General features: G+C 60.3%; 37 protein-coding genes. 20 read left to right on the forward strand and 17 right to left on the reverse strand.

The features are described from left to right. Positions 1 to 891 precede the first annotated feature (891 nt). From KCG87_RS26940 to KCG87_RS26960, 5 genes are all read right to left on the reverse strand, one after another. On the reverse strand, positions 892 to 1,659 hold the full coding sequence (locus KCG87_RS26940; protein WP_007965755.1) for an SDR family oxidoreductase: 768 nt from the start codon (positions 1,657 to 1,659) through the stop codon (positions 892 to 894). Positions 1,660 to 1,681: 22 nt separating this feature from the next. Next, positions 1,682 to 2,749 carry a phosphotransferase family protein gene (locus KCG87_RS26945; protein ID WP_210559209.1) on the reverse strand — a complete coding sequence of 356 codons (1,068 nt, stop codon included), beginning with the start codon at positions 2,747 to 2,749 and terminating at the stop codon, positions 1,682 to 1,684. 156 nt (positions 2,750 to 2,905) lie between these two features. Beyond that, positions 2,906 to 3,874 carry a 2-hydroxyacid dehydrogenase gene (locus KCG87_RS26950; protein WP_096795932.1) on the reverse strand — a complete coding sequence of 323 codons (969 nt, stop codon included), beginning with the start codon at positions 3,872 to 3,874 and terminating at the stop codon, positions 2,906 to 2,908. A 139-nt stretch (positions 3,875 to 4,013) separates the two neighbouring features. Further along, positions 4,014 to 4,538, reverse strand: a complete 525-nt coding sequence (locus KCG87_RS26955; RefSeq protein WP_210559208.1) for a cysteine hydrolase family protein — start codon at positions 4,536 to 4,538, stop codon at positions 4,014 to 4,016. 207 nt (positions 4,539 to 4,745) lie between these two features. Then, positions 4,746 to 5,129, reverse strand: a complete 384-nt coding sequence (locus KCG87_RS26960) for a tautomerase family protein (RefSeq protein WP_098968251.1) — start codon at positions 5,127 to 5,129, stop codon at positions 4,746 to 4,748. 44 nt (positions 5,130 to 5,173) lie between these two features. Here KCG87_RS26960 and KCG87_RS27655 point away from each other — a divergent pair, with 44 nt between their 5' ends. From KCG87_RS27655 to KCG87_RS26980, 4 genes are all read left to right on the forward strand, one after another. After that, positions 5,174 to 5,554 (forward strand): hypothetical protein, encoded by a 381-nt coding sequence (locus KCG87_RS27655; RefSeq protein WP_348983763.1) that lies wholly within the window; start codon positions 5,174 to 5,176, stop codon positions 5,552 to 5,554. Between the two features lie 49 nt (positions 5,555 to 5,603). After that, complete coding sequence (locus tag KCG87_RS26970; protein ID WP_167797071.1) at positions 5,604 to 5,774, forward strand: hypothetical protein; 171 nt, start codon at positions 5,604 to 5,606, stop codon at positions 5,772 to 5,774. 252 nt (positions 5,775 to 6,026) lie between these two features. After that, positions 6,027 to 7,307, forward strand: coding sequence for an HAAAP family serine/threonine permease (locus tag KCG87_RS26975; protein WP_027613177.1), 1,281 nt, complete (start codon positions 6,027 to 6,029; stop codon positions 7,305 to 7,307). An 80-nt stretch (positions 7,308 to 7,387) separates the two neighbouring features. Beyond that, complete coding sequence (locus KCG87_RS26980; protein WP_210559207.1) at positions 7,388 to 9,034, forward strand: SulP family inorganic anion transporter; 1,647 nt, start codon at positions 7,388 to 7,390, stop codon at positions 9,032 to 9,034. A gap of 169 nt (positions 9,035 to 9,203) precedes the next feature. On the opposite strand, the gene acnB is transcribed toward KCG87_RS26980, so the two are convergent. Beyond that, the gene (gene acnB, locus KCG87_RS26985) at positions 9,204 to 11,813 is read right to left on the reverse strand and encodes a bifunctional aconitate hydratase 2/2-methylisocitrate dehydratase (protein ID WP_027613175.1); all 2,610 of its coding nucleotides are present in this window, start codon (positions 11,811 to 11,813) and stop codon (positions 9,204 to 9,206) included. Positions 11,814 to 12,280: 467 nt separating this feature from the next. Here acnB and KCG87_RS26990 point away from each other — a divergent pair, with 467 nt between their 5' ends. Continuing rightward, positions 12,281 to 12,751, forward strand: a complete 471-nt coding sequence (locus tag KCG87_RS26990) for a DUF1289 domain-containing protein (RefSeq protein WP_210559206.1) — start codon at positions 12,281 to 12,283, stop codon at positions 12,749 to 12,751. A 101-nt stretch (positions 12,752 to 12,852) separates the two neighbouring features. Here the strand turns inward: KCG87_RS26990 and KCG87_RS26995 are convergent, their stop codons facing one another. Then, positions 12,853 to 13,716, reverse strand: coding sequence for a universal stress protein (locus tag KCG87_RS26995; protein ID WP_210559205.1), 864 nt, complete (start codon positions 13,714 to 13,716; stop codon positions 12,853 to 12,855). A gap of 159 nt (positions 13,717 to 13,875) precedes the next feature. Between KCG87_RS26995 and miaE the strand changes: the two genes are divergently transcribed. The 3 genes from miaE (at position 13,876) to KCG87_RS27010 (ending at position 16,626) form a co-directional block, all read left to right on the forward strand. Then, on the forward strand, positions 13,876 to 14,484 hold the full coding sequence (gene miaE, locus KCG87_RS27000; RefSeq protein ID WP_103367853.1) for a tRNA isopentenyl-2-thiomethyl-A-37 hydroxylase MiaE: 609 nt from the start codon (positions 13,876 to 13,878) through the stop codon (positions 14,482 to 14,484). A 147-nt stretch (positions 14,485 to 14,631) separates the two neighbouring features. Then, a complete protein-coding gene (locus KCG87_RS27005; protein ID WP_027613172.1) occupies positions 14,632 to 15,339 on the forward strand; it encodes a response regulator in 708 nt (235 codons plus the stop codon). Then, a complete protein-coding gene (locus tag KCG87_RS27010) occupies positions 15,340 to 16,626 on the forward strand; it encodes an ATP-binding protein (RefSeq protein ID WP_210559204.1) in 1,287 nt (428 codons plus the stop codon). A gap of 118 nt (positions 16,627 to 16,744) precedes the next feature. Here KCG87_RS27010 and KCG87_RS27015 read toward each other — a convergent pair whose 3' ends face one another. Beyond that, positions 16,745 to 17,233: a GFA family protein gene (locus tag KCG87_RS27015; protein ID WP_210559203.1), complete on the reverse strand. Its 489-nt coding sequence runs from the start codon at positions 17,231 to 17,233 to the stop codon at positions 16,745 to 16,747. A gap of 209 nt (positions 17,234 to 17,442) precedes the next feature. Between KCG87_RS27015 and KCG87_RS27020 the strand changes: the two genes are divergently transcribed. The 3 genes from KCG87_RS27020 (at position 17,443) to KCG87_RS27030 (ending at position 20,648) form a co-directional block, all read left to right on the forward strand. Then, the gene (locus tag KCG87_RS27020) at positions 17,443 to 18,327 is read left to right on the forward strand and encodes a LysR substrate-binding domain-containing protein (protein WP_098968259.1); all 885 of its coding nucleotides are present in this window, start codon (positions 17,443 to 17,445) and stop codon (positions 18,325 to 18,327) included. Between the two features lie 99 nt (positions 18,328 to 18,426). Next, entirely contained in the window at positions 18,427 to 19,548 is a 1,122-nt protein-coding gene (gene aguA / locus KCG87_RS27025; protein WP_210559202.1) for an agmatine deiminase, read from the forward strand. Between the two features lie 2 nt (positions 19,549 to 19,550). Beyond that, positions 19,551 to 20,648, forward strand: coding sequence for an extracellular solute-binding protein (locus tag KCG87_RS27030; RefSeq protein WP_134786089.1), 1,098 nt, complete (start codon positions 19,551 to 19,553; stop codon positions 20,646 to 20,648). A 268-nt stretch (positions 20,649 to 20,916) separates the two neighbouring features. Here the strand turns inward: KCG87_RS27030 and KCG87_RS27035 are convergent, their stop codons facing one another. From KCG87_RS27035 to KCG87_RS27045, 3 genes are read right to left on the reverse strand one after another with little or no spacing between them, the layout of a single operon-like run. Further along, positions 20,917 to 21,546 carry a DNA-3-methyladenine glycosylase gene (locus KCG87_RS27035; protein ID WP_210559201.1) on the reverse strand — a complete coding sequence of 210 codons (630 nt, stop codon included), beginning with the start codon at positions 21,544 to 21,546 and terminating at the stop codon, positions 20,917 to 20,919. Between the two features lies 1 nt (position 21,547). Next, positions 21,548 to 22,345, reverse strand: a complete 798-nt coding sequence (locus tag KCG87_RS27040; protein WP_134786091.1) for an isocitrate lyase/phosphoenolpyruvate mutase family protein — start codon at positions 22,343 to 22,345, stop codon at positions 21,548 to 21,550. A gap of 31 nt (positions 22,346 to 22,376) precedes the next feature. Beyond that, positions 22,377 to 23,459: a bifunctional transcriptional activator/DNA repair protein Ada gene (locus tag KCG87_RS27045; RefSeq protein ID WP_210559200.1), complete on the reverse strand. Its 1,083-nt coding sequence runs from the start codon at positions 23,457 to 23,459 to the stop codon at positions 22,377 to 22,379. 107 nt (positions 23,460 to 23,566) lie between these two features. Between KCG87_RS27045 and KCG87_RS27050 the strand changes: the two genes are divergently transcribed. Continuing rightward, a complete protein-coding gene (locus KCG87_RS27050) occupies positions 23,567 to 23,980 on the forward strand; it encodes a VOC family protein (RefSeq protein WP_134786093.1) in 414 nt (137 codons plus the stop codon). Here the strand turns inward: KCG87_RS27050 and KCG87_RS27055 are convergent. Beyond that, positions 23,977 to 24,597, reverse strand: coding sequence for a LysE family translocator (locus tag KCG87_RS27055; RefSeq protein WP_134786094.1), 621 nt, complete (start codon positions 24,595 to 24,597; stop codon positions 23,977 to 23,979). The two genes, KCG87_RS27050 and KCG87_RS27055, sit on opposite strands and share 4 nt — an antisense overlap. A 273-nt stretch (positions 24,598 to 24,870) precedes the next feature. Between KCG87_RS27055 and KCG87_RS27060 the strand changes: the two genes are divergently transcribed. Beyond that, the gene (locus KCG87_RS27060) at positions 24,871 to 25,485 is read left to right on the forward strand and encodes a biliverdin-producing heme oxygenase (protein WP_210559199.1); all 615 of its coding nucleotides are present in this window, start codon (positions 24,871 to 24,873) and stop codon (positions 25,483 to 25,485) included. Continuing rightward, positions 25,482 to 27,728, forward strand: coding sequence for an ATP-binding protein (locus KCG87_RS27065; RefSeq protein ID WP_134786096.1), 2,247 nt, complete (start codon positions 25,482 to 25,484; stop codon positions 27,726 to 27,728). Before KCG87_RS27060 ends, KCG87_RS27065 begins: the two co-directional genes overlap by 4 nt. 42 nt (positions 27,729 to 27,770) lie before the next feature. On the opposite strand, the gene KCG87_RS27070 is transcribed toward KCG87_RS27065, so the two are convergent. Further along, a complete protein-coding gene (locus tag KCG87_RS27070; protein WP_210559198.1) occupies positions 27,771 to 31,454 on the reverse strand; it encodes a hypothetical protein in 3,684 nt (1,227 codons plus the stop codon). A gap of 223 nt (positions 31,455 to 31,677) precedes the next feature. Here KCG87_RS27070 and KCG87_RS27075 point away from each other — a divergent pair, with 223 nt between their 5' ends. Further along, complete coding sequence (locus KCG87_RS27075) at positions 31,678 to 32,265, forward strand: LysE family translocator (protein WP_095139638.1); 588 nt, start codon at positions 31,678 to 31,680, stop codon at positions 32,263 to 32,265. A gap of 14 nt (positions 32,266 to 32,279) precedes the next feature. Here KCG87_RS27075 and KCG87_RS27080 read toward each other — a convergent pair whose 3' ends face one another. The 3 genes from KCG87_RS27080 to KCG87_RS27090 all read right to left on the reverse strand — a co-directional run bounded on the left by KCG87_RS27080 (position 32,280) and on the right by KCG87_RS27090 (position 34,518). After that, positions 32,280 to 33,113, reverse strand: coding sequence for an AraC family transcriptional regulator (locus KCG87_RS27080; protein ID WP_210559197.1), 834 nt, complete (start codon positions 33,111 to 33,113; stop codon positions 32,280 to 32,282). Positions 33,114 to 33,148: 35 nt separating this feature from the next. Beyond that, positions 33,149 to 33,652, reverse strand: coding sequence for a VOC family protein (locus KCG87_RS27085; protein WP_096795948.1), 504 nt, complete (start codon positions 33,650 to 33,652; stop codon positions 33,149 to 33,151). Positions 33,653 to 33,843: 191 nt separating this feature from the next. Continuing rightward, positions 33,844 to 34,518, reverse strand: a complete 675-nt coding sequence (locus KCG87_RS27090) for a class I SAM-dependent methyltransferase (protein ID WP_210559196.1) — start codon at positions 34,516 to 34,518, stop codon at positions 33,844 to 33,846. A 91-nt stretch (positions 34,519 to 34,609) separates the two neighbouring features. Here KCG87_RS27090 and KCG87_RS27095 point away from each other — a divergent pair, with 91 nt between their 5' ends. Then, a complete protein-coding gene (locus KCG87_RS27095; protein ID WP_098968272.1) occupies positions 34,610 to 35,002 on the forward strand; it encodes a GFA family protein in 393 nt (130 codons plus the stop codon). Between the two features lie 275 nt (positions 35,003 to 35,277). Here the strand turns inward: KCG87_RS27095 and KCG87_RS27100 are convergent, their stop codons facing one another. Further along, on the reverse strand, positions 35,278 to 36,108 hold the full coding sequence (locus tag KCG87_RS27100; RefSeq protein ID WP_210559195.1) for an alpha/beta hydrolase: 831 nt from the start codon (positions 36,106 to 36,108) through the stop codon (positions 35,278 to 35,280). A gap of 251 nt (positions 36,109 to 36,359) precedes the next feature. On the opposite strand from KCG87_RS27100, the gene KCG87_RS27105 reads away from it, so the two are divergent. The 4 genes from KCG87_RS27105 to KCG87_RS27120 all read left to right on the forward strand — a co-directional run bounded on the left by KCG87_RS27105 (position 36,360) and on the right by KCG87_RS27120 (position 40,599). Further along, the gene (locus KCG87_RS27105) at positions 36,360 to 36,815 is read left to right on the forward strand and encodes a (2Fe-2S)-binding protein (RefSeq protein ID WP_025111491.1); all 456 of its coding nucleotides are present in this window, start codon (positions 36,360 to 36,362) and stop codon (positions 36,813 to 36,815) included. Positions 36,816 to 36,829: 14 nt separating this feature from the next. Continuing rightward, positions 36,830 to 38,992 (forward strand): xanthine dehydrogenase family protein molybdopterin-binding subunit, encoded by a 2,163-nt coding sequence (locus tag KCG87_RS27110; RefSeq protein ID WP_210559194.1) that lies wholly within the window; start codon positions 36,830 to 36,832, stop codon positions 38,990 to 38,992. 1 nt (position 38,993) lies between these two features. Further along, the gene (locus KCG87_RS27115) at positions 38,994 to 39,572 is read left to right on the forward strand and encodes a hypothetical protein (protein WP_134786104.1); all 579 of its coding nucleotides are present in this window, start codon (positions 38,994 to 38,996) and stop codon (positions 39,570 to 39,572) included. A 61-nt stretch (positions 39,573 to 39,633) separates the two neighbouring features. Then, positions 39,634 to 40,599 carry a sensor domain-containing diguanylate cyclase gene (locus KCG87_RS27120; RefSeq protein WP_210559193.1) on the forward strand — a complete coding sequence of 322 codons (966 nt, stop codon included), beginning with the start codon at positions 39,634 to 39,636 and terminating at the stop codon, positions 40,597 to 40,599. The last annotated feature ends 555 nt before the right edge of the window (positions 40,600 to 41,154 follow it).

Raw genomic sequence — 41,154 nt, forward strand, 5'->3', positions numbered from 1 at the left:
CGGACAAATCCCTCCACTCAGCCTGCCGACGGGCCCTCAGATCAAAAGCGGTACTCGAGCTAACGCTCATTGTGTTGAGTGGGGCGGCTTCGCCGCATGGGGGGGCTCGCTCTCTGAATTGCAGGAGTCAGCCTGCTGGCGATGGCGGCCTGACAGCCGACCAATTTTTTGCTGATGCACCCGGCCCAACTGTGGGAGCGGGCTTGCTCGCGAAGGCGGCCTGACAGCTGACCCATTTCAGTCAGGAATACTCAACCCCTGTGGGAGCTGGCTTGCCAGCGATGGCGGCCTTCCAGTCAAAAAATTCTTGTTGATGTACCCCTCCCACACAGATTTACTCCCCGCAAAATCGACAGCCAATTCTCTTATCCCCCTCCATTTCACTGGCGCTTACAGGGTGGTCGGCTATAAAGAATGAGTGGTCAGGTCTTCCGTCATCCGCGGTATTCGTGCGCGATTGCGGAAGTGGCTCTTCCATTCATCGCGGGTCGTCCTATGAATAATCCTGGGAAACGCGTGTATCTGCCGTTGTCGCTGGCTTTCTCTGTCGCGCTATTGAGCGGCTGCGCCAGTCCTCCGCCACCGCCTCCTGCTGCACCGCCACCACCGCCGGTGCGTACCTGTCAGACCCTGGAAAACACTCAGGTGTCGGGCGATATGTATGTTGACGAGCAGGTCACTCGGCATATCACCACCACCCGGTGTGTCACGCAGTAGTGCTGTAGGGGTACTTGCCGGTGCACTTTGTCAGGCCATTACCCAAAGTCACTGTCTTACGGATAACCCCTGTGGGAGCGGGCTTGCTCGCGAATGCGGTGTGTCATTCAAGGCAATGCTGCCTGACACTCCGACTTCGCGAGCAAGCCCGCTCCCACAGGGTTGTCAGAGAGATCAGGACAGGAACCCACCGTCCACATTCAGCGAAACCCCGGTGGTGTAGCTCGATGCATCACTTGCCAGATACAGCACCGCCCCGGCCATTTCACTCGGATCGGCCACGCGCTTGAGGGGGATCTGCGTCAGTGCCTGCTTGAGGATCGCGTCATTCTTCACCAAGGCCGAAGCGAATTTGGTGTCGGTCAGGCCCGGCAGCAAGGCGTTGCAGCGGATGCCGAATTGCGCGCATTCCTTGGCGAAGACTTTGGTCATGTTGATCACGGCGGCCTTGGTCACCGAGTAGATGCCCTGGAACACGCCCGGTGAAATACCGTTGATCGAGGCGACGTTGATGATGCTGCCGCCACCGTTTTCGCGCATCAGCTTGCCGGCTTCCACCGACATGAAGAAGTAGCCACGGATGTTCACGTCGACAGTCTTCTGGAACGCACCCAGATCGGTGTCCAGCACGTTGCAGAACTGCGGGTTGGTCGCCGCGTTGTTCACCAGAATATCGAGGCGACCGAACTGTTCCTTGATCCCGGCGAAGACCTGGCTGATCTGTTCCATTTCACCAATGTGGCAGGCCACGGCGGTGGCCTTGCCGCCGGCGGCGATGATCGCGTCGGCGACGTGCTGGCAGCCTTCGAGCTTGCGGCTCGAGACGATCACGTGGGCGCCTTGCTGGGCCAGCAGTTTGGCGATGGCTTCGCCGATGCCACGGCTGGCGCCGGAGACGAATGCGATTTTGCCGTCGAGGTCGAACAACTGAGTCTTGGACATAAAGGTTCCTTGGTGTGGGCCGTCAGAGGCTCGATTTCGCAATGACCTGCAGGCTCATGTGCTCCAGCAGTTTGTTCATGTGAATGAACTGCGCGAAGCGTTTGTCCTGAGTCTGGCCGTGGTAGAAGCGGTAGTAGATCTGCTGCACGATGCCGGCCAGACGGAACAGGCCGTAGGTGTAGTAGAAGTCGAAATTGTCGATCTGGATGCCCGAGCGTTCGGCGTAGTAATCGACGAATTCGCGTCGAGTCAGCATGCCCGGGGCGTGGCTCGGCTGGCGGCGCATCAGTTGCACCGGTGCCGGATCATCGGCCTGAATCCAGTAGGCGAGGGTGTTGCCCAGGTCCATCAGCGGATCGCCGAGGGTGGTCAGTTCCCAGTCAAGCACGCCGATGATCTGCATCGGGTTGTTCGGGTCGAGGATCACGTTGTCGAAGCGATAGTCGTTGTGGACGATGCTCGAGGTCGGATGGTCGGCCGGCATCTTGTCGTTGAGCCACGCTTTGACTTTCTCCCAGTGCGGCGCGTCCGGGGTCAGGGCTTTTTCGTAGCGCTCGCTCCAGCCCTTGATCTGGCGGGCGACGTAGCCTTCCGGCTTGCCCAGATCGCCGAGGCCGCAGGCGTTGTAGTCAACCCGATGCAGCTCAACAAAGCGGTCGATGAAGCTCTTGCACAGCGCTTCGGTTTTCGCTGCATCGAGGCCCAGTTCTGGCGGCAGGTCGGAGCGCAGGATGATGCCCTTGACCCGTTCCATCACATAGAACTCGACACCGATCACCGACTCGTCGGTGCAGTGCACGTAGGCTTTCGGGCAGTAGGGGAAACCGTCGCGCAGTTGATTGAGGATGCGGAATTCGCGGCCCATGTCGTGGGCGGATTTGGCCTTGTGGCCAAACGGCGGCCGGCGCAGCACGAACTCCTGCTGCGGGTATTCCAGAAGGTAAGTCAGGTTCGACGCACCGCCTGGAAACTGGCTGATCTGCGGGGTGCCGGTCAGGTCCGGAATGTGCGCCTTCAAGTATGGATCGATCAGGCTGGCATCGAGTTCTTCGCCAGAGCGGATCCGGGTGGACTGGTCAGTAAGCGCCATGCTTATCCCTTCTGCTTATTTTGGAGGCCAGACATCATTGGCTAATCTAATGGCGCACTCGGGCGGCCACAAGCGCGCAGCGGTCTTATAGGTTAGCGTGTTGCAGGATAATCAGCGTTTCGAATAGGTACGGCAGCAGGGCGCTGCCGGCTCTTTTCAATGCACGCGCTGGTTGTTGAGCCTGGGGGGCAGGGCGATGGGCGTCAGCACCGGTTGCCCTGAGAAGAACGCCACGAGGTTTTTTCCCACCAGTTCCACCGTGCCTTGGGTGGCCTCGGGTGACAGGCCGGCGACGTGTGGCGTGAGAATCACATTACTCAGGGTTTTCAGCGCATCCGGCACCTGCGGTTCGTGATCGAACACGTCCAGTGCGGCGCCCGCAATTCGCCGTTGCTCAAGGGCGCTGATCAGCTCAGCGGTGGCGATCACACTGGCCCGCGCGATGTTGACGATGAAACCGTTCGGGCCAAGGGCGTCGAGCACCGGGCGAGTCACCAGATGCTGGGTGCCAATCCCGCCCGGCGTGGCGACGATCAGAAAGTCCGAGGCCCGCGCCAGTTCGGTCGGCGTCGAGCAGAACGTATAGGGCACATCACTGCGCAACTGACGGTTGTGGTAACTGATCTGCATGTCGAAACCGAGGTGAGCACGTTTGGCAATCGCCATGCCCACCGCGCCCAGGCCGAGAATGCCCAGGCGTTTATTGGCCAGCGACGGGCGCATGATCTTCGGCCATTCACCCCGGCGCACCGCCGCGTCGCAGCGCGGAATGTCGCGCACCAGCGCCAACAGCATCGCCATCGCATGATCGGCCACCGACGAGGCGTTGACCCCGGCACCATTGGTCACGGTGATCCCGCGATCGCTGGCAGCCTGCAGGTCAACGTGTTCATAACCGGCGCCGATCACGGTGATGATTTTCAGCGCCGGCAGGGCGGCAATTTCCTCAGCGGTCAGTCCCAGCGGGCCACGGGTCAGCACCGCGTCGATCCGTGCGCCGTGGCTGGCGATGGCTTGCGCACGTTCGGCAGGGGTTGGTGCGAGGATCAGATGAAAACCCTGATGCTCGAGAATCGGCAAATAGTCATTGATGGTTTCAACCAGTACCAGAACGGTGGCGGGCATTGCGCGGCTCCTGTGATCTATGACGGTGTGGTCGCGAAAGTCGTGTCAGAGTGCTGATTCCAGAGCGGTTTGGCAATGGTGGCCGCAGCCCCGCTTCAGCCAGTGTAGGAGCTGAAACGGGGAGCGCGCGGGCGCTTCGTCAGAAGCTCACGTCGGCGCTGTTGATCAGCCGTGCAAATGCTCCGCCGAGGGTGGCGTTATGGTGCTCGATGATGATGCGGGCGGGTAATGCGGGGGTGTCCATGCAAGTGTGGGCGTCGGCCACCAGCAACGGTTTGAAGCCCAGATCGGCAGCGGCGCGGCAGGTGGCGTCGACGCAGAACTGGGTTTTCATGCCGACCAGGTACAGGTCGTCAATCTGATTAGTGTTGAGCTGCTGCGCCAGATCGGTGCCATGGAAGGCGTTGGGTCGGGACTTGTCGAACACGTGGTCGGACTCGGCATTCAGGTCAAGTTCCGGCAGCAATTGCCAGAAGGGGCTGCCGGCGGCAATCGGCGAACCTGTCGGGCCGGTGTGGCGTACGGCGTAGATCGGCACGTGTTGCTGGCGTGCCTGGCGGATCAGCTGCTGGATGTTGGCGAGCACGCGCTCCCCGTCATGGGGTTTTTCCGGGCCATGGAACAGACCGACCTGCATATCGATGATCAACAATGCTGCGGACATGATGTTTCTCCTTGAGGGCTGCAAAAGCCGCAGGGACGGGAGAAACAACAAGGCCCCGTCCATTGCTGGCGGGGCCTTGGGTTCACTGCGCTGGATTCATCTCAGGCAGCAACACCACGACCCGCCGGTGGCGGTCGTGGTGGTACGGGTGAGGTGCAGCGGGCGAAGGTTCATGCCGCCGATCATGCTGGCGGCGGCGAAGGGCTGTCAACTGGCGTATTGAGCGATGCCGTTGCCGAACGACCAATTCTCCTTTTTGACTTCCACCAGATTGATGAACACGTCTTCCATGCGAATGCCCAGTTGGGTGTTCAGGCTGTGCGCGATGGTCTGGTACAGGGCTTTTTTCTGCTCCAGCGTCCGACCTTCATTGAGGGTGATCTGGATGATCACCAACTGATCGCTGCGCTGGATGCCCAGGTATTGCGGGTCGAAGATGAAATGCTCGCCGTCGTGCTCGTTGAGGATCTGGAAATTATCGTGTTCCGGCACATTGATGGTGCTGCGCATGGCGGCGTAGATCTGCTCGCCGATGCGTTTGGCGAAGGTGGGGTCGGTGTGCTTTTTGATTTCGACGCGGACGAGGGGCATGGGCAGAGATTCCGTTGGGTAGGGGACTTGTCTCACGCTAGAACATGTCGGCCAGATTGAAAGTGTGGGGTGATGAGCTCGCAGCTGTTTTTGTACGAGGCTACCTACGTTTTTCGCGGATTTTGCCTACGAATTTGGCGGATGCGTCTGCTACCGGAATGGTGATGAACGCGAAATCATGGAGGCACAAAGTAGCTTGGGCAGTGACTACCAACAGCCAAGGAAGGCAAATGCTTCAAAACAATCGAGAACACCTGGAACTCGAAAGGATAATGAGTGAAATACGGAAACTGGCGGCCGAGAGAAAAAAGCTTATAGCGGAAGAAAAGAAGTTGAGGTGGGATACGTATTTTTATCCGTTTGCGGTAGTCACTGGGGTGTTGACCGCAACAGCAGCCGTAGTAGGACTTTCACTCAAGTTTTAAGTGTTCGCGTTTGTACCATTCAGACCCCTCTCTAAAAAAGGAAATCACCATGAGTACATTTGACCGTCAGGCCATGATTGAACGGGCAGATCGAGAATACGATGAGGACGTTGAAAGAATGCGCGTCAAAAACAAGGGCGATATGTACCCAATCTGGGGAATGCTGGTGTTCGGCCTGTTTTGCATGTCACTCGGATTCATGCTGGCTCGATCAATCTGATCAAGTCTTCCCGCTCGTATTACATTGGGACTTGCCGGAAAACGACATCTCACGTATCCGGAGCCGACAGCCATTTTCCCGAAAACGACAACCCGCTGATCTGCTCCGTACAACCATTCCTCAGCTAAGTCTTTGCTTCTGCTCATTTATCGCGGAGAATCGCGCCCCTGTTTCGGCCGGAGCATGTCTGTCGGTTTTTTCCGACGCGTCCTGACCGAGTGGCAAGTGACCGGAATGCGGAGATCCGACCGGATGAATGATCAGGCCAATAGCGTCGACGCACGCTATGAAGCGGCAGCACCAGCTGAACTGTCGAGCTGGAATCGCCATGACACCACGTGGATGTTGGGACTGTTCGGGACGGCCATTGGCGCCGGTACCCTGTTTTTGCCGATCAACGCGGGTCTGGGTGGCTTCTGGCCGCTGGTGATCCTCGCGCTGCTGGCCTTCCCGATGACATTCTTCGCTCACCGCGGCCTGACCCGCTTCGTGCTCTCCGGTCGCGAAGGCGCCGACATCACCGAGGTGGTCGAGCAGCATTTCGGCATCAAGGCCGGCGCGCTGATCACCCTGCTGTACTTCTTCGCCATCTTCCCGATCCTGCTGATCTACAGCGTCGGCCTGACCAACACGGTCGCCAGCTTCCTCGAACACCAACTGCACATCACGCCGCCGCCGCGCGCGCTGCTGTCGTTCGTGCTGATCCTCGGCCTGCTGGCCGTGGTGCGTTGCGGCGAGCAGGCGATCGTCAAGGCGATGAGCCTGATGGTGTATCCGTTCATCGTCGCGTTGCTGTTCCTCGCGGTGTACCTGATTCCGCACTGGAATGGCGGCATTCTCACCACCGCTTCGCAAGTGCCGGCACCGTCGGCACTGCTGCACACACTGTGGCTGGCGATTCCGGTGATGGTGTTCTCGTTCAACCACTCGCCGATCATCTCGGCCTTCGCGGTGGACCAGAAGCGTCGTTACGGTGCCAATGCGGAGCAGCGCAGCTCGCAGATCCTCTGCCGCGCCCACCTGCTGATGGTGGTGATGGTGCTGTTCTTCGTCTTCAGTTGCGTGCTGACCCTGTCGCCGGAACAACTGGCCGAAGCCAAGGCGCAGAATCTGTCGATCCTGTCGTACCTGGCCAACCACTTCAGCAATCCGGCCATCGCTTTTGCGGCGCCGTTGATTGCCTTTGTGGCGATTTCCAAGTCGTTCCTCGGCCACTACATCGGTGCCAGCGAAGGCCTCAAGGGCCTGATCGTCAAGAGCGGCAAGCGTCCGGGCGCCAAAGCGCTGGATCGCATAGTCGCGGCGTTCATGCTGGTGGTGTGCTGGATCGTTGCAACCCTGAACCCGAGCATTCTCGGGATGATCGAGGCCGTCGGCGGTCCGGTGATTGCGGCGATCCTGTTCCTGATGCCGATGTACGCGATTCGTAAAGTACCGGCGATGGCGCGCTATCGCGGTCAGGCGTCGAACGTATTCGTTACCCTGGTCGGTCTGGTGGCCATTTCGGCGGTGATTTATTCGCTGACGGCGTAAGCCAAAGCGCCAGAGACTCAGCTACAGTGGCCGCTGTGCGTGATACGCACAGCGGCTTTTTTTCGTCTGGAGACAGTGGATTGTCGAGCGCGCCCCAATCTGTAGAGCCACCCAATCGCTGGCAGGATATCCTCGCCGGTCTGTCGATTGCCGGTCTGCTATTACCCGAAGCGGTCGCCTATTCGACCATCGCCGCACTGGCGCCCCAGGCCGGGGTGATTGCGCTGTTTGCCGGGTTGCTGTGCTATGGGTTGTTTGGCACCAGCCGCTTTGCCATTGTCTCGGCCACGTCTTCGTCAGCAGCGGTGCTGGCGGCGGCCACCGCGACCATGGCCAATGGCGACCCGCAGTTACGCGCGACGCTGGCGGTCGGGTTGGTGCTGGTCACCGGTGGGCTGTTCTTGCTGGCGGGGATCTTTCGTTTCGGCAGCGTCACTGCGTTTATCGCCAAACCGGTGCTGCGCGGCTTCGCCTTCGGCCTCGCGCTGACCATCATCCTCAAGCAGGTCGCCAGTGTGGTCGGTGTGCATCTGACCGATGCCAATCTGGTGCGCTTCGCCCCGCAACTGCTCGAACAACTGCCGCAGTGGAACTGGCCGGCGGCGGCCGTCGCAGCGGTGGCGTTGCTGCTGTTGGGACTGTTCTCGCGCTTTCCACGGGTGCCAGGCGGTTTGCTGGTGGTGGTGATCGGCATCGTCGCTGGACAATGGCTGAACCTTCCGGCGTATGGCGTGAACATGATTGGCTTGATCGACCTGAGCCTGGAGGTGCCAAGCCTGCCGGTGCTGCCGTTTGCCGACTGGCTGCGGCTGGGGGAGGTGGGGTTTGCGCTGGTGATGATTCTGTACGCCGAGTCGTACGGCTCGATCAGTTCATTCGCCCTCAAACACGGCGACCGTGTGACCTCCAACCGCGATCTGCTGGCGCTCGGCGCAGCGAACTTGTTGTCCGGATTGTTCCATGGCATGCCGGCGGGGGCCGGGTATTCGGCAACGTCGGCGAACGAGGCCGCTGGCGCGACTTCTCGCTGGGCCGGTGGGGTGGCGGCGCTGGTGGTGCTGGTGATCGTGCTGACGGTGCTGCCGTGGATCGCCCTGACACCGGAGCCGATTCTGGCGGCCATCGTGATTCATGCGCTGGCGCGGGGCTTGAGTCTGCAGCCGCTGGGGCGCTATTTCGTCTGGCGCCGGGATCGGCTGCTGGTGCTGTGCGCGGTGGGGGCGGTGCTGGTACTGGGCATTCTCGACGGCTTGCTGGTGTCGGTGGCCATCAGCGTGTTGCTGATGCTCAAACAGATGTCGGCGGCGGACATTCAGGTGCTCGGTCGGATCGACGGCGGCCATGATTTTGTCGATCTGCAGCGTCACCCAACGGCGGTGACTGAGCCGGGAGTGCTGATTGTGCGGCCCAGTGAGGCGTTGTTCTTTGCTAACGTCGAGCGAGTTCTTGGTGCAGCTTTGCACTTGATTCGTCATTCGGACGTGGCGCTGCACACGGTGATTCTCAGTCTGGAGGAAACCCCGGACCTGGACGGCACCAGCATTGAGGCAATCCAGGAGTTCTTCCTGCGGGTGCATCAGGAGGGCAAGCGCCTGATTCTGGCGCGACTCAAGCATGAGGCACTGGCGGTGCTGGAGGTATTGCCTGAAGTGCAAGCAAATGGCGTGACGCTTAGCGGGCTGAGCGTTGATGGCGCGGTCCGGCAAGCCCTCAAACTCAACACTTAACCCCCCTGTAGGAGTGAGCCTGCTCGCGATAGCGGTGTGTCAGTCGATACAAATGTATCTGACACACCGCTATCGCGAGCAGGCTCACTCCTACAGGGGACGGTATTCCAAGGCATAAAAAAACGCCGCGCATCTCACGATGGGCGGCGTTTTCTATTGCTTTGTAACGTTAGGCTTGAACGACTGGAATCTTGGCGTTCGCAGCAGCTTCACGGAACTCGGCGATCTGGTCGAAGGACAGGTAGCGGTAGACATCGGCCGCCATGCTGTCGATCTTGCCAGCGTATTCCATGTATTCCTCGACGGTCGGCAGGCGACCCAGGATCGAAGCCACGGACGCCAGCTCGGCCGAAGCCAGGTAGACGTTCGCGCCGTCGCCCAGACGGTTCGGGAAGTTACGGGTCGAAGTCGACACCACGGTGCTGTTCGGCTCAACGCGTGCCTGGTTACCCATGCACAGCGAGCAGCCTGGCATTTCCATGCGTGCGCCGGCCTTGCCGTAGATGCCGTAGTAGCCTTCTTCGGTCAGTTGGTGAGCGTCCATCTTGGTCGGCGGCGACAGCCACAGACGGGTAGGCAGCTGACCCTTGACCTGATCCAGCAGTTTACCGGCAGCGCGGAAGTGACCGATGTTGGTCATGCACGAACCGATGAACACTTCGTCGATCTTCTCGCCAGCCACGCTGGACAGCAGACGGGCGTCGTCCGGATCGTTCGGCGCGCACAGTACCGGCTCGTTGATGTCGGCCAGATCGATTTCGATGACTTCGGCGTATTCGGCGTCGGCATCGGCTTCCATCAGCTCAGGGTTGGCGATCCAGGCTTCCATCGCTTGCGCGCGACGTTCCAGGGTACGCGCATCGCCGTAGCCTTCGCCGATCATCCAGCGCAGCAGGGTGATGTTGGACTGCAGGTACTCGGTGATCGACTCTTTCGACAGCTTGATGGTGCAACCGGCAGCCGAACGTTCGGCCGAGGCGTCGGACAGTTCGAACGCCTGTTCCAGGGTCAGACCTTCCAGGCCTTCGATCTCCAGGATGCGGCCGGAGAAGGCGTTTTTCTTGCCTTTCTTCTCGACGGTCAGCAGACCGTTCTGGATGGCGAAGTAAGGAATGGCATGAACCAGGTCACGCAGGGTGATGCCAGGTTTCATTTTGCCTTTGAAGCGCACCAGGATCGATTCCGGCATGTCCAGCGGCATGACGCCGGTGGCAGCGGCGAACGCGACCAGACCGGAACCGGCCGGGAACGAGATGCCCATCGGGAAGCGGGTGTGCGAGTCACCACCGGTACCTACGGTGTCCGGCAGCAGCATGCGGTTCAGCCACGAGTGGATGATGCCATCGCCCGGACGCAGGGAAACGCCGCCGCGGGTCATGATGAAGTCAGGCAGGGTGTGGTGGGTGGTCACGTCGATCGGCTTCGGATACGCCGCGGTGTGGCAGAAGGACTGCATCACCAGGTCAGCGGAGAAGCCCAGGCACGCCAGGTCTTTCAGTTCGTCACGGGTCATCGGACCGGTGGTGTCCTGAGAGCCGACGGTGGTCATTTTCGGTTCGCAGTAGGTGCCAGGACGAACGCCTTTGCCTTCTGCCAGACCGCACGCCTTGCCGACCATTTTCTGCGCCAGGGTGAAGCCCTTGGTGCTTTCAGCCGGTGCTTCCGGCTTCTTGAACAGATCGAATGCCGGCAGACCCAGTTCGGCACGAGCCTTCTCGGTCAGGCCACGGCCGATGATCAGCGGAATACGACCGCCGGCACGGACTTCGTCCAGCAGCACAGGGGTCTTCATTTCGAAGGTGGTGATGACTTCGTCGGTACCGTGCTTGCAGACTTTGCCAGCGTGCGGGTACAGGTCGATCACGTCGCCCATGTTCATGTTCGACACGTCGAACTCGATTGGCAGTGCGCCGGCATCTTCCATGGTGTTGTAGAAGATCGGAGCGATTTTGCTGCCGAAGCAGAAACCGCCAGCGCGCTTGTTCGGCACGTAAGGGATGTCGTCGCCGAAGAACCACAGCACCGAGTTGGTCGCCGATTTACGCGAGGAACCGGTACCGACCACGTCACCGACGTAGGCGATCGGGAAGCCTTGACCGCGCATTTCTTCGATCTGCTTCATCGGGCCGGTCTTGCCTTGCTCGTCCGGAACGATGCCGTCACGGGCCATTTTCAGCATGGCCAGGGCGTGCAGCGGGATGTCAGGACGCGACCAGGCGTCTGGTGCAGGCGACAGGTCGTCGGTGTTGGTTTCGCCGGTGACCTTGAATACGCGCAGGCTGATCTTGTCGGCCAGGACAGGACGCTTCTTGAACCACTCGCCGTCAGCCCAGGATTGCAGCACGGCCTTGGCGTGAACGTTGCCGTTCTTGGCTTTTTCAGCCACGTCGTGGAAGGCATCGAACATCAGCAGGGTGTGCTTGAGTTCTTCGGCAGCCACTGGCGCCAGCTCGGCGTTGTCCAGCAGTTCAACCAGAGTCACGATGTTGTAGCCGCCCTGCATGGTGCCGAGCAGTTCTACAGCGCGCTTCTTGTCCAGCAGAGGGGAGGTGACTTCGCCTTTGGCCAGGGCCGACAGGAAACCGGCTTTGACGTAAGCGGCTTCGTCCACTCCTGGTGGTACGCGATTGGTGATCAGGTCAACGAGGAAAGCTTCTTCGCCAGCCGGAGGATTCTTCAGCAGCTCGACCAGGCCTGCAGTTTGTTCGGCGTTAAGCGGCTGGGGAACGATACCCAGGGCTGCACGCTCTTCGATATGTTTGCGGTAGGCTTCAAGCACAGTTATTACCCTCATCAGTGGTCCCAAATGGGTGTCCGGGACGCTCATCCCGAAATTGCCGTACTCATGCACCGCACGACGTTGTGGGTCGTTTGGCCAGAATTACCGGCAATTCCTTACAGAAGCTGCTTTCAAAGTTTTACGCCTGCAGAACGGGGAGCTGATGAGGGTTGGCGTTGGGCTTTTCCCCGCTGGAAAAACCCTTCGCCAACACCGCTCTGAAGGAACGACTGTGCTCGTGACGCTTTGAAAACAGCTTCTAACGGACATTGGCGCCTTAAAAGGCTGGCTGATTCTACGGCAAAAAAAATTTAAAGGTAAGTCGCGCTCTATTGGACTTTGGTGGCGTTGTGCGCGGGCGAGGCAAACCGCGAGCCAGCGCTTGCCCCTGACGTTTGAGGGGTGATCAATGCCCGACAAAGGGCTAACATGCCGGCCTGTTCCGCGTTTCAGTGTTTTGCCAATTTATGCCCAATCAGACCATCAAGACCCCCTGCGTCGGCCTCTGCTCCACTGTTTACGGAGATCTGGTGTGCCGTGGCTGCAAGCGTTTCCACCACGAAGTGATCCACTGGAATGGTTACGGCGAGGAGGAAAAGCGTGCGGTGTGGTTGCGTCTGGAGCAATTGCTGTCACAAGTGATGGCGAGCAAGGTCGAGATCTTCGATCCAGCGCGGCTGCGCCAACAGCTGGAGCAGCGCAAGATCCGCTTTGTGCCGCATCAGTCGGAATATTGCTGGGCCTATCAGCTGATTGCGCGCGGGGCGCGGGTGATCATTAATCTGGAAGCCTACGGGATGGTGTTGCTGCCGGAGTTCCGCGACTGGAACCTGCCGGAGTTGCGCGATGCCATTGATCGGGAATTTTTCCTGCTGTCGGAAGCGCATTATCAGCGCTACATCGCCCCGGGCTTCCTCAAGGACGTCTTTGGCGCCTGAAGATCAAAAGCTTCGCGAGCAAGCCCGCTCCCACAGGAGATTGCATTCCAAATGTGGGAGCGGGCTTGCTCGCGAAGACTGACTTTCAAACGCCGCAGTCCCTAATGCTTCACCGCCAACTCCACCAGATGATCTTCAATCTCCTGCGGCTTGAGCACCAGCACGTCGCTTTCCAGCGCATCCAGCACCACTTCGGCGGTATTGCCGATCAACGCGCCCGACAACCCGGTGCGCGCCACGGTGCCGATCACGGTCACCGCCGCCTGCAGCTTGTGCGCCATGAACGGAATCAGCACATCCGCCGGGCCTTCCTCGATGTGCAGGTGTTCGTCGTCCACATCGAACTCGGCCTGAAACGCCTTGCACTGTTCGCGGTATTTCGCCTCGATGGTTTCCTTGAGTTGAAAGGTCGGATCCGCTGCCGAGAGCATGGGTGACGGATGCGCCGTGATCACATGCAGATGCGCCTTGGCGAGGCTGGCAATGTCGTAGCCGTGATCAATGATCGTAGTGTGCAAATGCCGGTGTTCGCCATCGGCATTGCCCACGTCCACGGCCGCAAGAATCACCCGGTCTTTCCAGGAAGTGGATGTTTTTACCAATAGCACCGGGGTCGGGCAGTGCCGCAGCAGTTTCCAGTCCGCCGGCGTCAGCAGGGCCTTTTTCAGCGCACTGTCGGGATAGTGCTGCTTGACCACCAGCCCGCAGCCTTCGGCCTGCTGCACATCGATGATGGTTTCGTGCAGGCTCTCGTTCCATGCCTGTTCGGTGGTCGCGCTGTAGCCATCCGCCAGCAGCGCGGCTTTGAGCACGCCGAGCATGCCGGCGTGGTCGTGCTTGCGGTCGCACACCAGCAAGTGGAGATGGGCCTGGGTCACGCCGGCGATCAGCTTGGCGCGCTTGAGCGCCAGGCTTTCCGAATGTTCGGGTTCGATGACCACCAGAATGCTGCGAATGGCTTGCATGAGCGGAGTCTCCAGCAAAGAAAAGGCACGGCGTTGCACAACTATAGTTGCTGCTCATGCGCCTGCGACTTGATACATATCAACGCCTGCGACTGGTGGTCTGCGGGCAGGCCGGTATAATCGGCGGCCTTTGCTCGTACACCTTTTACCGTGAGCCCCATGATCCTTCCCGAAATCCACGAATTCCTTGGCTGCCGCACGCCCGACGCCTGGGTCCAGGCGGCACTGGCCGATCAGGAAACCCTGTTGATCGACCACAAGAACTGCGAGTTCAAGGCCGCCAGTACCGCGTTGAGCCTGATTGCCAAGTACCATTCCCACGTCGACCTGATCAACATGATGTCGCGTCTGGCCCGGGAAGAACTGGTGCACCACGAACAAGTCATGCGCATCATGAAACGCCGCAAGATCGAGCTGCGCCAGTTGCATGCCGGGCGTTACGCCTCGGGCCTGCGCAAAGTGGTGCGCAGCCATGAGCCGGTGAAACTGGTGGATACCCTGGTGGTCGGCGCATTTATCGAAGCGCGCAGTTGCGAGCGTTTCGAAGCGCTGGTGCCGCATCTGGACGAAGAACTCGGCAAGTTCTATTTCGGCCTGCTGAAAAGCGAGGCGCGGCACTTCCAGGGTTATCTGAAACTGGCTTACCAGTACGGCGACGTGAAGGACATCGCTCAGGTGATCGACAAGGTGCGTGCGGCCGAGCAGGAGCTGATCGAGTCGCCGGATGAAGAATTCCGCTTTCACAGTGGTGTGCCGGCCGCGGCCTGAAACACAAACTGTTAAAAACTCTTAAGAGTATGAAATATCACCGAAAACCGGCCCCTGCGGCCGGTTTTTGCTGCCCGAAACAACGCCTCGCCGACGAATCCCGCCATACTGTCGCCCACTTCACACATGGGTTGGCAGACGGTCGTTATGGATAACCTGGGTTTTGGCAAAGTCCTGCTGGTCGAAGACGATGAGCGTCTGGCCACGTTGATTGCGCACTTTCTCGAACAACATGGCTACGAGGTGCGCGCGGTGCATCGCGGTGATCTGGCGGTGGCCGCGTTTCTCGAGTTCCAGCCCAAAGTGGTGGTGCTCGACCTGATGCTGCCGGGGCAGAGCGGGCTGCACGTGTGCCGGGAGATTCGCAGTGTGTCGGACACGCCGATTGTCATCCTTACCGCCAAGGAAGACGACCTCGACCATATTCTCGGCCTGGAATCCGGCGCCGACGACTACGTGATCAAACCGATCAAACCGCCGGTACTGCTCGCTCGGCTGCGCGCCTTGCAGCGGCGGCAGATGCCGGAAGCCGGCGTGGTCAGTGCGCTGGAGTTCGGGCGCTTGAGCATCGATCGCAGCTGTCGCGAAGTGCGTCTGGCCGGCGAGATCATCGAAATGACCACCATGGAATTCGAGCTGCTGTGGTTGCTGGCCAGCGCCGCCGGCAAGACCCTGTCCCGCGATGACATCCTCAATCGCATGCGCGGTATCGCTTTTGACGGGCTCAACCGCAGCGTCGACGTGTACATCAGCAAGTTGCGCAACAAACTCAAGGACAACCCACGCGAACCGGTGTGTATCAAGACCGTGTGGGGCAAGGGGTATCTGTTCAATCCGTTCGCGTGGGAGCTGTAGATGCTGCGGTTATTCCTCGGGCTGTTTCTGGTGATGACGGTGGGCCTGGTCCTGGCCCTGCAAACTGTCGAGCGTACGTTCGATGCCTTGCTCGACTATCAGATGCAGGACTACAACCGCGAGGCGGTGCGTGGTCAGGCCTGGACGCTGGGGGAGTTGCTGCGCAACCTCGACGGCCCGTCCCGTGAAAAACAACTGCAGGCTCTGCGCCCGCACTATGGCTTGGGGTTGACCTTGGTCGACGCCGATCAACTGGCGCTCAGCGACGAGGAAAAAGCCGAGCTTGCTCAAGGCTTGCTGGTGATCCGCGACAAATACACCCAATACATTTCAGCCATCGACGGCGGCTCGCAACTGCTCAGCATTCGCTTGCCCGCCGAACCCAGCCTGATGCCGTTCTACATTGCCGGTGCCTACTTGATGATCGCCGTGCTGATCGGCTGTGTGTTGTTTTTCTGGGTGCGTCCGCACTGGCGCGATCTGGAAAAACTGCGTCTGGCCGCCGAGCGCTTTGGCGACAACGACCTGTCGGTGCGCATTCAACTGTCCAAGCGCTCGAACATTCGCGATCTGGCTGAACACTTCAACCTGATGGCGGCGCGCATCGAGAGTTTGATCGCCAATCAGCGTGAGCTGACCAACGCGGTGTCCCACGAACTGCGCACGCCGATTGCGCGATTGTCGTTCGAACTCGACCAGCTCAAGCAGCAACCGGACGCCAGCCAGAACCGCGAACTGATCGCCGACATGTACGCCGACCTTGGCGAGCTGGAAGAAATGGTCTCCGAGCTGCTGACCTACGCCAGCCTCGAACGCGGCGCGACGGTGATCAAGTGCGAAAACATTCAAGCGGCCAACTGGCTCGACAGCGTGGTCGGCAGCGTGGCGCTGGAGGCGGAAGCGGCGGGGGTGCAGTTGCTGATTGGTGACTGCCTGCTCGACACCGTACGCATCGAGCCGCGCTTCATGGCGCGCGCAGTGATCAATCTGCTGCGCAACGCCATTCGTTATGCCGAGCAGCGTGTCGAGGTGACGCTGGTGCGCAGCGGCGATTACTACGAAGTGCGGGTCAACGACGACGGTCCGGGTGTGCCGGTGGAAGGTCGGGAGAAAATCTTCGAGCCGTTCTCGCGGCTGGATGCCAGTCGCGACCGTCGTACCGGTGGCTTTGGGCTGGGTCTGGCATTGGTGCGGCGGGTGTCGCAGTCTCATGGCGGGCAGGTCGAGGTCGGGGAATCGGTGTGGGGTGGGGCGTCGTTCCGGATGACCTGGGCGCATCTGGACTGATTTGTGTAGACAGGTTGGGCCCTATCGCGAGCAGGCTCACTCCTACATTTGGAATGCATTCCCTTGTAGGAGTGAGCCTGCTCGAGATAGAGCCATCAATCACAACACAACCCCCTGCTCATTTGACCAACCCCAACCGCTCATGCCACTGCGCAATCGACTCCTCGGGATACACCTCAAATTGTTGGTCTTTGGGCTTGGCATCCACCTCGACCCAGGACGCCTTCGACCCCAGCATCAAATGTGTGTGCTGCGGCGGCACCGGCAGTGGCGTATCGATGGCCGAGGCGAATGGATGAATCAACTCCGGCCATTCCGGGCTGAACAGCCACAAGCCGCTGCCGCACTGTGAGCAGAAATGCCGCTCGGCGGTGCTGCGATGGGCACGTTTTTCACCTGCTTCCTTCATCTTCGCGTGGTAGATGCTGATGTGCTTGCGCCCCTGAACCTTGAGGCTGGCCGCATCGCCACCGAGGTTGATCGCATAGCCGCCACCGCCCTGAGTCTTGCGGCAGATCGAGCAGTAGCAGCGTTGATAGGGGTAGGGATGGGCGCTGGTCAGGCTGAAAGTGACGGCGCCGCAATGGCAGGAGCCTTCGAGGTGCATGTTGGGCCTCCGGTTGGCTGAAGTGGGTGCGGTTGAGCCTAGAAGATTTGTGGTGATCATGTTGACGCCTTCGCGAGCAAGCCCGCTCCCACAGGGGAACGCATTTCAAAGTGTGGGAGCGGGCTTGCTCGCGAAGAACGATAACGCGGTGCCACTGGACGCCTGCTCAAGGCCCGGTCAGCATGTCCCAAAAAAAGGCACCCCAACCCATGCGAAGACTCCCCTCACTGGCCGCCCTGCGAACCTTCGAATGCGCCGCCCGCCACGCGCATTTCGGCCGGGCTGCCGCCGAGTTGTGCGTCACCGACAGCGCGGTCAGCCACCAGATCCGTCAGCTCGAAGAGCAGCTCGGCGTCTCGCTGTTTATCCGCGAAGGCCGGCAGATTCGCCCGACCATCGCCGCCGGACGCCTGATGCAGAGTCTTCAACAGGCTTTCGAACTGATCGGCGAGGCCTGCGATGAACTGCGCGATCCTTCCTCGCTGGCGGTGTTGCGCCTGGCGGTCACCGCCGAGCTGGCGCAAAAGTGGCTGATGAACCGCCTCACCGATTTCTACGCACGCTATCCGCACATCACCCTGCATCTCTACGAACAGCCGATCGACGCCAGCGCGCCGGGCGAAGACATCGACCTGGCGATCACCTACGGCACCGGCCCGGTGGACAGCAGCGCCTACTTCGTACGGCCGTTACCAGCGCTGCAATTTTTCCCTGTGTGCAGCCCGGGGCTGTTCAACCAGGGCACTCTGAAAACCCCCAAGGACCTGGCCCGTCATTGCTTGCTGCACGACGATCAGGACGGCAAGACCTGGACCGCCTGGCTCACCAGTCACGCCGGCGATCTGCGCCCGCAGCGCCAGTTGTATTTCGCTCACGCCGGTCTGGCGCTGGAAGCGGCGGCACAGGGGCAGGGTGTGGCGATGGGCGACAACCTCACCGCGCAGGAGGACTTGCTGAGCGGGCGGCTGGTGCGGCCGTTCGCATCGAGCATGACCGCGCTCGGCCAATACGCGCTGGTCTGCGAGCGGCTGCGCCTGGAGCGGCCGGCGGTGGCGCAGATGCTTGAATGGTTCAACGATCAACTGGCCGATTGATGAGTTGAATTCAACTGTTCCGCAATATTCATCGTTGGCGGGCCAGCCGTCCGCGATCGTAGCCTGTGGTCATTCCCAACCCCAAGACGAGGTTTGACCATGGCACGTTTGCTCGACTCCACCCCCAAGCGCGACGGCTTCCGTCTGCCCGGCGAATTCGAAGCCAAGTCCGGCTGCTGGCTCGGCTGGCCGGAGCGCACCGACGTGTGGCGCAACGGCGCGAAACCGGCGCAGAAAGTCTGGGTGCAGATCGTCACCGCCATCGCGCAGAGCGAACCGGTCACCGTCTGCGCCTCCGCCGCGCAATTCGCCACCGCCCGCCGCCAGTTGCCGCCGCAAGTGCGCGTGGTCGAGATGACCTGCAACGACACCTGGTTCCGCGACAGCGGTCCGTGCTTCGTGGTCAACGACCAGAGCGGCGAAGTGCGCGGCGTCGACTTCGAATTCAACGCCTATGGCGGCCTCGACGGCGGGCTGTACTACCCGTGGGACAAGGACGATCAGATCGCCAGCAAGATCCTCGAAATCGAACGCTTCGACCGTTACCGCGCACCGCTGATAGCCGAACTCGGCGGCATCCAGAGCGATGGCCAGGGCAGCATCCTCACCACCGAACAGTGCCTGCTCAACCGCAATCGCAACCAGCATCTGGGCAAGGACGAGGTCACTCGACGCCTGACCGATTACCTCGGCGCCGAACAGGTGATCTGGCTGCCACGCGGCTGCAAGTTCGACGAGACCGATGGCCATGTCGATGACCTCGCCTGCTTCGTGCGCCCCGGCGAAGTGGTGCTGCAGTGGACCGACAACCGCGACGATCCGCAATGGGAAATCTATCAGGAGGCCTACGACATCCTGCGCAGCATCCGCGACAGCCGTGGTCGCGAGTTGATCGTGCATAAACTGCCGCAACCGGACGTGCTGGAGTGGACCGCTGAGGAAGCCGAAGGCCTCGATCAGCAGGACAGTACCCACACCCGTCAGGCCGGCACCCAAATCTGTGCGTCGTATATCAACTACTACGCCGGCAACAGCTCGATCGTGGTGCCGCTGTTCGGTGATCGCAACGATCAGGTGGCGCTGGCGACCCTCGCCGAACTGTTCCCGCAGCACAAGATCGTCGGCATCGAAAACTCCCGGGAAATCCTCCTCGGTGGCGGCAACGTCGCGTGCATCACCATGCCGCAATACGCCGGCACGTCTAATCGCAAGGGGGTGTGATGATGGGCCTGCACAAACTGACTCAAGCGTTATTGCTGGTGCTTGCACCCCTGTGTGTGCAGGCCGCCGACCCCGCCAGACCGGTGGTTAATCTGTATATCTGGGGCGAGTACCTGGCCCCGGATACGCTGAAGAACTTCGAGGCGCAGACCGGTATTCAGGTGGTCGCCGATCACTTCGATTCGCTGGAAACCGTGGAGACCAAACTGCTCACCGGACGCAGCGGTTATGACCTGGTACTGACCGCCGGGCAACACCTGTCGCGAGCCATCGAGAGCGGTGCGATCCAGCCGCTGGACAAGGCGCGGGTGCCGCATTTTGCCGGAGTCGGTGACGAGTTCCGCCAGCACATGGCGGTGTTCGATCCGGGCAACCGTTATGCCGGTATCTATGCTTGGGGAACCACCGGTGTGGGTTATCAGGAGCAGGCAATCAAGCAGCGTCTGCCGAACGCGCCGACCGACAGCTGGGCGATGCTGTTCGACCCGGCGGTGGTGGCGAAATTTGCCGATTGCGGGGTGAGTCTGCTCAACGACCCGAACGAAGTGTTCGCGGCGGTCATGAAGTACCTGGGCCTGGACATCAACCGGCAGAACCTTGATGACTTGAAACTCGCCGAGCAGCAACTGGCGAAGATCCGCCCGTACATTCGCTACTTCGACAACGACCTGAACATCAGCGACCTGGCCAACGGCAACACCTGCGTGGCGATGTCGTGGAACGGCAACGTGGCGATTGCAGCCGGGCAGGCGCAAGCGGCGAACAAGCCGTTCCAGCTCAGTTACCGCATCCCCAAAGAGGGCACGTTGATCTGGTTCGACGCCATGGTCATTCCCAAGGATGCGCCGCATCCGCAGGCGGGGCTGGCGTTGATGGATTACCTGATGACCCCTGAGGTGATCGCGCCGATCACCGACACCATCCACTACGCCAATGCGATCACGGCGGCGGATGGTCTGGTGGATGCATCGATCCGTAATGATCCGGGGACGTATCCGTCGGAGGCGGTGCGGGCTTCGTTGTACAGCAAGAATGACAATGGCAAGGCGTTCAATCGGGCTTTGATTCGGGCGTTCAGCAAGTTGAAATCCGGCCTCTGAAAAGCCAACCCTCACCCCAGCCCTCTCCCGGAGGGAGAGGGAGCCGACCGAGGAGTCTTGCGTAATACATTGACCTGAAAATCCTGGGCGACTATGGATTCGCAGCAGCTATTACAGGTCGGCAAACATCTCCAGTCTCCCCCAGTCAGTTCCCTCTCCTGGAAGGACAGGGAGCCAACCGGGGCGACTATGGATTCACAGCCGCTATTTCAGGTCGGCGGATATCTCCAATCTCCCCCAGTCAGTTCCCTCTCCCTCCGGGAGAGGGCTAGGGTGAGGGCAGCGGTTTTGGCACGCGCCACAAATACCACGCCGCCACCGTCCGATACGGACTCCACGCCAAGCCGATCTCGATCATCTGCCTGCGCGTCGGCTGTACCTCCAGCGCCTTCAAGCGGCGATAGCCCTCGCGCACGCCAAAGTCATCCGCCGGCAGAATATCCATGCGCTCCAGGCTGTAAATCAGCAGCATCTCCACGGTCCAGCGGCCAACCCCGCGCAGGCTGACCAGGCGTTCGATCAGCGCTTCATCGTCCATCGCCAGCGCGGTGGGATAATCCGGCACCACACCGTCCAGCGTTGCCCGGGCGATGCCCTGAATGGTCGCAATCTTGCCCGCCGAAAAACCGCAGCCGCGCAGTTGATCGAAGTCACTCGCGAGAATCTGTTCCGGCCGGGGAAACGTCTGCCCCGGAAACAGCGCCACCAGACGCCCGACAATTGCGTCCCCAGCCTTGGCGTGCAGTTGCTGATAAGCAATTGCCCGCACCAGCGATTCGTAAGGGTCACGCGCCGGGTGCGGTTGATGCAGGCACTGGCCGACGGCTGCAACGTGGCGCTGCCAGTCCTCGTTGAGCGCGGCCAGAAATTCGCTGGCCGCCTGATAACGATCCGGCATGCTATTTCAGCAGTCCGTTGACTTCGCCGTAGGTCAGCGCCTTCAGGTCGTGGGTGTCGAGCTTGCCGCTGACGAGGAAGCTTTTTACCAGCGAACCCATCGCGCCGTAGAGGAACTCGGCGATCCCGGACCCGGCGCTCAGGCGCCGCACGCCCAAAGCTTGCAGCTCGGACGGCGAGGGCAGGCAGGCGAAGCCGAGCACGTTCACCGGCAGTGACGTGCCCTTGCAGATTGCCTCGATTTCATAAGCGGCGGTCACGCCAGCGGCAAACAAGCCATCGGCCCCGGCGGCCTGGTACAACGCTGAACGGTGCAGGGTTTCGGCGACGCGATCCTCGGCCGGTACCAGGCCCTTGAGGTAGACGTCAGTGCGCGCGTTGATGAACAGCTTCACACCACGCTTCTGAGCGACTTGCCGCGCCACTTCAATCTTGCGCGCCAACAGCTCCGGGGCGCCGCTGCCGTCCTCGATATTGATCCCGACCGCACCTGCGGCGAGCACCGCGTCGACCACTTCGGCCACACGGCCAAGGTCATCGGAATAACCCGCCTCGATGTCCACGCTCAGCGGCACCTGGATCACCCGCGCGATGGATTCCACGGTTGAAATCAGCCGTTCAAGGGGCAGGGTGTTGCCGTCTGGATAGCCATGCGCCCAAGCGACTGCCGCGCTGCTGGTGGCGACCGCTTGCCCACCCGCGTGCTCGACCAGCCGCGCGCCGGTGGCGTCGGCGACGTTGGTCAGGATCAGCAGACCTTCCTGGTGTAACTGGTGAAACCGAGTGTCGAGCGCGTTCATCGAAATCCCTTTTTGTGAGTGGTGCAAAGCGTCAGAAAGCCAGTGGTTGCGTGAGCTGCACCGCAGCGTTTTCCAGCCTCAGCAGAAACGCCTTGCGCGGCTGTCCACCACCATAGCCGGTCAACGAGCCGTCCGCACCGATCACCCGATGGCACGGGACCACGATCGACAGCCGATTGTGCCCATTGGCCAAGCCTACCGCGCGACTGGCGCCGGGTTTGCCCAGGCGTGAGGCGATGGCGCCGTAGGTGCTGGTCTGGCCATAAGGAATTTGCAGCAGTTGCTCCCAGACTTGCTGGTCGAACGCGCTGCCGGGCAGATGCAGCGGGACGCTGAATGCACTGCGCGTCCCGGCAAAATATTCGTTGAGTTGCTCTTCGATCTGCCGCAAATGCGCGTTGTGTCCCGGTGCGACCACGTAGCCATGACGGGTTTGCAGCTCTTCGACTTCGCGGGTCAGCGCCGGGCGATCGAGAAACTCCAGCAACACCAGTCCGCGACGTTCCGCCATGGCAATCATCGGACCCAGCGGCGTGGTCAGGCGGGTGAACAGCAGCGGTTCACTGTTGGCCGCGCGGCCCGGGGTAATGTGGAACGACTTCTGGAACGCATCGCGAAAACCACTGAGCGATTCATAGCCTGAGTCGAACGCCGCATGGTCAATCGAGGTGCCTTGGCGAATCCCGCCCAGCGCCATACCGAGCCGGCGCGTGCGCAGCCAGGCATGAAAGGTCATGCCGAAATGCTGCTTGAACCAGCGCCGCAGCTTCAGCGGTTCGATGCCTGCGGCCAGCAGTTGCGCATCGCTCCAGCGCATTTCCGGGTCGGCATCGACGGCGGTGAGCAGGCGCTGCACCCAGTCGGGGGCGATGGCTGCGGCGTCCAGCGGCTTGCAGCGCAGGCAGGCGCGATAACCGGCGCTCAAGCACTCATCGGCATGGGCGAAGAATTCGACGTTCTCCGGTTTCGGCTTGCGCGCCGTGCAGCTGGGGCGGCAGAAGATCCCGGTGGTTTTCACGGCCGTGAAGAACACCCCTTCGTAGGCGGTGTCGCGTTCGAGCATGGCGCGAACCATCTCGGCGTGGGGCGGCAGGAGTGCGGTTTGTATGTTCATGGGCAGAGCTTAAATCCAGGATTTCGATGGCTCCACCGAAAAATCGACAGTGAATTTTTTCGATTCTGCACCACAATCAGCGGATCGCCGATTCGCTGGAGCCAACCATGCCACCGTTCATCATTCAACACATCGATCACATCGTCCTGCGTGTCGCCGATCTGCAACGCAGTATCGAGTTCTACCGCCAGGTCTTCGGCGCCGAGGTGGTCAGGCACAACGAACCATTGGGGCTGGTGCACCTGCGCGCCGGCACCTCGATGATCGACCTCGTCGACTTGCAAGGCGAACTCGGCAAAAAGGGTGGCGCGGCGGCCGGTGCCGAGCGGCGCAACGTCGATCACTTCTGCCTGCGCATCGAGCCGTTCGATGAATCTGCGCTGACCGAGCACTTGCAGGCGCACGGTCTGACTGTGGAAAAAGCCGCCAGACGCTTCGGCGCCGAGGGCTACGGCCTGTCGTTGTATTGCTTCGACCCGGACGGCAATCAGGTCGAACTCAAAGGGCCGTCCGAAACTTAAGCCCGTTTCGCGAGCAACAACACCGAAGCCGCCGCCGACAACAGCCCTGCGCAGCAACGGTTGAAGATCCGTTTGCCGCGCGGCTCGGCGAACCAGCGGCGCATGTGCAGGCCCATCCACGCGTAGGCGCCGATGGCAATCCATTCCAGCAGCAGAAACAGCGCGCCGAGCACGGCGAATTGCGCCGGCACCGGGCGGCTCGGATCAACGAATTGCGGCAGAAACGCAGTGAACAACAGGATCGCCTTCGGATTGCCCGCCGCCACCAGAAACTCCTGACGTGCCAGCCGCCAGAACCCCACCGACGCTCCGTCCATCTGCTGCTCAGCCTCGGGGTTGGCCCGCCACAGTTGCCAGGCCAGGTAAAGCAGGTACGCCGCGCCGATGATCTTGATCGCATGGAACAGCCATTCCGAGGTCTGCAGCACCACCGACAGCCCCGCGCCGGCGAGGGCGATCATTGCGGCGAATGCAACGATTCGCCCGATACCGGCGGCGCAGGCCCGACGATAGCCATAGCGGGTGGCATTACTGACCGACAGCAGGTTGTTCGGGCCGGGGGCCATGTTCAGGGCGAAACAGGCCGGGAGAAACAGCGAGAGCGTGGCGAGATCCATGGGCTTGGGCTCCGGAAACGATGACGCTTTTTTATCACAGGCTGCGGGCGCGCTGACCCGTACAGTCACGTGCTGCTGTCGCGGTACAGCATTGGCAGCCCTTTAATCGAGTCGAACTTTTCTGATTCTTCAGAACTCTGAAAGGTCAGAAGGCGCTGGTTTCGTCAGAAAAATCTGTGCGCCAAGTCAGAAAAAGGCGTTTGCCGTGTAATATCCGTCCAAAGCTGCAAACACCCTGCCGGCCCCGAAGCGGCCCCACCAAGAGCGATCTACATGCAAGCAAAGGCCCGTGAAGTTTATGTGCCACCGGTGCTGCAAGATCTGCGAGCCGGCACTGCCGAACTGCACATCGCACTGGAAAAACGTCTTCCTTTTTTCTCCGATACCCTCGATTCCAACGCTTTTTTGCGGTTGATGCAGGCCTACTACGGCTTTTATCGACCGCTGGAAAGTGCACTGCTCGACAGTGGCGTGATGCCGGTCGATTTCGATCTTGCGCCACGTCTCAAGGCACCGACCCTGTTCAATGATCTGAGGGCCCAGGGTCTGTCGGTCGAGGCTATCGCCCGTTTGCCGCTGTGTCAGGCGCTGCCCGCGATCGACTCCAACGCTGCCTGTCTGGGAGTGACGTACGTGCTGGAAGGGGCAACCCTCGGCGGGCAGATCCTGCGCCGCGAAATCGCCTCGCGGTTGAGCCTGAACGCCGACAATGGCGCGGCATTCCTCGACATTTATGGCGCCGCCACCGGCCGCCGCTGGCGCGCTTTCATTGAATACCTGGGCAGTCGATCACTGGATGCGAGCGAACGTGAAGCCGTGGTTGCGGCGGCCCGAACCACATTCAGTTGTTTCGAGCGCTGGCTCGAAAGCCGGGAGGTACTGGCATGAACCCGCAAGACCAAGAAGCCTTTGAAGAACTGCTGGCCAACTGTGCCGACGAACCGATCCGCTTTCCCGGGGCAATCCAGCCCCATGGCCTGTTGCTGACCCTGAGCGAGCCGGCGCTGGAGATCATTCAGATCAGCGCCAACGTCGAGACCCTGCTGGCACGCCCGGCGCAGGAACTGATCGGCCAGCCGCTGCACGAATTGCTGGGTGAGAAGCACGCGGTGGCCGTGCGCGAGGCGTTGCAACAACCGGTATTTGCCGATGCCGCACCGCTGCACTTTCGCCTCAACGGCACCGCGTTCGAAGGTCTGCTGCACCGGCATCAAGGCGTGTTGATTCTGGAACTGGAAATCCACGTTGAAAACTTCCAGCCGCGCAACGTCGCCGGCAACCAGACCCATCTGGGGCGCATGCTCCAGCGCTTGCAAGCGGCCACTTCGCTGCAGGCCCTGTACGACATTAGCGTCAAGGAAATCCAGGCGATGACCGGTTACGACCGGGTGCTGATCTACCGCTTCGAGGAGGAGGGCCACGGTCAGGTGATCGCCGAGGCGTCCGATCCGTCGATGGAAGTGTTCAACGGCCTGTTTTTCCCGGCCTCGGACATCCCCGAGCAGGCGCGCGAGCTGTACCGCACCAACTGGCTGCGGATCATCCCGAATGCCGATTACCAGCCGGTGCCGCTGGTGCCCAAGCTGCGCCCGGACACCCAGACCCCGCTGGACCTGAGTTTCGCCACCCTGCGCAGCGTCTCGCCGATTCATTGCCAGTACATGAAGAACATGGGCGTGCTGTCGTCGATGAGCATCTCGCTGCTCAAGGGCGACAAACTCTGGGGCCTGATCAGCTGCGGTAATCGCCAGCCGCTGCATGTGCCGCACGAACTGCGCAGCGCGTGCCAGACCATCGGTCAGGTGCTGTCACTGCAGATCAGCGCGATGGAGGCGCTGGAGATCAGCCGCCAACGCGAGGAGAAAGTCGAGGCGTTGGCGCTGCTCAATCAAGCGATGATCGACTCGCCGGAAAACGTCTTCGATGGTCTGGCGCAGCAACCGCAAGTGCTGATGGCGCTGGCCGGGGCCGGGGGCATTGCGATCATCGAAGACAAGCAATTGCACCGTTACGGCAATTGCCCGGAGCCGGAAGACATTCGCGCCCTGCACAAGTGGTTGCAGGACACCGGTGAGCCGGTGTTCGCCAGCCATCATCTGGCGAGCGTTTACCCGCCAGCCGCGCAGTTTCAGCAAGTGGCCAGCGGCGTGCTTGCCATGAGCCTGCCCAAACCGGTGGACAACGGGGTGATGTGGTTCCGTCCCGAGGTCAAGGAAAACATCAACTGGAGCGGCGACCCGCGCAAACCGCTGGATCTGGAAAATTCCGACGCCGGCCTGCGTCTGCGTCCGCGTACTTCGTTCGAAATCTGGAAAGTCGAGATGGCCGGAATCTCCACCAAATGGAGTCACGGTGATCTGTTTGCGGCCAATGACCTGCGCCGTTCGGCACTGGAAAACGACCTCGCCCGTCAGGTGCGCCGTGAGCAGGAGGCAGTGCGCGCCCGTGATGAATTGGTAGCGGTGGTTTCCCACGACCTGCGCAACCCGATGACGGTGATTTCCATGCTCTGCGGCATGATGCAGAAGACCTTCAGTTCCGACGGCCCGCACACCTCGCGGCGCATCTCCACGGCTATCGACACCATGCAGCAGGCAGCTGGGCGGATGAACACGCTACTGGAAGATCTGCTCGACACCTCGAAGATCGACGCCGGGCGTTACACCATCGCCCCGCAGACCCTGGATGTCGGGCAAATGTTCGAGGAGACCCAGTCGCTGCTCGGGCCACTGGCGATGGACAAGGACATCAATATCTCGTTCGAGGCCGATCCCGACCTGAAAATCCACGCCGACCCGGAGCGCCTGTTTCAGGTGCTGTCGAACCTGATCGGCAACGCGATCAAGTTCACCCCGCGCAAAGGTTCGGTGGGCGTGTTGGCCAAGTCTGACGGCAAAGAGATCGTGTTTACCGTGCGCGATACCGGCGAAGGCATTCCCAAGGAAAACCTGGCGCGGGTGTTTGATCGCTACTGGACGGTGAAGGAGGGCAACCCGACCGGAACCGGACTGGGCTTGTACATCACGCAGGGGATTGTTGAAGCCCATGGCGGGCGGATCGAGGCCAGCAGTGAGCCGGGTGAGGGCACTGAGTTTCGGTTTACCGTGCCGGCGATGCTCTCCGGGGAATGAAGAAATCCGTGCCACGTTAAACGGGGCACGGATTTTGAGTGGTTAGCCCAGATCGCTCAACGACATGAACACGTGTTTCGGCATCGGTACAAATCGATTGTTGCGCAGTTGGCTGATCGCATACACCGCGCTGGCGGTACGACCATTGCCGTCGCCGAAGCCTTGAAAACCGGCGATGGCCGCCAGCAAGTGTTTGTCGACATGCTCATGGGCGGCATCGAGCGTCTTCAGATGTTGTTCCAGCGAAGCATAACCGCTGATGCTGCCACCATATTTTGTTGGCTGTCCTACCTCGCGCACAGACTCCGCCAGTTGAGGCACCAGTCGAGCGTGGATCTCTTTGACCACGTTCGCATCGGTGAGCGATTTATTGTTGCTCGTATACTCGCGCAGGATCGCGACAATGTGCTCCAGTTCGTTGTCGGAGGACGAACCCTTGACCATCCAGGCTCCGGCTCTCTGCGCATTGTCGGTGAAACCCTGCGGGTTGAACGCCGTTTCGGGCATCACATCGTTGTAGGGTGGCTTGCCCAGATCCAGCTTCAAGACATTTTGCTGATGATTCTTCAGATAGAGGACTTTCTTTGCTTCAAGCTCGGCGGTGGATCCAAGTATTTCCGAAAAGTCACCAGCGTTTGTAGTGAACTTCGTGCCGTTGAACCGGGGGCCTCTGCTTTTGGTGAAGCTAATCAGTACGTCGTTCGCAGCGGCATGACCTATTAACGATTCCAGTTGCTGGAATCCTTTTGAGGATTGAGTCGCTTCCCTCGTTGCAGCGTTGAACAGATGCTGCAGTTCTGTCGCATTGCCGCCCTTGGGTATGGAAACAACGTCCTGGCTCAGGCGTGTGACGAGCTGTTCGACTGTTTCGAGTGCATCATCCTTGAACAATGCCCGTGCATGCGCCAGCGTCGGCAACGTCATGCGAATCTCCGCTGCAACTCCGGTCTTGCTCAGGGCCTTGACCAGGTCGTACGAGCCGCTGCTGGTACTGCTCAGCGCTCGGAGTTGTCCGGCTCCGGCCCGGATGACGGTATGGCCGAAATGGCTGAGTTTCATCACGCCTTTGCCGACCAGTCTGGCGCCACCGTAAACCAGCTTCGGAACGCCATCGAGCGGATTGAACACCGACAGCGCTACGCTTGCGCCGACCTTGCTCAGGCTTAACAGTCTTGTACTGCTGCCCAGCGCCTTGCCGAACGGCCCCAGGGCTCCGGCAAAGACGAAGAGGATCGCGGTCAGGTCCATCACACAACTGAATATGGCGCCGCTGCGAAGATCCGGGTCACTGGAGGACAGGCCCCTGATGCATTGGCGGAACGGGATGACGACGTCGAGAATGGTTTCGGTGATGTTGTCCCAGTCATCAAGATTCTTCTCCAGAGCGGTTTTGTCGTAACTGATTGCATAAAACTGATCGTAATGGGTCGGCGGATTATGTTCGGCAATGATTTCGCCGATCTTGTTGAAACGTTCCGAGTTGAAACTGTGCATAGGGCTACGCGTAAAGGGTAGCGAGTCGTCAGGCTCATCGAATTCGGCAAAGCGTTCGAGAATGATGCCCGGCCTGTCTCGCAGCTCCTCGCCCAAGGGGGCCTGGCCTTCGAAGTAGGCGGTTTTTTCGATTCGCGTATGAAGATACGTCAGCGACTTGAAGTCGTTGTCGCCGTTCGGCCCTTCGGTAAACCATCCGATCTCATCGAGTGTCTGGCCGCGGACGTAGGCCTCAGCAAGAGCCGGATTATTGCGGCAAATGCCTTGCAGGGGGAATATCTCAAAACAGTAAAACTGCAATCCATACTTGCAAAACAGCAGGGTGCCGAAGCGCGCTGTTTTACGTGGATCAAAAGGCACAAAGCTGCTGTTTATCGGGGTTTGTATGGAGAATTCGCGAACGATGAATATGGCTGCCTTGCCAAATTCAAGTGCCATCCGTTCTTCCTGTGGCAGTCGTGAAAGTGTCAGGCGCATAGTGGTGTTGATGGCCGCTTTGTATTGCTTGAAGTATTCTTTTACTTTTGCCTTGTAAAGGTCATTGATTGGTTCGAGTCTCAGCAGATCCGGATGTGCCTTGTAGATACTTGTGCCGGATTGCCTGTCATAGTCCTTTTTGAACAACAGGTTGCGCGTCATATAAACATCAAGTACGGAATGATAGTTGCGTTTGAATCCGTATTCGACCGGCAACGATATTTCTGTCGTCGGATCGCAATCAATGTCGTACAGCTCGGCTTTCGCCAGCTTGCGCCGACTGACCGGTGGGGTGGCGAGCGTTGTCAGTGCGGCGCTGATCGCGTCGAGGTGGGCGTTGTATTGGCTGGCTGCCTGCTTGAACAGTTCCTGGGTTGGCAGTTCATTGGCATTTTCCGGTTCCAGGCCATTCAGCATCGACCAGTCCATGATGCCTTGCAGGTTCGCCCAGTCATGCAGGGTCTGCTGTTGCGCACTGGTGGGTAAAATCGCGCCCAATTCAAGCAACTTGTCATAGGACATCTGACTGGACAGGCCCGGCGCGACGCTCTCGGCCAGACTTACCGATTTGCGCAGAATTACCCAACCAGGCGTGCCGATCTGCAGAGTTGCGGGTGTCCTGACCAGGAACTCAGGTGCAAGTCCGGCGAGGATCAGTTCCAGCGTCATGGGAACTGCATATTCCTTGATACGTCGGCGTCCGAGTGCCTGTTCCAGTGCCAGGTTGACCTCATGGGAGGTAGCCTGCACGTAACCTGGGTTATAGATATTCTGCTCGATGAAGTTCTGGTTCTTGTCTTCGCGACCCAACGACAAATCCAGCATGACCGCTGCGACCAGCAGGCGACTGCGCTGCGCTGTGCTCAGCACAGTCGCATTGGCCATGGACGGTCCATTCAACGCTTCAAGGCAGGACTGGACGAAAGCTCTGGCTTCTTCGGTCTCGATCAGCAGTGCCCAGGCGCGACGCGGGTATTCACGCAGGGCTGTCGGCGTCTCTTTCTTGAGCAGTGCAGCCGCCAGATAATTGATCAGCGGTTCCGCGCGCGGCTCGCCCTTGTCCATCAACTTATGGATGACCTGGTAGATAGCCGATTGCTGATCTTCGTCGATGCACAGCTCTGTTGCGCCGGTTTCGTTCGATATCCCCCAGTAGTTGCCATGCGTGGGCGGCAGCGGCAACGTCAGTTCGAGCCAGGCAATCAGGTTTTGCAACTGGTCTGCGGTCTCGGGCAGGTTCAGTTGCTGGAACTGCAGCCAGTTGAGCAAGGGCAGACGGTCGCTTGAAGACACGATGCCGCCTGTCATGACTGCACTGCTGGCCAGCAGTTGCAGGTCGGCTTTCAACGAATCAATCTCGTTGATCTGCTGGGTGATATCAATGCGCTCGATAAACGTCCCGACAGTTGTTTCGATTTCATGGACTTGAAAGATTTCGCCCTTTTTATTGACCAGTGTCCAGTTGTCATCATTGATTTCTAACGTATCGACGATTGCAACGAATTGTGGCTGACGTACCAGTTGGCGCAGGACGATGTGTGCCGAAAAATGCGCTTGATTGAATAGACTTCCCTCAAGAGTCGATATGCACAGTTGTTTGTTATTAACACGGTTGGTGGGGTAGGCATAGTTGTCGCTGGCCTTGGCCTTTTCCCACTTTTCGAGCATGGCTCTCATTGTCTGCGCAATATCACGTCGCTCAAGTTGCTCACTTGATAGAGATGCTGGGGTAAAAAGATTGGTTGAAGTCGTCATTGGGTGTCAGTCCATCCATGGCTATATAGGTGGGTCAATAAACGGGTACCGCGAAGATTTGTTTTCGCGTGGCGACTATATCGGCGCAACCAGGGTTTGTTTTGCAGTATTGGTTTCAACGTATGTTTCGTGTCGGTCGATACGAGGGCAATTTTGTTCAATACAGCAGGCCGTGCCTTAGTTAGCCTGAGTCTCTTTCTCCCCACTCTGCAGCAGGTGCGTAATGAGTCTGATTGTGTCGATGGCGGCGTTTGCGCTGGTGGCGTCCATAACCCCGGGGCCGGTGAATATAGTGGCGCTGAGTTCCGGTGCGCAGTTCGGCTTTCGGGCCAGTCAGCGGCACGTGGCAGGAGCGACGCTGGGTTTTGTGCTGTTGCTGGTGCTGATGGGCCTGGGGCTGCATGAGGTCCTGAAACTGTGGCCATTTCTGACCCGGGTGGTGCAATTGGCCGGGGTGGCGTTTCTGTTGTTCATGGCCTGGAAACTGGCTGCCGATGACGGCCAGTTGCATGCCGGCGAGGCGGGTCGGGCGCCGTCGATGTTGTACGGCGCGGTGATGCAATGGCTCAACCCGAAAGCCTGGCTGGCGTGTGTGGCAGGGATGGGCGCGTTTGTCGCCGATGGCGAGGCACGGCTGGTCTGGCAGTTCGCCGCGGTGTATCTGGTGATCTGTTATCTGTCGGTCGGTTGCTGGGTCTATGCCGGGACGTTTCTGCGTGGGTATCTGGGCAATCCGAAGGGGATGCGCCTGTTCAATCGGTTGATGGCCTTGTTGCTGGCGGCGAGCGCGGGTTATCTGCTGTTGCCGTGAGCCCGGCGCCAGGATCAGCCGCGATATTGGCCGGGTGTCGCCGCCAGATGCTGTTTGAATGCGCGCTGAAAATGCGCCTGATCGGCAAACCCTGCTTCCAACGCGACATCGGCAATCAACTGGCCGCTGCGCAGGCGTTCGCGGGCGAACTGGATGCGCTGGTTGACCACAAAGGCATGCGGGGTCATGCCGTAATGCTGTTTGAACGCACGGATCAGATACGACGGTGACAACTGCGCCGTCGTGCAGATGTCCTCCAGGCTGAGCAGGTCAGTGCAGTGTTCGCGGATGAAGTCAGCGGCGCGTTCGAGCTTGAAATTCGGCTCGCGCAACGGTGGTTCAGCCGGGTTCAAGCGTAGTTGCAGATCGCTGAAAAACTCCACCGCTGCGCTGTGTTTGCGCAGTACGTCCTGTTGCTCGTCGACGAGTGTGGCGTAAAGCCCTTGCAGGTCACGAAACAGTCGCGGGTCATCCAGATGAGTAGTGGAAAACCGCCGAAACTCAAGCTCGGCACTGAACCCCAGTTGATGCTGCAGATCCGTCAGCCACGGCGTCTCGACATACAGCATCAAGTACGACCACGGCTGATCATCGAGTGGGTTGCAGGCATGCACGTCGCCGGGATTCATCAGCACCACGGTGCCGGCGGCGACTTCGAACGTCGATTGCTCATGCACATAAATGCTCCGCCCGGCGGTGATCGCGCCAATCGAAAAATGCGCATGGGAATGGCGTGAGTAGCAGACCTCACGGCCATCGGCGATGGCCCGCGCTTCGATGAAGGGCAGGGCATCGTCGCGCCAGAAGCGAGGGGCTTTTTCAGGGTTTTTGGCGGCAGCGTGTTTCATCGTTATGGTTCCCGGCAGGCCAGAACCGGAGTGTATTAGCTCTGGCCGGCAAAGGCCCGCTCCAGTTCGGCGATGTCGAGTTTTTTCATCTTGAACATGGCCTGCATCGCCCGTTGCGACTTGCTGGTGTCGGGGTCCAGCATCATGTGCATGAACGCCACCGGCACGATCTGCCACGACACCCCGAACTTGTCCTTGAGCCAACCGCATTGCTGGGCCTCGACCGGGCCGCCTGCCGACAGATTGCCCCAGAAGTGGTCGACTTCTTCCTGATTCTGGCAATTGACCTGAAACGAAATGGCCTCACTGAACTTGAACATCGGCCCGCCGTTGAGGCCGGTGAAGGTCTGGCCGTCGAGTTCGAAACTGACGGTCATCACCGCGCCTTCCGGCTTGCCGTGAAATTCCTGGCCGACCTTGCTGTAGTGGGTCAGGCCGGTGATTTTCGAATGATCGAAGATCGAGCAATAGAACTTCGCGGCGGCTTCGGCCTGATCATCGAACCACAGGCACGGTGTGAGTTTTTGAAAGCGTTGCATGGCAGTCATCCTCGGCAGGTTAGACACGCAGGATTTACAGCGTAGTCAGTCCTTGGTCGAATGACGGTGCCGTAGATCGACAAGTGCGGCGCTTGCTGACAAACCCTGTAGGAGTGAGCCTGCTCGCGATGGCGCAGGGTCAGGCAACGCCTATGCAAGCTGCAACGACGCCATCGCGAGCAGGCTCACTCCTACAAGGAGCGGCGTTCGGCGATCATCAACAGCGACTGTGGCACTGGGCTTTGCGGATGCTGCGGCTCTTGCAGGCTGACCAGTTGAAACCCGGCCATGTCCAGCGCGTTGCACCAACTCGACAGCGTGCGGAAATACCACGGCATCGGCTGCCACTGGCCCTTGAACCCGGCGAAGGACTCTTCACGCCAGCCATCCTGATAATCGCCGGCCGCCACGGCCCACGGATGCAGGGTCTGAATGATCATGGCGCCGCCCGGAACCAGCAACGCATGCATTGCGGCGAGCAATGGAATGATGTCCTGATGCAGCAGAGAGAAGTTGGCGCAGATCAAATCGTAGTCACGGCCAATATCAATTTCGGCGTCGACCAATGCCGCATAACTGGCCACATGTACCTTGGCCGAACCGGCCGCGCGTGCAGCCTCGATCAACGTCGCATCGCCATCGACGCCCGCCGAATCGATACCGCGATCCGCCAGCGCCCGCAACAACCAGCCTTCGCCGCAACCCAGATCCAGCACGCCTCCCGGTTGGCGGCCCATGATCGCCAGCAGGATCGCCTGATCGGTGACCTGCTGACGGCTTTCGATGGCACCGCTGCGGATCGCGTCGATCCAGGCATCAGCGTTGGTGTGCCAGCTCTGTAACAAGATGGATTCAGGGGAGGGCATGGCGCTGTCTCCGGTATAAGCCGATTGTGGGCGTTCGCTTGTTGGCTGCTATGTTCAAAGGCTGAACAGAGTCTGGCAGAGGATAGACACCATGAACTCATTAACTGGCGGCTGCCTGTGCGGTGATGTGCGTTTCGAAGCATCAGGCCAACCTTACCGCGTCGGCATCTGCCACTGCCTCGACTGCCGCAAACACCACGGCGCGTTGTTTCATGCCTCGGCGATATTTCCCGAGAATGCGGTGACCGTCAGCGGCAAGACCGGCGAGTATCAAGGGCGAGTGTTCTGTCCGCGCTGTGGTTCGCCGGTACTGGCGCGTTCGGGGGATGAAATTGAAGTGAATGTCGGCTCGCTGGACGCGCCGAACCAGCTCAAGCCGACTTATGAACTGTGGACTGTACGGCGCGAGTCATGGTTGCCGGCGCTGCCACTGGCGCACCACTACGAACGTGATCGCGAACGCACGGGGCGCACCGAGGAATAGCAAAAAGTCCGGGCAAGCCCGAGTCCCCTGGTGGGAGCGGGCTTGCTCGCGAAAGCGGTGGTTCAGCCAACTCGATATCGACAGACCGATTGCCTTCGCGAGCAAGCCCGCTCCCACAGGATTTGTGTTGGATAGATAGAATTGTTTGCACCACCGACCTTGGTGGGAGCGAGCTTACTCGCGAAAGCGGTGATTCAGTCAACCTGATATCGACAGACAGATAGCCTTCGCGCGCAAGCCCGTTCCTACAGGGGAGTCAGCTGACTTCGGTTATCTCAGCCGCGAATAAACGCCAGCAAATCGGCATTGATCGTCGCCGCCTCAGTCGTCGGCATCCCGTGCGGAAACCCCGGATACGATTTCAGCGTGCCATTTGGCAGCAGTTTCGCCGACAAAGGCCCCGAGTTCGCATACGGTACGATCTGATCGTCCTCGCCATGCATCACCAGCACCGGCACGGTGACTTTCTTCAGGTCTTCAGTGAAATCGGTCTGGGAGAACGCGACGATCCCGTCGTAATGCGCCTTCGCGCCGCCGATCATGCCCTGACGCCACCAGTTGCCGATGATCCCCTCGGACGGCTTGGCCCCGGGGCGGTTATAGCCATAAAACGGCCCGCTGGGGATATCGCGGTAGAACTGCGCACGATTGGCCGCCAGTTGCGCCTGAAAATCGTCGAACACCGATTTCGGCAATCCACCGGGATTGCTTTCAGTCTGCACCATCAAAGGTGGCACCGCGCTGATCAGCACGCCTTTGGCGACGTTGTCCTGACCATGCCGGGCGATGTAGTGGATGACCTCGCCGCCGCCGGTGGAGTGGCCGACATGCACCACATTCTTCAGCCCCAGATGCGTGACCACCGCCAGCGCATCGTCGGCGTAATGGTCCATGTCGTGGCCGTCCCAGACCTGGCTCGACCGTCCGTGACCTCGACGGTCGTGAGCAATCACCCGAAAGCCCTGGGCCAGAAAGAACAGCATCTGCGCGTCCCAGTCATCCGAACTGAGCGGCCAGCCGTGGTGGAAGTGGATCACCGGGGCGTCTTTCGGGCCCCAGTCCTTGTAGAAAATATCGACGCCGTCTTGGGTGGTGACAAATCCCATGTTCGCGACTCCTGAGCATTGTGATGGGTTACCGCGCTCGTCGCCGACCGGTCGTGATGGTTCGGATGAGCGCCGTTATCAGCCACAGGATTAAAGTCGACATTTTTGCGTTGAGGCATGACCGGTGGTCGCCATGTCTGGCTTCACGCGCAAATTAGGCTTTGCTGAAAGGGATAAGCCGAGGCGCGCACAGGCTTCCACGGCCGTAGCGGCGCCCCTTCAGAACACCGTGAGTCTGAGGAAATCCCCCGATGCTGACCTTGAATATCAATGGCAAGGATCAGGAACTCGATGTACCGGCAGATATGCCGTTGCTCTGGGTCCTGCGTGACGTGGCGCACCTGACCGGTACCAAATTCGGCTGTGGCATGGCCCAGTGCGGCGCCTGCACCGTACACGTCGATGGCGCACCGTTGCGCGCCTGTATCACGCCCGCCACCGCCGTGGCCAACGGGCAGAAAATCCTCACCATCGAAGGCCTGTCCACTGATGGCTCGCACCCGGTGCAGCAGGCCTGGGCCGAACTCGATGTGGTGCAGTGTGGTTACTGCCAGTCGGGGCAGATCATGTCGGCCGCCGCGCTGCTGGCGAAAATCCCCAAGCCCACCGACAGCGATATCGATCAGGCGCTCTCCGGCAATATTTGCCGCTGCGGTACCTATCCGCGAATCCGCGCGGCTGTGAAACGTGCGGCCGAGATCGGCTGATTGGGAGACAGACGATGAACAGTCCTGTATCGCGTCGCGGATTTCTCAAGGGCAGTGCCGTGCTGGGGGGCGGTCTGGTGGTGGCGTTCGTCGTGCCTGGTGCCCATCGTTTTGCTCTGGCGGCGGAGAATGAAGGCAAGGTCTTCGCGCCGAATGCGTTTTTGCGCATTGCCGCCGACAACAGCGTGACGGTGTTGCTCGGGCATTCGGAAATGGGTCAGGGCATCTGGACCGGTCTGACCATGCTGATCGCCGAAGAACTGGACGCCGACTGGTCGACGATCCGCGTCGAACACTCGCCGGCCTCAGCGGCGAATTACGGCATGCCGGCGTTTGGCGGGATGCAGATTACTGGCGGCTCGACCTCGACCTGGATGGAGTTCGACCGTTACCGGCTGGCCGGGGCCACGGCGCGGCAGATGCTGGTGGAAGCGGCGGCCAAGCGCTTCAACGTCGCTGCGTCGACTATTCGCACCGAGTCCGGCGTAGTGATCGCCGGCGATAAACGCGCGACGTACGGCGAACTGGCGGACGCCGCCGGGCAACTGCCAGTGCCGGATCCAAAGTCGATCACCTTCAAGGAGGCCAAGGACTGGAAAGTCATCGGCAAACCGACCAAGCGTCTCGACACCCCGGAGAAAATCACTGGCCGCGCCAAGTTCGGCATGGACGTGCAATTCGACGGTTTGATGACCGCGATGGTCGCCCGTGCGCCGGTGTTCGGTGCCACGGTCAAATCCTTCGAGGGCGCCGAGGCACTGGCGGTGCCCGGTGTGCACAAAGTGGTACAGGTGCCGACCGGTGTGGCGGTGATTGCCGATCATTACTGGGCGGCGAAACTTGGTCGCGATGCGCTGAAGGTCGATTGGGATCTCGGGCCGCACGCTGACCTGAGCAGCCAGGACCTGCTCGACAGTTTCCGCAAACTGGCAGCGACACCGGGCACTTCCGCCAGCCAGGCTGGGGATCCGAAAGGCAACTTCGACAAGGCGGCGAAGAAAATCGACGTCGAATACAGCGTGCCGTATCTGGCGCACGCACCGATGGAACCGCTGAACTGCACAGTGAAGATCAGCGCCGAAAAGTGCGAGATCTGGACCGGCACGCAATTCCAGACCCTCGATCAGATGGTCGCCGGCAAGATCACCGGACTCAAACCGGAACAGGTGGAAATTCACACCGAATTTCTTGGCGGCGGATTCGGGCGGCGGGCCAATCCGACCTCGGACTTCGTCGCCGAAGCGGTGCAAGTGGCGAAAGCCGCCGGGCTGCCGGTGAAAACCGTGTGGTCGCGCGAGGACGACATTCGCGGCGGGTATTACCGCTCGATGTTCCTGCATCAGGCACGCATCGGCCTCGACGGGCAGGGCATGCCGCTGAGCTGGCAGCATGTGCTGGTCGGCCAGTCGATCATGGCCGGCACCATGCTCGAACAGACCATGGTCAAGAACGGCATCGACGCGACTTCGGTCGAAGGCGTGGCCGACAGCCCGTATATCAAGGGCCTGGCCCATCAACAGGTCGAGCTGCATTCGCCGCAGACCGGGATCAATGTGCTGTGGCTGCGTTCGGTGGGGCACAGCCACACCGCGTTCGTCATGGAGTCGCTGATCGATGAGATGGCCATGGCGGCGGGCAAGGACCCGATCGAATATCGACGCACCTTGCTCAAGGACCATGCGCGGCATCTCGGGGTGCTGAATCTGGCGGTGGAGAAGGCCAACTGGACAGCGCCGTTGCCTGACGGGCATGCATTGGGCGTGGCGGTACACGAGTCGTTCGGCAGTTATGTGGCGCAGGTGGCCGAGGTCTCGCAGGAAAATCTGGCGATCCGCGTGCACCGCGTGGTGTGTGCGGTGGATTGCGGGATCGCGGTCAATCCGCAGAGCATCGCGGCGCAGATGGAATCGTGCATCACCTTTGGCCTGGGCATGGCGCTGCACAGCAAGCTGACGCTCAAGGACGGCGCGGTGGTGCAATCCAATTATCACGACTATCAAGTGCTGCGGCTCAACGAGATGCCGCTGGTCGAGGTGCATATCGTGCCCAGCAGCGACAAACCCGGCGGCATCGGTGAGGCCGGTGTTCCGCCCACAGCGCCGGCGGTGGCCAATGCCGTGTATGCGCTGACCGGGCAGCGCTTGCGTGAACTGCCGCTGCAACTGTCGGGGGTGTGAGATGAAACGACATCTGCTGTTGGGCACGGTGATACTGCTGGGGCTGGGCGGCTACGCCTCGGACCTGTTCGCCGATGATCAGGAAGCGCTCAAGGCGTTCGGCACGGTGCAGAAGGTGTTCCAGAGCCCGCGCTGCCAGAACTGCCACATCCCCGGCGACTCGCCGCTGCAGTTCGATGCGGGCAAACCACACGCGATGAATGTGGTGCGTGGCATGGACGGCAAGGGCGCCGCCGGTTTGCCCTGCGCCACCTGCCACGCCGAGAGCAATCCGCCGGCCAGTTATGGCCCGCATGCACCTCCGGGAGCGCCGCACTGGAGCTTGCCTCCGGCGGCGCACAAGATGGCGTGGATCGGCCTGCCGCCGGACAAGTTGTGCGCAATGATCAAGGATCGTTCGAGCAATGGCGACCGTGATTTCGCCGCGCTGATCAAACATGTCAGCGACGACAAACTGGTGTTGTGGGGATGGAATCCCGGGGCAGGGCGCACGCCGGTACCGGTACCGCATGACATTTTTGTGGCCCAGTTCAAGCTTTGGGCCGATGCTGGCGGGCCATGTCCGGTGGCGGGCGGTTGAGTGTGTGAGTCGCTGGCGAATCAAGCTACTCTAACGGTCATTGACCCTGATGGAGTGCGTGATGCTGGCCCCGATCAAACCCGCCAATGAAACCACCCGAATTCAAGCGCTGCACGGCTTGAAGGTTCTTGATTCGGCGCCGGAGGAGCGTTTTGACCGGCTCACGCGGCTGGCCAAACGCCTGTTCAACGTGCCGATTGCGCTGGTGACGCTGGTGGACAAGGATCGGCAGTGGTTCAAGTCGTGCGTCGGCCTCGAGGTCAACGAAACCCCGCGTGATGTGTCGTTCTGTGGGCACGCGATTCTTCAGGACGAATTGCTGCTGGTGCCTGATGCCAAGCAGGACAAGCGCTTTCATGACAATCCGCTGGTCACCGGCGAGCCGAAGATTCGTTTCTACGCGGGCTACCCGCTGACCGTGCCCAACGGCAACAAAATGGGCACGTTGTGCCTGATCGACACCCAGCCGCGTGAACTCGACGACGAGGAGCGTGCCCTGTTGCGCGATCTCGCCGGCATGGCCGAGCAAGAGTTGATGGCGGTGCAGATGGCGAGCATGGACGAGCTGACGCTGCTGTCCAACCGCCGCGGCTTCAAGACCCTGGCCCAGCATGCGCTGGACGCCTGCAAACACCGGGACAAACCGGCGACGCTGCTGTTTTTCGATCTCAATGACTTCAAGCAGATCAACGATCGTTACGGCCATGCCGAGGGCGACAGTGCGCTGAAGTCCTTTGCCGATGTGCTGCGCATCGCTTTTCGCGAGAGCGACGTGGTCGGGCGCCTGGGCGGTGACGAGTTCGTGGCGCTGCTGACCGGCTCCAGTCACGTCGAAACCACAGCGATCATGGCCCGGCTCAAGGAAATCCTCGACGAGCGCAATGCGATGTTGCAGCGCGGCTACGAGATTCGCTTCAGCGTCGGCCAGATCGAATACGATCCGCAACGCCATGAAACGGTGGATCGACTGCTGGCCGATGCCGACGAGGCGATGTATGCGCACAAGCAGGCGTTGAAACGGCGCTGATTCAGGCCTCATCGCTGGCAAGCCAGCTCCCACAGGTTTATCGGCTGCCCACAAAATCCAGATACACCGCAGAACCCTGTGGGAGCGGGCTTGCTCGCGAAAGTGTCCGGCCTGGCGATATCCATGTCGAATGTGCCGGCCTCTTCGTGAGCAAGCTCACTCCCACAGGTTTATCCGCTGCCCACAAAATCCAGATACACCGCAAAACAGTGTGGGAGCGGGCTTGCTCGCGAAAGCGTCCGCTCAGGCGATATCCATGTCGAATGTGCCGGCCTCTTCGTGAGCAAGCTCACTCCCACAGGTTTATCGGCTGCTCACAAAATCCAGATACACCGCAAAACAGTGTGGGAGCGAGCTTGCTCGCGAAAGTGTCCGGTCAGGCGATATCCATGTCGAATGTGCCGGCCTCTTCCTGAGCAAGCCCACTCCCACAGGTTTATCGGCTGCTCACAAAATCCAGATACACCGCAGAACCCTGTGGGAGCGGGCTTGCTCGCGAAAGCGTCCGCTCAGGCGATATCCATGTCGAATGTGCCGGCCTCTTCGTGAGCAAGC

This window comes from Pseudomonas sp. MWU347, from assembly GCF_017947305.1.
Taxonomy (GTDB): Bacteria; Pseudomonadota; Gammaproteobacteria; order Pseudomonadales; family Pseudomonadaceae; genus Aquipseudomonas; species Aquipseudomonas putida_A.

Excerpts from the sequence above, each read along its gene's own strand:
- KCG87_RS26940 (WP_007965755.1), bottom strand. The coding sequence starts at position 1,659 with ATGTCCAAGACTCAGTTGTTCGACCTCGACGGCAAAATCGCATTCGTC.
- KCG87_RS26945 (WP_210559209.1), bottom strand. The coding sequence starts at position 2,749 with ATGGCGCTTACTGACCAGTCCACCCGGATCCGCTCTGGCGAAGAACTC.
- KCG87_RS26950 (WP_096795932.1), bottom strand. The coding sequence starts at position 3,874 with ATGCCCGCCACCGTTCTGGTACTGGTTGAAACCATCAATGACTATTTG.
- KCG87_RS26955 (WP_210559208.1), bottom strand. The coding sequence starts at position 4,538 with ATGTCCGCAGCATTGTTGATCATCGATATGCAGGTCGGTCTGTTCCAT.
- KCG87_RS26960 (WP_098968251.1), bottom strand. The coding sequence starts at position 5,129 with ATGCCCCTCGTCCGCGTCGAAATCAAAAAGCACACCGACCCCACCTTC.
- KCG87_RS27655 (WP_348983763.1), top strand. The coding sequence starts at position 5,174 with ATGTCGGCCAGATTGAAAGTGTGGGGTGATGAGCTCGCAGCTGTTTTT.
- KCG87_RS26970 (WP_167797071.1), top strand. The coding sequence starts at position 5,604 with ATGAGTACATTTGACCGTCAGGCCATGATTGAACGGGCAGATCGAGAA.
- KCG87_RS26975 (WP_027613177.1), top strand. The coding sequence starts at position 6,027 with ATGAATGATCAGGCCAATAGCGTCGACGCACGCTATGAAGCGGCAGCA.
- KCG87_RS26990 (WP_210559206.1), top strand. The coding sequence starts at position 12,281 with ATGCCCAATCAGACCATCAAGACCCCCTGCGTCGGCCTCTGCTCCACT.
- KCG87_RS26995 (WP_210559205.1), bottom strand. The coding sequence starts at position 13,716 with ATGCAAGCCATTCGCAGCATTCTGGTGGTCATCGAACCCGAACATTCG.
- miaE (WP_103367853.1), top strand. The coding sequence starts at position 13,876 with ATGATCCTTCCCGAAATCCACGAATTCCTTGGCTGCCGCACGCCCGAC.
- KCG87_RS27005 (WP_027613172.1), top strand. The coding sequence starts at position 14,632 with ATGGATAACCTGGGTTTTGGCAAAGTCCTGCTGGTCGAAGACGATGAG.
- KCG87_RS27010 (WP_210559204.1), top strand. The coding sequence starts at position 15,340 with ATGCTGCGGTTATTCCTCGGGCTGTTTCTGGTGATGACGGTGGGCCTG.
- KCG87_RS27015 (WP_210559203.1), bottom strand. The coding sequence starts at position 17,233 with ATGCACCTCGAAGGCTCCTGCCATTGCGGCGCCGTCACTTTCAGCCTG.
- KCG87_RS27020 (WP_098968259.1), top strand. The coding sequence starts at position 17,443 with ATGCGAAGACTCCCCTCACTGGCCGCCCTGCGAACCTTCGAATGCGCC.
- aguA (WP_210559202.1), top strand. The coding sequence starts at position 18,427 with ATGGCACGTTTGCTCGACTCCACCCCCAAGCGCGACGGCTTCCGTCTG.
- KCG87_RS27030 (WP_134786089.1), top strand. The coding sequence starts at position 19,551 with ATGGGCCTGCACAAACTGACTCAAGCGTTATTGCTGGTGCTTGCACCC.
- KCG87_RS27035 (WP_210559201.1), bottom strand. The coding sequence starts at position 21,546 with ATGCCGGATCGTTATCAGGCGGCCAGCGAATTTCTGGCCGCGCTCAAC.
- KCG87_RS27040 (WP_134786091.1), bottom strand. The coding sequence starts at position 22,345 with ATGAACGCGCTCGACACTCGGTTTCACCAGTTACACCAGGAAGGTCTG.
- KCG87_RS27045 (WP_210559200.1), bottom strand. The coding sequence starts at position 23,459 with ATGAACATACAAACCGCACTCCTGCCGCCCCACGCCGAGATGGTTCGC.
- KCG87_RS27050 (WP_134786093.1), top strand. The coding sequence starts at position 23,567 with ATGCCACCGTTCATCATTCAACACATCGATCACATCGTCCTGCGTGTC.
- KCG87_RS27055 (WP_134786094.1), bottom strand. The coding sequence starts at position 24,597 with ATGGATCTCGCCACGCTCTCGCTGTTTCTCCCGGCCTGTTTCGCCCTG.
- KCG87_RS27060 (WP_210559199.1), top strand. The coding sequence starts at position 24,871 with ATGCAAGCAAAGGCCCGTGAAGTTTATGTGCCACCGGTGCTGCAAGAT.
- KCG87_RS27065 (WP_134786096.1), top strand. The coding sequence starts at position 25,482 with ATGAACCCGCAAGACCAAGAAGCCTTTGAAGAACTGCTGGCCAACTGT.
- KCG87_RS27070 (WP_210559198.1), bottom strand. The coding sequence starts at position 31,454 with ATGACGACTTCAACCAATCTTTTTACCCCAGCATCTCTATCAAGTGAG.
- KCG87_RS27075 (WP_095139638.1), top strand. The coding sequence starts at position 31,678 with ATGAGTCTGATTGTGTCGATGGCGGCGTTTGCGCTGGTGGCGTCCATA.
- KCG87_RS27080 (WP_210559197.1), bottom strand. The coding sequence starts at position 33,113 with ATGAAACACGCTGCCGCCAAAAACCCTGAAAAAGCCCCTCGCTTCTGG.
- KCG87_RS27085 (WP_096795948.1), bottom strand. The coding sequence starts at position 33,652 with ATGCAACGCTTTCAAAAACTCACACCGTGCCTGTGGTTCGATGATCAG.
- KCG87_RS27090 (WP_210559196.1), bottom strand. The coding sequence starts at position 34,518 with ATGCCCTCCCCTGAATCCATCTTGTTACAGAGCTGGCACACCAACGCT.
- KCG87_RS27095 (WP_098968272.1), top strand. The coding sequence starts at position 34,610 with ATGAACTCATTAACTGGCGGCTGCCTGTGCGGTGATGTGCGTTTCGAA.
- KCG87_RS27100 (WP_210559195.1), bottom strand. The coding sequence starts at position 36,108 with ATGGGATTTGTCACCACCCAAGACGGCGTCGATATTTTCTACAAGGAC.
- KCG87_RS27105 (WP_025111491.1), top strand. The coding sequence starts at position 36,360 with ATGCTGACCTTGAATATCAATGGCAAGGATCAGGAACTCGATGTACCG.
- KCG87_RS27110 (WP_210559194.1), top strand. The coding sequence starts at position 36,830 with ATGAACAGTCCTGTATCGCGTCGCGGATTTCTCAAGGGCAGTGCCGTG.
- KCG87_RS27115 (WP_134786104.1), top strand. The coding sequence starts at position 38,994 with ATGAAACGACATCTGCTGTTGGGCACGGTGATACTGCTGGGGCTGGGC.
- KCG87_RS27120 (WP_210559193.1), top strand. The coding sequence starts at position 39,634 with ATGCTGGCCCCGATCAAACCCGCCAATGAAACCACCCGAATTCAAGCG.